Here is a 54,892-nt window from a genome sequence, read left to right as displayed (position 1 = left end):
GACATCCAGACCGAGGTGTTCCAACTGCCGACCACGTGTTTCGCGGAAGAGAACGGCTCGCTGGTCAATTCGGCGCGTTGGTTGCAATGGCATTGGAAGGCGGCGGAAGGGCCGGGCAAGGCGAAGTCCGACATCTGGATCATGAGCGGCATCTTCCATCGCCTGCGCGAGATGTACCGCAAGGAAGGCGGTGCCTTCCCCGATCCCTTGCTCAACGTGACGTGGAAGTACACCGATCCCATCAATCCGGATCCGGAAGAGTTGGCCAAGGAAATGAATGGCCGTGCGTTGACCGATCTCACCGATCCAGCCACCAACACGGTGGCGACCAAGGCCGGCACTTTGTTGGATGGCTTTGCGCAGTTGCGCGATGACGGTACGACGGCATCTGGTTGCTGGATTTTCGCCGGCTGCTTTACCGAAAAAGGCAATCAGATGGCGCGCCGTGACGCCACCGATCCACGCGAGCAGGGCATTGCGCCGAACTGGGCGTGGGCGTGGCCGGCCAACCGACGCATTCTCTACAACCGCGCCAGCGCAGACCCCGATGGCAAGCCGTGGAATCCAGCCAAGCCGGTGATCTCATGGAATGGCACGCGCTGGGTGGGCATCGATGTGCCCGATTACGGGCCCACGGTGAAGCCGTCCGACGGCGTTGGTCCCTTCATCATGAATGCCGAGGGCATGGGGCGCCTGTTTGCTCGCGACCTGATGGCGGAGGGTCCCTTCCCGGAGCACTACGAGCCGCTGGAATCGCCGGTGGAGAACGTGCTTCATCCCAAGATAAAGAACAACCCAGCGGTGCGCGTGTTTGCCGACGACCGCGCGGCGTTTGGCAGTCCAGACAAGTTTCCGTACGTGGCCACCACCTATCGCCTCACTGAGCATTTCCACTACTGGACCAAGCACGCGCTGATCAACGCCATCCTTCAGCCGGAGGAGTTCATCGAGATCGGTGAAGTGTTGGCGAAGGAAAAGGGCATCGAGCAGGGTGGCTGGGTGAAGGTGTCGTCCAAGCGGGGCGAGGTGGTATGCAAGGCGTATATCACCAAGCGCATCAAGCCGATGATGGTGGATGGCAAACCCACGCATGTGATCGGCTGCCCCATCCACTGGGGCTTTACCGGCCAGGCCAGGAAGGGTTACGGCGCCAACACGCTGACGCCGTCCGTCGGCGATGCCAACACACAGACGCCGGAGTTCAAGGCGTTCCTCGTCAACGTCGAAAAGACCAGCGCACCGGTAGCGGCCTGAGGGAATCGCCATGTCTGACCTGCAATCGCAAGACTACGTCCGCCGCTCCGCGTCAACCATGACGCCACCCAAGGCGCGCAGTTACGAAGACCAAGTGGCCAAGCTGATCGACGTCAGCCGTTGCATCGGTTGCAAAGCCTGCCAGTCGGCGTGCATGGAATGGAACAACCTGCGGCAGGAGATCGGCCACTTCGAAGGCTCGTACCAGAACCCGGACGACTTGAGCCCCGACGTGTGGACGCTGATGAAGTTTGCGGAGTACGAGAACGAGCAGGGCAACCTGGAGTGGCTGATCCGCAAGGACGGCTGCATGCACTGCGAAGATCCGGGTTGCCTGAAAGCGTGCCCGGCGCCGGGCGCCATCGTGCAGTACGCCAATGGCATCGTCGATTTCATCAGCGACAAATGCATCGGCTGCGGCTACTGCGTGAAAGGTTGCCCGTTCGACATTCCGCGCATCAGCAAGAAAGACCACAAGTCGTACAAGTGCACGCTGTGCTCCGACCGCGTATCGGTCGGATTGGAGCCCGCATGCGTCAAGGCGTGTCCTACCGGCGCCATCATGTTCGGCTCCAAGACCGACATGAAGAGCTGGGCGGAGGAGCGCATCGTCGATCTGAAGTCTCGCGGCTTCGAGCAAGCCGGCCTGTATGACCCGCAGGAAGTCGGCGGCACCCACGTGATGTACGTGCTGCACCACGCGGACAAGCCATCGCTGTATTCGGGCCTGCCCGACAAGCCACGGATCAGCCCGATGGTGATGGCGTGGAAGGGCATCATCAAGCCCATCGCTGTAGTCGGCATCGCGCTGGCGGCGCTGGCCGGCTTCTTCCACTGGATCACCGAAGGCCCGAACGAGGTCACCGAAGAGGACGAGGCCGAAGGCAAGCGCGTTCTCGACGAAGCGGAGAAGACGCCATGAGCAGCTCCAAGACCGTGATCATCCGCTACACCAAGGTGAATCGCATCAACCATTGGATCACCGCCATCTGCTTTGTGTTGCTGACGCTGTCGGGGCTGGCGATGTTCCACCCGATGCTGTTCTGGCTATCGGGCCTGTTCGGTGGCGGGCAATGGATGCGCGCGGCGCATCCGTGGATTGGTTGCCTGCTGCTGCTCAGCTATCTCGGCCTGATCGTGCAGTTCTGGCGCGAGAACTTGGTGCACAAGAATGACGTGGAATGGCTGAAGCAGATGCGTTTCGTGGTGGCCAACGACGAGGAGCATGTGCCGCCGGTGGGGCGCAACAATGCCGGCCAGAAGTTTGTGTTCTGGTCGATGACCTTGCTTATTCCGGTGCTGTTCTTCTCGGGGCTGGTGATTTGGGAAGTCTATTTTGGTGAGGCCACTTCCATTCCGATGCAGCGTGCAGCCGTGCTGATCCACAGCCTGGCAGCCATCGCGGCGATCATCGTATGGGTGGTCCATGTGTACGCGGCGATCTGGGTGCGCGAGTCGGTGCGCGCCATGACGCAGGGTTACGTCACCCCAGGTTGGGCGTGGCGTCACCACCGCACGTGGCTGCGCGAAGTGGCGAATGGTGAGCACGGCAAAGACGTCATCAGGAAGCGCCCATGAAGCAAGCCGGCGCGCCGCCCGAAGGCAAATGGACTGGCCCGGCGCATGCCGGCGTCAAGGCACCCGATCCCATCCTGCTCGCTGATCCATCACGGCGCTTCGCTGCGACTGCGCAACGTCTGGGGAAACTATCCGCCGGGCATCCGTTGGAGCCGTGGCTACGTTTCATGGCGGTGCTGGCACAGGCGCAGCATGCTGTCGCCGCGGAAAGCGCTCCCGCAGCCACGCTGAGCGCGGAGATAGTGACGCGATGCGTCGATGCACGCCTGCCGCCACTCGCGGCCGATGGACATCATCGCGATGCCCAGTGGCGCGACGGCTTGGCCTTGCTGCTCGAGCGCATTGACGACAGCGAGTTGCCACAGGCTGCGCAAGACGCGATCGAGCAATTGCGTAATAGCGATGCAGTGGCGCAGGAGAAACTGGCGGACCGATTCCTGCGTGGCGGATTGACCGCTGCAGATACAGGCGCGGCGGTGTTCGTCGCCGCGGCGCTGCAGGTCTATTTCACCTGCTCGGCGGCACGCCTGAAGGTCGACACGTTGCGACTACTGGAAGAACGCGCGCTGTGTCCCTGCTGCGGCTCGCCTTCCGTTGCGGGCCTGATCACAGCCACCGGCATCACGCCGGGCACGCGCTACTTGTATTGCTCGCTGTGCTCCGCGGCGTGGAATCACGTGCGTGCCGTATGCATTACCTGTGGCGGCACGCGCCACCTGTCCCTGCGTAGCATCGAGGGTGATCCGGGTGTGGTGCAGGCCGAAACCTGCGATGACTGCCACACCTACGCCAAGCTGCTCTACCAATTGAAGGACACACAGGTCGACCCATACGCGGACGATCTGGCCTCGCTGGGTTTGGACATGCTGGTCACCGAAGCCGGCTACGCGCGGCATGCACCCAACCCGCTGTTGCTGGTGGGCGAAAGCGAAGCCATCGCGGACTAGTGGGTTTTCAGTGCAAGCCCAGTAGCACGGCAAGCGCGCCGCCCAGTATCCCGAAACCGACCACGGCGAATGCAATCACCACCAGCATTCGCCACGGGAAAGAGCGCCCAAGCATGGCCAGCGACGGTAGGCTTACCGGCGGCAGGGTCAACAGCAAGGCGGCGGCCGGTCCACCACCCAGGCCTAGTGCCAGCATGGCCTGCACGATGGGCACTTCGCCCGCCGTGGGAATGACGAACAACATGCCGGCCAGCGCCAACGCGACGATCCAGAACCACTGATCGCCCATCGCCGGGCTGACGTGCGGAAACATCCACGCGCGCACCGCACCCAGCAGCAAGACGATCACGATGTACTCGGGGATCAGTCGCAGGGTCATCCTGCCGAAGATCCGGGCCCAGCGCCGTCCCACCTCGGCGGGTGAGCGCGGCTCCGCTGCGGTGGGCGACCAGGCAACGGGTGCAGCCGGCTCGCCGGGCCCGGCCATGCGGTTGGCCACGTAGCCCAATCCGAACACCATCGGTATGCCCAGCAACAGGCGCAACGCCGTCCAATGCCAACCCAGCACGAAACCGGTGAACACCAAAGTGGCCGGGTTCAGCACGGTATTACCCAGCCAGAACGCCACCGCTGCGCCTGGCGACGCGCGGTGTTCGCGCAGGCCCACCACCACCGGCGCAGCGCAGCAGGTGCACATCATGCCGGGCACCGCCAGCAGACCACCGGCAAGGACGCTGCCGAAGTGGCGCTGGCCCAGCATGCGCTGCACCCAATCCACCGGCAGCAGCGCCTGGATGCCCGAGCCCAGCAATAGCCCCAGCAGCATCGCCTGCCAGATCGCCTTGCCGTAGGCCAGCGCGTAACCGAGCGCAGCGTTCCAGGAGGGCGCTGGCGCGCTGGCCGCGTCGCCCATCAGGATGGAATGGCCAATGGAATGCTGGTTGGCGGCGACAAAGGCACGCCCGTAATACGGCAACCATTTCACGTAGAACAGGCCGGCAACGGCCAGCAGAACAAATACGAGCAAGCGCCAGGAGCGCGTAGTCGGCAAAGTGGCAGACATGGATTCCCCGCGGCCCAACAGGTGGTGGCGGCCCTGACAGGGCACGATCTTGCCCACCGTGTGCCGCAGGCCTGATGCGCTGCGTCGGGGCAGGTTGTTCAGCGGCGGCGAAACCGCGCACGCATCCTGCTCGCCACCACATGAAGCCGAAGTCATGACCGTGGCGAACCTTGACCCCCGCTTGGTCAGCACCGCAGCATAGGGTCTCCTTGTGCGGCGATCAGCGTTATGACCGACTCTGAGGTGTCTCTCCTGCGTCAGCTCCCTGCGGTGGCCACGGTGTTGGCAACGGAGGAGGCCGCCGGTTTGCTGGAGCGCCACGGCCGGGTCGCCACCACAGATGCCATTCGCCAGGTCATCGACGAGGCGCGGCAGACTTTGCGAGTTACCCCCAGCACGCCTCCCGACGCAAACCAACTGGTGCAGCGCGCCGCACGCTTGCTGGATGCCTCGGCACTCGGCCTGCGCCCGTTGTTCAACCTCACCGGCGTCGTGCTGCACACCAACCTGGGTCGTGCCGTGCTGGCCGAGGTGGCGATCGAGGCGGCGACCGAGGCGATGCGTCACGCCGTAGCGTTGGAGTACGACCTGGACGACGGCACACGCGGCGAGCGCGACGATCACGTGCGTGCGCTGCTGTGCGAACTGACCGGCGCGGAAGACGCCACCGTGGTCAACAACAATGCCGCCGCCGTACTGCTTGGCCTGAACACCTTTGCGCTAGGGCGCGAGGCGGTGGTGTCGCGCGGCGAGTTGATCGAGATCGGCGGCGCGTTCCGCATGCCCGACATCATGGCGCGGGCCGGCGCGCACATGGTCGAAGTGGGCACGACCAATCGCACGCATCCCGCCGACTATCGCAACGCCTTCAACGAGCGCACCGGTATCGTGCTCAAGGTGCACACATCGAACTACCGCATCCAGGGCTTCACCGCCGAGGTCAGCGCGCGTGAGCTGGCAGTGATGGCGGACGCGGCTGGCGTGCCGCTGCTGAACGATCTGGGTTCGGGCAGTCTGGTGGACTTGTCACCGTACGGGCTGGCGCGGGAACCCACCGTGCGCGACGCCGTGGAAGAGGGCGCGCGGTTGGTCACGTTCTCCGGCGACAAGTTATTGGGCGGTCCGCAGGCGGGCTTTATCGTCGGCGACCGCACGCTGATCGGTCAGATCAACCGCAACCCGCTCAAGCGTGCACTGCGCGTGGACAAGGTGCGCCTTGCTGCCATCGAGGCGACGCTGAAGCTGTATCGCGATCCGGATCGCCTTGCGCAGCGCCTGCCTACGTTGCGCTTTCTCGCGCGCCGCAAGGCGGATATCGATGTACAGGCTCAACGCCTGCAGCCGTTGGTGGCCGAGCGGCTTGGCGCTGCCTTCATCGTCGACGTCGGCGACTGCCTGAGCCAGGTCGGTTCTGGCGCGCTTCCGCTGGATACGCTCGCCAGCGCCGCTCTGCGGATACGTGCGCGTGGCAGTCAGCGTGACGTGGAACAACTGGCCGCCGCGCTGCGGGCATTGTCGCGTCCGGTGGTTGGACGCATCACCGACGGTGCATTGCATTTGGATCTGCGCTGCCTGGAGGAAGCGGACGAAGCCACGTTCGCCTCGACGCTGGCGCAGTGGAATCCTGACGCTGGAGTCGCGCACCCTCCATGATCGTCGGCACCGCAGGCCACATCGATCACGGCAAGACGTCGCTGGTGAAAGCACTGACCGGCGTGGACGCGGATCGCCTGAAGGAAGAAAAAGCTCGCGGCATCACCATTGACCTCGGCTTTGCCTATCTGCCGCTCGATGATGGTTCGGTGCTTGGTTTTGTCGACGTACCCGGTCACGAGCGTTTCGTGCACACCATGGTGGCCGGTGCCAGTGGTATCGATCTCGCGTTGCTGGTGGTGGCGGCCGACGACGGTGTGATGCCGCAGACGCTGGAGCATCTGGCCATCCTCGATCTGCTCGGTGTTCGCCGTGGCCTGATCGCACTCACCAAGGCGGACCTGGCGACACCCGAACGACTCGCCGACGTGAGCGTGCAGATTCGTGAGGCCACGGCGGGCACGGTGCTTGAGGGCGCGGACATCCTGCCGGTGTCCTCGACAACTAGTGCAGGCATCGATGCATTGCGCGATCGACTTGCCGCTGAGGCGCGCCGCTTGGGTGAGCGTGCTGGCGACGGTCGTTTCCGACTTGCCGTGGATCGCGTGTTCACGCTGGCGGGTATTGGCGTCGTGGTGACCGGCACCGTGTTGTCCGGCGTGGTGCGCGTGAAGGACTCTGTGATGCTAAGCCCCTCAGGGCTCACCGCGCGCGTGCGTTCGCTGCATGCGCAGAATCGCCCGGAGGAACGGGGGCAGGCCGGCGACCGCTGCGCACTCAACCTGACCGGTGAGGACATCACCAAGGACGCCATCCATCGTGGCGACATGGTGGTCGATCCTTTCTTGCACGCACCGACCGACCGCATCGACGCGCAACTGCATGTGCTACCCAGCGAACCCAAGCCGATGGGTCAATGGTTTCCAGCGCGATTGCACCACGGCGCGGCGGAGGTCGGTGTTCGCGTCGTACTGCTGCAGGGCGGTTCGCTGCTGGCCGGTCACACAGCCAATGTGCAACTGGTGCTGGACCGTCCCATCGCTGCCGCCGCGCTCGATCGCTTCGTACTGCGCGATGTTTCGGCGCAGCGAACCATCGGTGGCGGCCGCTTTCTGGACCTGCGGCCGCCGTCGCGCCAGCGCCGCACGGCCGGCCGCGTCGCGGTACGCGAGGCACTCGCCATCGATGATCCACAACGCACTTTGGCTGCGTTGCTGGAGGCGCCGCCGTTTACCTGGGATCTTCTCGGCTTTGCGCGCGACCGTGCGCTGGCCGAAACGACGCTCGACGATATCGTTGCCGCGCTGACGCCCGTCGTGTTCGATGCTGGCGAGCAGCGCATCGCGATGAATCCCGCACATTGGCAAACCTTTGTCGCCAATCTCACGGGATACCTGCAGGATTTCCACACCGCCAACCCTGACCTGCAAGGCGTCAGCCGGGAGAAGCTGCGGCTGGCAACGCAACCCAAGTTGCCGCCGGCGGCCTTTGCGCAGGCGCTGCAACACGACGATGTGGTCGGCAGTGTGGTTCGCGATGGTGCATTCGTGCGCCTTGCCAGCCATTCCATGCAGTGGCTCCCCGAGCGCGAGGCGCTATGGCAGAGCATCGCGCCGTTGCTGGGTGGTGAGGCCCGCTTTCGCCCGCCGCGCGTGCGTGACATCGCGGCGGAGTTGGCACGTCCGGAACAGGAAATCCGGCGGCTGATGGCGTTTGCCGCGCGCTTGGGCCTGGTCGATGAGGTGGCGCATGATCACTTCTTTCTACGCACGACCATGCATGAAATGGTGTTGATCGCTGCCGACATCGCTGCGCAGATACCGGACGGCCGCTTCACCGCAGCGCAGTTTCGCGACCGGTTGGACAACGGGCGCAAGGTGGCCATCCAGATACTGGAATTCTTCGACCGGCAAGGCGTGACGCTCAACCGGGGTACCGTACGCAGGATCCAGGCTGGCTACCTGGACTTGTATGGCCCCGCGTCTGCGGTAACCTCAATCCATGGAAGAGCATCGTCCCCGGTGGGGCGTCCGGACTTCAAATCCGGGTGAGGCAGCCCAGACTGCCTCGGGTGGGTTCGACTCCCATTCTCTTCCGCCATTTGCGCGGACAGGCTCTTAGGTGATCTCGATACCCGGCGCACCCGACACGGCGGTACCGATGATGCTTGCGCGCGAATAGCCCGAGTCCTCAATCATCGCCCGAATGGCCTCGGCGCGTTCGGCCTTGCAGGCCACCAGCAGGCCGCCCGACGTCTGCGGATCGGTGAGCAGGGCGCGCTGCCACTCCGGCATGCCATAGGGGAGGGTGATGCTGTCGCTGTAGCTGTCCCGGTTGCGATGGGATGCACCGGTGATATAGCCAGCCTGCGCCAGTGCCTCTGCTTGCGTGAAGAAGGGCAGGCGTGACGCCTCGATGCGCAGACGCACACCACTGGCTCGCGCCATTTCCAGGCCGTGACCCAGCAGGCCGAAGCCGGTGACGTCGGTGATCGCGTGGACGTCCTTATCCTTCGCCAGGGCGTGACCGACGCTGTTGAGCTGCGTGGTCGATGCAACCATTTCCGCATACGCCTCGGGTGGCAGCGCCTGCTTCTTGAAGGCCGCCGAATAGATGCCCACACCCAGGCCCTTGGTCAGGATGATGGCGTCACCCGCCTGCGCACCACCATTGCGACGCACATCGGCTGGCGCGCAAAGGCCGATAACGGCAAGGCCGTAGATCGGTTCGGCCGAATCGATGGAGTGTCCGCCCGCAATGGGAATGCCCGCTTGCGCGCAGATCGCTTCGCCGCCGGCAAGAATGGCGCGCACGGTATCCACGTCCAGCTTGTTGAGCGGCATGCCGAGGATCGCCAGCGCCATGATCGGTTTGCCGCCCATCGCATAGATGTCGGACAGCGCATTGGCGGCGGCAATGCGGCCAAAATCGAAGGGGTCATCCACCACCGGCATGAAGAAATCGGTGGTGGCGATGACGCAGGTGTGCTCATCCACCTGCCATACCGCCGCATCGTCACTCGCTTCGGTACCTACCAACAGTTGCGCAAAAGGCATCGCCGTCGGCTTGTCGGCCAACAGTTGCTGCAACACCGATGGCGCGAGCTTGCAGCCACAACCGCCACCATGGGCAAGGTCGGTCAAACGAACAGAGGTCATGCTGGATCCTACGAAAGTGCCAATGGCGCGCGGCCATGTTCCGCGAAGCATAGCGAAAGTCGCGCGACGCTAGCGTCGATGCATGGGCTGGACGTAACGCCTGGCACTGCCGCTCTCCCGGCCCTTTGGCGTACGGTCGCCGCAAAGCGCATCACGTACCCATTCGGAGAAATACACCATGCATCACTCCCGCCTTTGCGCGCTGCTTATCGATTGCAACGTGCCCGACATCGACGCCGCCGCCCGTTTCTGGGCACAGGCCCTGGGGCGGCCGGTCGACATGAGCCACCCCGGCACGCGCGGCAACTACCGCATGCTGGAAACGCCGGAAGACGAGCCCATCGTCCAGCTTCAGCGCGTGGAACACGAGAGCCGAGTTCACCTGGACATCGAAACCGACGATATTCCTGCCGAAGTCGCCCGGCTGGAAAAACTGGGCGCGCAAGTCGTGAGCCGGTTGGAGCGCTGGGTGGTGATGCAAGCGCCCTCGGGGCACCGATTCTGCGTGGTGCGGATACAGCGCCCGGGATTCCCGAAGAATGCCAATCGCTGGGAGTGACGGACGTGGCATACGGAAGGGCGAGACACGGCTAAGCTATGCGGTCCTTTTCCTACGTTCCATTTCGTCTTGAAGTACACGATGAATTTTCGTTCGACCGCGCTGGTGCTGTTGGTGAGTTTGGGTCTGGCTTCGTCCGGAGCGTGGGCCGCCACGCCCGCGAAACCCAGCGTGCGGGTGGGCTCCTATCGCGTCGAGCGGGACGTCACGCCCGGTCGCAACAAAGTGGTGGGCACGCTGACAAACGTGGGCCATAAGCCGGTGCACTCGGCCAAGGTCAGCTTCCGGCTGTTCGACGCCAAAGGGCACGCGATTGGTCGTGCTACCGACGAAGTGCACGACCTGGGGCCGGGCCAGAGCCAGAAATTCCACGCTAACGCACGCGGCAATGTCAGCCGGGCGCGGCTGCTGCGGGTAGAGACGCGCTAAGGCAGGTTATTCGTGCTGCCCATGACACTCTTGTCATGGCGGACATTGCCAGCCAAGCCTTTGCCGTTCATATTGACGGACATGGCTGACGCCATAGGGATGCGGCTGCGTCGTTCAGAACCGCAGGCGCAAAAGGGGGCGCGGTGGCACTCAATAGCAAGGCATTGCTTCTGATCCTGGCGGTGCTGTCTCTCGCGGTCGGCGGCTACCAAGCCGTGTTGTTCAGCAAGGGCCACTTCGTTGGGTCGTCCTTTCAGGCGATCTGGTCGCTGGTGTTTTTAGTGCTTCTCGTGCTTTGGGTAGATCAAGATTGCCGCGAACGAAAGAACATCTACCGACCCTTTGAGTTCGGTTTTTTGGTGTTCTTGTTCTGGTTGCCCTACCTGCCGTACTACTTGCTGCGAACACGGAAAGCCTGGGGCTTGCTGTGGCTTCTAGGCTTCGCGCTGCTTTTCTATTCCGGGTATGTGTTCCAGTGGGTCGTCTATCTGACGCGTTGAGTGTTCGCTTTCGACGCAGAGCGGATAAAACATTGGAAGCCTAGGAAAAGTCGGTTCACCGTCAGGTCCGTTTACGGCCCAAAATGGACCTGTGTAATGGGGCTACCAGAGCCGACTTTCGGGGTTGCCGCGATCGGCCTATTTTAGTGTTTAAGCTAACTACCTATGGAGGAGCGCATGGGCTCATGGAGTGCGAAAGTCTTCGAGGACGACTCCGCTTTGGATTTCCTTGAAGAGCAGCTAATTCCGCAGGCCGACCCACGGGTTGTCATGCGAGAGGCGTTCGAGACCGCACTTGCTGCGGACTATTTGGAGTATGACGCCGGCCAAGCGGTTCTTGCTTCTGCGGCGGTCATCGTCGCTGCGAAAGGCGGTCAGCCGTTGGACGATGACGAAACCGAGGCCCGGATAGCTTGGCGCGAGAGATTAGCCAAACTCGACTTTTCCTCGCTAGTCGAACTTGGTTCAAAGGCCTGTCTGCGGGTATGTGGCGAGTCCAGTGAACTCAGGGAGCTTTGGGAAGACGATGAGGGTTTGTTTACTGCCTGGATTCGCAATGTTGAATCGCTTGCGGAAGGCTTGAAGCACCGCCGCTCCGATCAGTGAACTGCACAGGACCGCGGACTTGTTCAATCAGTAGTTTTCATGATGCGCATATCCGCTCCCGACTCATGGCGGACTAGGATGATGCTACGCAATCTTCCAAAAGCGTGAGCCTAATGTCCTCTGTCGACCCGGAACTGGCGTACACAGCGCAACCATGAGGATATGCAGCCGAGTGCTTGTCAATCGCGCTTGGGTGTTCAGAACAGAGCCAAATCAACGTGATTGAGGGGGTGGTGATGCTTCGCAAGCAGGTCGTGCTCTGGGCGGATCTGGCCGGTACGGTGGTATTTGCTATCGAGGGTGCCAGTGCCGCCATCCATGCCGGATTGGATTTGCTCGGCGTGTTGGTGCTGTCATTCATGGTCGCGCTGGGTGGTGGCGTGATTCGCGATCTGTTGATTGGTGCAGCACCACCCAGCGCCATACGCGACTGGCGTTATCCCGTGCTGGCGTTTGCGGCGGGACTATTCACGTTTCTGCTTCATACGCAGGTGGAGGCGGTGCCTGTTATGGTGCTGACCACGCTGGATGCGGCTGGCCTCGCGTTGTTCGCGGTAGCCGGTGCGGAGAAGGCGCTCGATTTTGAGATCAACCCGTTCATCGCGACGCTGATGGGTACGATAACGGGGTGTGGCGGGGGCGTTATGCGCGACATGCTGCTTACACGGGTGCCGATGGTGCTGGTGGCGAATATCTATGCCAGCGCGGCCCTGCTGGGTGCGGCGGTGCTCGTTATCGGTCGACGCTTAGGGTGTCCTCCGGCCGTAGCGGCGGTGCTTGGTGGTGTCGTGTGCTTCGTGTTGCGAGTCGCGGCGGTTCGGTTCAACTGGCAGTTGCCGCGGGTTATCTGAAGGAAGCGCCCGGCTTTGTTTCGGAATGCGCGGTTAGAGCTCGTGTCACGGATGCTGGCGCGGGCTTCGAGTTCAAGCTTGGAGACATCCACAGCGTATAGATCTCCATCCCGAGCCCGTAGTGGGCCCGGGTGGAATGTCAGCATCCTCGAAAGGTGCGGGACAACGCGGATGTGCTTGATACAGCGCTTAACACCTGTTTTTGACGGGCTTACGGTTTGAAGAAAGCGCGGATGGCCTCCGCGATCTCGCCGGCATGCGTCTCCAGTGCAAAGTGACCGGTATCGAGGAACCTCACCTCTGCGCTGGGAATATCGCGTTTGAACGCTTCCGCGCCCGGTGGCAGGAAGAACGGATCGTTCTTGCCCCACACGGCCAGCAAGCGTGGCTGGTGTTTGCGGAAGTACGCCTGGAACGTGGGGTAGAGGGCGACATTGCTCTGGTAGTCGAAGAACAGATCCAACTGCACGTCATGCGCGCCTTCGCGAGCGAGGTAGTAGTTGTCCAACGCGATGCCGTCCGGTGATACCTGTGACTCGTCAGTGGTGCCGTGAACGTATTGCCAGCGCGTCGACTCCGGCGTCAGAAAAGCGCGCAGCGCATTGCGATTGGCGTCAGTGGGTTTCTCCCAATACGTACGAATGGGGTTCCAGCCGTCTTCGCTCAGCCCTTCCACGTAGGCATTGCCGTTTTGCGTAACGATGCCCTGGATCCGTTCCGGATGCCTCACGGCCAGGCGAAAACCTGTCGGTGCACCGTAATCGAACACGTAAACGATGTAGCGATCAAAACCGATGGCATCGGTGAGGCCGTCGATGATGTCGGCCAGATGGTCGAAGGTGTACTTGAATGCATCGCGCGATGGCATGTCCGTTTTCCCGAAGCCCGGCAGGTCGGGCGCGACGATGTGAAAGTGGTTGCTGAGCAGCGGGATCAAATCGCGAAACATGTGGCTAGAACTTGGAAAGCCGTGGAGCAGAAGCAACTTCGGTTTACCGGGTGTGCCCGCTTCACGGTAGAAAACGTCAAGGCCTTGGATAGCAGCGCTGCGATAGTGAATGGTCGACATGGCAATCTCCGTTACGTTGATTTGCATCGAGTGGGAATCAGGTGGTGGTGTTGCGCAGGGCGTCGATGATCAGGTCGGCAACCAGTGATGGCGCCGTCACGCTTGGCAAGTGGTCGACGGGATAGGCACGCGTATGCGCCTTCATCCGTTCGGCCATGAAGCGCTGTGTTCTTTCAGGAATCATGTGATCGTGTTGGGCCACGAGGTACCAGGCTGGTACGTGCTTCCACAGAGGGGCGCCAACGGGAACCGTGATGCACGCTGGTGAAATGGGGCGCTGAGCAGCGGCGAGTGCTTTTTGTTCTTGCGCGGTGGCGTGTTGCGCGAAAGCTGTTCCGAATGCCTCCGGCGGCAACCAGATCCGTCCGTCACTTGCTGGCACCAACGCCGGTGCTTTGTCGTCGTGTCCAAAGCGATTGAACACGTCGGCGACGGTTTCGCCCTCATCCGGCGCAAGGCCGGCGATATAGACCAGGGCTTTCACCTTCGGACTCTGCGTGGCTGCGATCACCGCACCGGCGTATGCGTGTGCCACCAGCACCACGGGGCCGTTGATCGTCGCCAGCACGCCATCGAGCGCCTTTACATCGTCGGCCAAGGAAGACAGGGGTAGTTCGAAAGTAACCGCATTGATGGACTTTTGGTGGATGAGATCAACCACCTTCTTCCAGCTCGATTCATCGGCCCAGGCACCGTGGGCCATTACCACCGCCGCCGATAGATCTTTCATGGTTTCGCCCTCCCAGGGATGAATGAAGTGGTTCTCTCGTCAGGCTGCCCGCACCAGACCGAGTAACCTGATAAATGTCGATTGAGAGGTTATTCTTGTGAAAAGTAACTTGTCAAGTGCTTCTGAGGTGGTTACGCTGATGCCAGGAGAATTCCATGACCACGACCATGCCCGCCCTTTTCCTGGCCGATGCCACCGGACTGGACTTCCTCAACTCCGTGGCGACGCCCGTCGATACGCCTGTCGACTGGCTCGCCGATGGCGAGGGACTGTTGAGCTGGCTTCAGCAGGCGCAGCTCGTGCCCGACGAGGTGCTTCGCGCTATTCGGGAGCGGGCAATTCCGGGCGAGATGGATCGGCTGGCCGGACAGGTGAGGGCGTTGAGGGAGTGGTTCCGTATCTTCGTTCGCGATCGGAAAGGGCGGCCACTCACGCCGGAAGATCTGGTTGAACTCGAACCCTTGAATGAGCTGCTCCGGCGTGACGAGCGCTTCAGCGAGATCGTTGCGCAGCCGTCGGAGGTCGCGCAAGCGTTTACGTTGGTCGCGAAGCGCCGCTGGCATTCACCCGAGGCATTGCTGCTGCCGATCGCCGAGGCGATGGCCCGCTTGATCTGCGACGAAGACTTCTCGCACGTGAAAGCCTGCGAAGGGCCTGCCTGTACCTTGCTCTTTGCCGACCACACGCGGGGACACGCCCGTCGCTGGTGCAGCATGGCGTTCTGCGGCAATCGCGCAAAACAGGCCGCCCATAGGCGTCGTCAGAAGGAGGCGGAAGCTTAAGGCGCGACGCCTATCGCGATGATCGATATAGCATCTGACCAAGAGCGCATACTCAGCCGAGTGTACGCAGCGAGCCGCGCATCCTTCATAAGGAGGTGAGGCACGCGAAGGATACGGAACATCCACCGGCGTGTGACTCGTAGGCTCAAGGTGTCCGATCCGATGCACGGCGGACATCCCTTTCTCTCACCATGAGGAGGCTTGCATCGATGTCTCGTTCGACGAATGACCCATACCGCCTGCTTCACCTCCGGCTTTCGTTCGGCGTGGTGGCGGCGCTCGTGCTTTGGGGTGGCTTCGTGTTGCTCCCGTTGCTGGTTCCGGGATACGACTCGATCAGGCAAACCGTGAGTGAAATCGGAGAGATGGATTCGCCGGCCAGGGTTCCGTTCGCGGCCATGCTCTGCGTGGTTGCGGTCTGCGTGTTGCTGTTTGCCTGGGGGCTTCGGGACGCCTCAGTCAAACTCGGCCGGCCATCGGTGGCAGCTTATCTAGCGGGGTTCATGGCGGTTTCGTCGGTGGGTGTGGGGATCTTCGCGTACCCGCATCCGCTGCATGGTGTTTTCGGGCTATCGGAGTTTGTTGGCTATCAGGCGCCTTGGGTTCTTGCGCTCACCTGGCGTCGCGAAACGACGGTCCGCGGACTTGTGCCGTTCTCGTGGGTGATGGGCGCGCTCTTGTGGATGGCCATTCTTGCCAATCTGAGCGTGCTGGATCTACACAGTTGGCTTTGGCTGCATGAACGGCCTTTCTATGGCGTCGTCCAGCGCTCGCTGTTTTTCATATGGTGCCTGTGGCTTGCTGTCATCAGCGTGATGTTGATGAAAAGCCGAAGTGTCCTGGACGACTCGGTAGGCACGCCGTTGCCCGTGACGGAGTAGTGCGGCAGGCCCACGATCCTCGCAGGATCGTGGGCTGTGCTCGAGCGCATATGCACTCAGCCGTGAAGATTGCCGCCGTTGAAGCGACCGAAATGCCTTGCCATCGCCAGGCTGATCACTAGCGCGCCCAGGCCTAACGCGATCGTCGATTGCATATCGTGCAGATCGACGTTGCCGACGCGCACAAGTAGCACGTACGCGAGCACGAAATTCACGAAGCTCCAGAGGACGTTGACCGTCGAAGAAGACAGGCCTTCGCCAGAAGGATGGGCGAAGGGTGACTGGAACGCGCGGCCCATCATGCCGCTGACAAAGTGGGGGACGGCATTGGCGAGAAACACGCCGCCGAAGAAGTACGAAAGATCGTGAAGCCAGTTCACCACGGTGTGATCCTCATCGAGTTGGGCACGAAGGCGTTGAATGCAGTCATGCGTGTTCATGCGGTTGACGATCAACGAGACGGGCTCGGTGGCTCGTCGTTACGACTCACTCAGGCGTTTGATAAGTGGAATAGCGTCCATAAGGGTTCGTTGCTCGGCGGGGTTCAGCGTTGCCAGTGCTGCAAGCAACCATTCGCGCTTGGCGTTGCCGCGCTTGCGCCGAATACCGATGGCTTTATCCGTCATCGCAAAAAGAATCTGTCGTCCGTCCGAAGGATGAGGCTTGCGTTGCACCAAGCCTTCCTGCTCCAGGCCGGCAAGAATGGTTCCCATGGATTGGGGCTTCATCGATTCGGAGCGCGCCAGATCCGCCGTGGTCATGGGGCCTTGCTGATCTAGACGGCCCAGCACACCAAGCTGCGAAAGATTGAGTTCGTCCGAGCCTGTCTCCGAGCGCAAACGGCGTAGCAATTGGCCCATGGCGGTCGTCAGCTCGTTGACGGACGCCTCCATCGAGGCTTTGGGCGGAGATTTGATCATGCGTCCAGCGTATAGATAGAAAGTTTAACTTGCAAGTTAAACTGTTAAATTGATTAAGGCGGACCCACGCAAGAGAGTGGCGCGCGGATGGATGCGTCATGACACCTGCGATGATGTTCGAGCCCTTCGGTGGCGGCGATGACATCGGGCTTGCGTATGCGCGGGATATGATCAAGCTCCGACGATCTCCGGAGGACACATGCCCGAGCACCAGACGCTAGGACGTTGGAAGGGGGTATCCATCGACGTTGCCGTCATGGATGGCGTGATGGCGGATGTGGATCTCTCGTTTGCCTGCATGTTCACGCGCGAGCTGGATGGCAACCCACGTGGCGGGCTGCTTCATTTGAACCAAGCGCTATCGGGCATGCTGATGCGGCTGCGCGATGAAGGCGTATTTCTCGGCGAGCCCATGGAAACCCTGCTTATCAGCCAGCCGCCTGCGGGCATGGCTGCACGGGCCGTCATGGTGATTGGCATGGGCGATCCATCCGCGTGGACGCCAGCGGTGACGGGCAGGGCAGTAGCGACTGCCATAAGCGCTGCTATGCAACGTGGCGTGGGCAGTGCGGCGTTTGCACCGAGCCTGCTCGATTCGGGGCTGGCGCCTCAAGCGACGTCGAGTGTTGCGTCAGTGATGATGAAGGCCGCTACCCGTGCCATCGATGCGCAAGTGAGCATCGCGGCCTATGGTTTGGCGCCCGCACCTTCGTTGCGTCGCTGGGCGTTCGATGTGGGCGCTGCGGGTTTCGCCGCGGCGACGGAGCAATTTCGGGTCGCATTGGCGCAACTCGAGACGGGTTGACGCGCGCAGTCCGCCGCAAAGAGTCCGATCGTTTTCAGAGAGCCATGAATAGGGCCGCTCTGAACCTCACGCGTGTTCTGTCTGCACTTCAACGATCCCGTTTGCACCCGAACCCATCCATCAGTCGCGGCGTTTTTGCGCCGCAGCGTGACTTGTTGCGTCTTCGGCGTCTTAATCTACCTAAGGGGTTTAGATCGATCCAAGTTATGTGAATCAGTTCACGGCGCGAGTGCGGCGTATCTGAACGGCTTGGACGGGGCGGGGAGAGCTGAGAACGCATGCGTCAAGCGTGCGCTCGGGTTAGTGCGTCTTCCCGTTAGGCAGGTTGAGGGACTGGGAGGCCGCCGTATGAAACCAAAAGCTGTTTGCATTGAAGTGACGATCCACCCGCGTGCCGCCTGCGTGCCCTCACTCGTGGGCGCCGTTGCCCGCCGCCGCGCACGCGGCGATAGCTATCCTCGTTTGTCCGCAAGCAGCCGGGTTCGGAAAGTACGCCTGGTACGACTATCCGTACCGGCCGCACTGAATAGCCTTCCGCACCACAACGCCCACACCGGCGGCGTTGTCGTCAGTCACGTGTCAGGCCTCCGTTGTACCGGAACACGCGGCGACGCCCGACCTGGGTCTTCGCCTTAGCTCATCTGTCGTCCTGAAGCATTCGTCACTGAAGCATCGGGCACTCGTTTTGCGCCGATTTTTTGGATCGATCTAATAAAAAAGGATAAGGAGAACGTCGTGCAGTCATAGCTCGCGCATCTGCAGCACGTGATCGAACGGGGGATCGCCGCGCCAACTTCACAAGGGCGCTTACCGAGTAGGGGACTTTAGAAAAATGACTAATCAGCCGTACGTGTCTAAGCGCCATCCGTTGTACGTCGCGCTCGCCCTGGCGACGCTTTCCTTTGGTGGCTGCCTGGGAATACCTGCCAATGCCTTTGCGCAGTCCGCTGCGCCCGCTGCAACACCGGCCACACCGCCGACCGCGCAAGCGTCCGACAGCGCAGACGCAAAGAAGTCCGACAAGGACAAGAAAGACGACAAGAGCAAAACGGCGGACCCGAACAACCCCACCGATCTCGCGGCGGTGGTTGTCACCAGCTATCGCCAGTCGATCGATCAGAACATGCAGGACAAGCGCGACGCCAACTCCATCGTCGAGGTGATTAACGCGCAGAACATCGCGCAGTTCCCCGCGAAGAACATTGCCGACGCGCTTGCGCACGTGCCTGGCGTGGTTATCACGCGTGAATCGGGCGAAGGCAAAACGGTCAGCATCCGTGGCCTTGCGCCCGAGCTGACGCTCACTGAATTGAACGGCAACTACGTGGCCTCGGCGGATACGTCGGCTGGCCTGTCGCGCTCGTTCAACTACACGCTGATGCCCGCCAACATGTTCTCGGACGTCCAACTCTACAAGAGCCTGGAAGCCCGCCTGGACGAAGGCGGCATCGGCGGCAACGTGGACCTGCGCACGCGTCGCCCGCTGGAAATGGGAGTGAACGACGGATTCGTCTCCGTCAACGCCGCGGGTTCCGACAACAGCGGCAAGGTCACGCCGCAGGGCTCGGCCCTGTGGTCATGGAAGAACAAGGACCAGACCTTTGGCGTCCTCGTCGCCGGCTCGTACCAGAAGCGCCGTGACATCGATTACCAGTCCAATGCATCGAGCTGGCACTGGTGGTCCAACGACTGTACCGACTACACGACGTGTACCGCCCAGCCCACCAATGTGCATGGCCAACAGTACGGCCCCGCTGTGGCGCCCAACCTTGCGTTGTGGCCCGGTGGCGGCGTGACGGATCAGTCCGGCAAGAGCTATTCCGGTTACTGGATGCCGCAGCAGTTCGCCACCAGCCAGAACCAGTTGGATCTGAAGAACAAGAGCGCCCAGGTGACGCTGCAGTTCAAGCCCATCGATCATTTGCTGCTGACGGGCAACTACTTCCGCTTCCAGCGGCAGCAGACCCAGATCACCAACACGTTGGAGGTTCCGGAATGGGGCTTGCCGACCGACACTTACGCGAACCAGCAGGGCAGGCTGCTTGCGCCCAATGGCCTGACGTTCGACCCGTCGCATACCGTCGTCACCGGTGCGAACTACGTCCTTCCGCCTGCAGGCACAGGCTGTAATTCGCTGACCAATCCGGTCACCGGTGCACAGCGGCAGCCAGTGGATGTCTGCTCCACGGAGATCCCGTGGGTCACGGGCAATTACTCCGTCGAGAAGGCCACCTCGCAGACCATCAACCTTGAAGGCGAGTGGGATAACGGCGGCGCCCTCAGCGGAACGTTCAACGTCGGTCGTACGTGGGCGACGGGTGGTCCGTCGGTGGAACTGAGCATGGCCGCCAAGCCGCGTAACTTCGTCAACGGCCAATGGGTGGACGGCAGCAACGGCGCCGCGTGGAACCTGAGCGGTACGCCGACGCTTACGGCATCGCCGAATCTGCTGCAGAACATGCTTGCTGGTCAGGGCCAGGTGGATCTTGGCTCGACCGGTTCCAACATGGTCAACACCAGCACCTCGCAGAACTTCGCCCAGGCCGATTTCACGTGGGCCTTCGAGGACAGCACCTGGCTGAAGTCGCTGCAGTTCGGTGCCAAGTACCGCGACAACCACGCTGAGCAGCAGAACAACGAACTGCGCTGGTACTGCAAGGGCACCCAGTTGCAGTTCCAGACCTGCGATCCAAATGCAGGCCAGCTGCCGTCGGGCTTCCTCGAGCCGAATTATCTGGATGGAAACACGCAGGCGTACCACGACAATGTGTTCCCGGCGATCAATTTCCCGGCGTACTACAACTACCTCAACTCCACCTACGACCGGGTGCTCTACAACCACCCCGAAGACAAGTCGACAGTGCAGGAGCAGATCTCGGCCCTCTACGCCCAGGCGAATTTCGATACGGGCTCGCTGCGCGGCAACTTTGGCTTGCGCTTCGTCAGCACGAAGCAGGACCTGACCGTCGCCGACGAGATCACCACCAACAACGCCGTGTACTACCACGACGCGAACGGCAACATCCTGATCTGTCCGGCCAGCGGTGTGAACGCGGGCGGTGGTGCGTGCGCGGCGGGCGATTTCCAGTATCTGCCGCGCGAGCAGGCAGTGGTCCAGACGTTCTCCAACGCCTCCACCTCCAAGCGGTACAACAAGCTCTTGCCGAGCTTCAACATCGCGTGGACTTTCGCGGATGATTTCGTGCTGCGCGCTGCTGGTTCGCAGGCGATGGCCCGTGCCAACTACACCGACCTGGCCCAGTTGGGTAGCCTCACGAACAACACGCAGGCTTACTACAACGACCGCAAGCAGTTCGGTGCGCCGTTGCCGGGTTGGTACGGCAGTGGCGCCAACGCTGACCTGAAGCCGTTCACCGCCACCCAGTTCGACTTGGCGGGCGAGTGGTACTACGCGCCGGAATCAGTTGTGGGCGTGGATGTGTTCCAGAAGACCGTGAAGAACTTCGTCGTACCGGTCACCGTCAACAACGTCACGGTGAACGTCGGCGGCACCGAACAGAACTTCATGCAGTACAGCACCAATGCTAACGGTCGCTCGGGCACATCCAAGGGCGTGGAACTCTACACGCAGCACACCTTCGACGTGGGCTTTGGCTACACCGTCAACTACACGCTCAACAAGACCAACGAAACTGCGGTGACGCTCGGCGACACGGCGGTCGGCAAATCGGAATTGATCGGCAGCGCCAAGTACGTGGGCAACATTTCGTTGTTCTATGAAAAGAACGGGTTGCTGCTGCGTGCCACCAGCAACTGGACGGGCCGCACCATGCAAGGCCTTTCTTCCGGTCTTCCCATCTATACGGAGCCTTACAACCAGATCGACTTGAACGGCGATTACGAGTTCACCAAGCACCTGATGGTGACCGCATCGGTCATCAACCTGACGCGTTCCACGCCTCGCCAGTACCTTGGCGACGATACGACTGCACGCCTGTATCAGCTCGAATATGCCGGACGTCAGTACTACGTGGGCCTGACCTACAAGTTCGGAGATGGCGGTTGAGAAACCGCGTGCGGGGTCAGGCGTTCTGCCTGACCCCGCAGCGATCGGCCTTTACGCCTTTCACCTTCCTCCTGGCGGGGGAGGTGAAAGGTCGCTGTCCGCATCGCAGCGGATACGCCTACTTTCCGACAGGAAGCGATCATGATTCCGTCTCTTGCACGACTTCGCCGAAGTGTTTCGTGGACCCGCAGCCAGCGCACGGCGTGGCCTCTCGCGCTGGCGGTATTCGCACTCGGAAGCATCGGCGTGGGATACGCCAAGAACGACCATACGTCGCCATCTGCGTCGTCGGCCGTCGATGAAGCCAACCCGCTGGTCGGCACCGCTCCACTGGATCGGCAGGAGCTGATCGGTAATGCGCCGCCGCCGGGCGAGCCGTTGTACTCAGGCATGACATCGCCGGGCGCCAGCCTGCCGCAAAGCGCGACGGAGGCGACACCGGTCAACGTGAATGTCGACCTGAGCTATCCCACCGGCGTAGCCATGTCTTACTACTACGCCAACCCGACGATGATCGGCTTCACCGGTGGCGGCTCGACCTACGGTGGTCGTGCTGCGCCGATGATCATGCCGGTGGTCGGCGATTGGACCATGCCACCGAACTATGCGCAGTCGTATTACGACAAGGCGAGTGAAAAAGCCTCGCCCGGTTATTACGCGGTGGATCTCGCCACGTTCCACACTCGGGTCGAACTGACGGCGACGCAGCGCACCAGTCTGATGCGTTTCACCTTTCCGGAAAGCCATCGTTCGAACGTCATCATTAATCTGCGTCGCCCGGGTGGCGACGTGGAAGTCGTCGGCGACCGCACGATTCGCGGCGTCACCACGGGTGGCCGCGTGGACAACGATGCGGACGGCCCGTGGTTTGTCGCTGAATTCTCGCGACCATTCGTCCGCTTCGGCACGTTCCGCGCGGACCATGAACACCAGGGCTATGGGATCGGGGACCAGGACGTGCAAACCGATCGACGTACCGTATCCGGCAGTTACGCAGGCGCCTATGTCACTTTTGATACGAAAGGCGGCGAGCAGGTGCTGGTGAGAGTCGCTCATGGGCACAGTGCCGATGAGGCCGAACAGCGGCTGCACGACGAAGACCCTGATGCGAATTTTGACCGCGTGCACGCTCAGGCGCGCGCAGCCTGGGCGAAGCTGTTCGACCGTGTCGAAGTCACCGGTGGCACGCCCAAGCAGCGCATGCTGTTCTATTCGACGCTGTATCACTCCTTCGCCAGCCCACGGTTGATCGCGCGCAAAGGCGACCACTTCACCGGCGAGGATGGCCGCGTGCAGGTCGCCAGCTACGACCGCTATGGCCCGGTGCCGTTCTGGGATACGGGTCGCAACCAGATCACCTTGCTGATGCTGCTCGAGCCGGATGTCGTGCAGGACATCATGCGCTCTGAGCTGGATCGCGCACGCGAACGCGGTTACATGGACACCTCGTTCCACGGCGACCACGCCGTGTTCCTTTACGACGGTGCCTGGCAGCGCGGTATTCCGTTCGATTACGCGGCGGCTTACGAGTACCTGCGCAAGAACGCCACCGATCCCAAGGGCCCACGCGGTTATCTTGCCGAGTACATGAAAAACGGCTGGATCTCCGACATCCTCCCGCCGGCCAATGCCAGCCCACCCTATGCGGATGGCAAGGCCGGTGCCGCGACCACGCTCGAATACGCTTGGGATGACCACGCGCTAGCTGATGTCGCCAGCCGGCTCGGCAAGGCGGACGACGCGAAGATGTTCCTGGGTCGCGCCGCGAATTACCGCAACGTGTTCGATCCTGCGGTGGGCTTCATCCGCGGCCGCACGGCGGATGGCAAGTGGATTTCACCATTCGATCCGGGCGAGCCGTACTACAACTTCATGATGAAAGAAGCCTCGGGCTGGTCCACGCTGTGGCTGGTGCCGCACGACGTGCAGGGGTTGATCGATCTGCTCGGCGGGCGCGACGCATTTAACGCCAAGCTCGACGCGTTCTTCTCCACGCCTTACCAACCCAAGGGTATCTGCCGAGATTGCACAGGCCTGATCGGGCAGTACGTGCAAGGCAACCAGCCGGACCAGCAGGCGGCCTACCTTTATGCATGGAGCGGCCAACCTTGGAAGACGCAGGCGCTGACACGCCGCATTCTTGACGAGATGTATGGCAGTGATGCCAGTGGCTACGCTTTCCCCGGCATGGACGATCAGGGCTCGACCTCGTCTTGGTATGTGCTTAGTGCGATGGGTTTCTACCCGGTTGATCCTGCCAGCCCCGATTACATCCTCGGCAGCCCGATCTTTGACAAGGTTCGCCTGCACATGGGCAACGGCAAGGTGTTGGAGATCGTCGCGCGCAACAACTCGGCCAGGAACATGTACATCCAGTCAGCCACGCTCAACGGTAAGCCGTGGACCAAGCCATGGTTCAGCCATGCGGACATCGCGAACGGCGCTACGTTGGTGTTGACGATGGGGCCGGAGCCGAACAAGGCGTGGGGCGCCGATCCGCACGATGCACCGTCCTCGATGTCAGGGGAGCGGAAATGATCACGGGCGCAAAGAGGAACGAACGGATCATGGACCGTATCAAAGTACGGGGAGCATGCGCTTGCATGATCGTGGCGATGGGCTTTGCACCAATGGCCGTCGCGTCGCCGGATCAGTCGATGGTCTGGAACGGCAAGGCGGCGCCGTTGGCGACACCGTGGACTGCCGAGGTGTCACCTGACAATGCGTTGCCTGAGTATCCACGCCCACAGCTCGCACGCCCATCGCTGGAGCATCCGCAATGGATGAGCCTCAACGGGCTGTGGCAATACGCGTCGAGCGATGTGCAAGGCACGCCGCCGTTCGGTCAGGCGCTGAAGGACAAAGTGCTGGTGCCGTACCCGATCGAATCGGTGCTCTCGGGCGTGCAAAAGCATTCGGACTTCATGACCTACCGTCGACTGGTGGACATCCCGACCGGATTCACTGCGCATGGTCAGCACGTACGGCTGAACTTTGGTGCGGTGGCGCAGGAGGCCACGGTGTACGTCAACGGTACACAGGTGGCGAAGCATGCCGGTGGCTATACGTCGTTCAGCGCGGACATCACTCAGGCGCTTCGATCGAGCGGGCCACAGGAGATCATCGTCGCCGTGCATGCGCCGGTGGATGGTGCCAACGTGATGGTCGGCAAGCAGCGGCTGAAGCCTGAAGGCATCTTCTACACCGCGGCCTCGGGTATCTGGCAATCGGTGTGGCTGGAACCGGTGCCGGCTACCAGTCTCTCGCAGCTGAGCTTCACGCCAACGCGCAGCATGGACGCCTTCACCGTCACCTCGACGCTGAATGGTGGCTGCAAAGGCGCGACGCTCAATGTGACCGCCTACACGGATGGCGGGATCGTGAGCGAAACGAGTGGGTCGGCCTGCCAACCGTTGCATCTGGCCATCGCGCATCCGCGCCTATGGAGCCCACAGGATCCCTTCCTGTACACCTTCAAGGCCACGCTCACGCGGGGCGATCAACGTGACGAGGTGACCAGCTACGCCGGCTTGCGCTCCATCGCCGTGGAGAAGGTGGGTGGGCGCAACCGCATCGTGTTGAACGGCAAGCCGACCTTCCTGCTGGCTACGCTGGACCAGGGCTACTGGCCGGATGGCATCTACACCGCACCCACCGATGCGGCGCTCAAGTTCGACGTGCAGAAGACCAAGGACCTGGGCTTCAACACCATTCGCAAACACATCAAGGTGGAGCCGGCGCGCTGGTATTACTGGGCCGACCACATCGGTCTGATGGTGTGGCAGGACATGCCAGCACTGCCGAACGGCCACAACGACGCGCTCAGTGCGGCCGACAAGGCGGGCTTCCGTGCTGACGTGTCGGCCATCGTCGACCAGCTCAAGGGTGAAGCCTCGATCATCGGCTGGATTCCGTTCAACGAGGGCTGGGGCCAGTGGAGTATTCCTGCCGCGGCGGAGCTGGCTGGCTTGATCAAGCAGCGCGATCCCTCGCGTCTAGTCGATGCGCGTAGCGGTGCCAACTGCTGCGATACCAAGGGCGACCCACACGCTGGTGACGTCTATGACGTGCACGACTATCAAGGGCCCGGTTTACCCAGCCCGGACGCAACACGCGCCGCGATCGATGGCGAACACGGAGGCCTGACCCTTGGCGTTTCTGGCCATGTCTGGCCCAACACACCGATCAACCCGTACGGATCAGTGAAGGACAGCGCCGCGCTGACTGACGGCTACGTGGCCAATACCGCCGTGCTGCGTGATAAAGGGCCGGGCGTGGGTGTGTCTGGCAGCGTCTACACACAGATCACCGACGTCGAGGGTGAGCACAACGGCTTGTTCACCTATGACCGCAAGATAGAAAAGGTGGACGAAGCGAAAGTGCGCGCGATCAACGAAGCGACGATACGCGCAGGCGGACAACCCTAAGAGCCCGCGCGTGGAAGGGCGAGTTCATCGATCTTCCGATGGTGATTGCGCCGGGGTTGGCGACACCGCTTTTTTTTGACGCAAACAAAAGGGACCGGCAGCGTCACTGCCGGTCCCTTTTGTTACGTTTGTTGATCAGGCTTGCGAGTCTGGCTCTTGCGATTCGGCCTCGTTGGTATCGGCATCACCCTCTTTCTTTGCCAGGGTCGATTCCAGCGCCCCCGCACCCTTGAAGCCAGCGATCGCCGCCACGCCCTTGGTCAGAAGGCCTGCGTTCGGATCAAGCTTTTCAGCCGCTTCGACGGCAGCTACCGCGCCTACTACTTCGCCCAAGGTATCCAGAATGCCCATAACACGCTCTCCGCTCTTTGGAATGCTGGCCGGCATGGCCAGATCGCATTGGGCAGGAAACGCCATGGCGCTTCTATCGGAAAAGTCCTAGCGAAGAACTAGTTACCTGATGACGTTTCGCGGGGAGCCAGATTGAGTCTTGGCGTCAGGTTTACTTCCCTTGAGTTCGAAGTGAATCTGACTTGAGCGCGTCTTCCGTTATTGCGAGCGCAAAGCTCCATCGCCAATGCCAAGGCACAGCCGCAAGGACGTCACGGCTCGCCTTGCGAGCGCGGCACCCGTGCTCCGCGGTACGGGTTTGGGTTGCGGCGTGGCGGGTGGACGATTCATTCGCGGACTCAGCCATCGCACTTCGGTGATGTAGCCGTGCAGGCACAACAGGTCAAACCATGGCGACGACATGCGTGGCTCCCGTGCTTGTCGACAAAGGTTGGTCGATGGTGTCGCCAAAGAGTGGCGTGGCGATCATGGATGGGCGTGCGCAGAACCGCTGGTACCACGCGGATAGCCGCGGGCGTCCCGGTTGAAAGTCGTGGACACGCCGAAAAGCAATCCAGCTAAGCGCGGTCGCGAGCGCGATATCGCCGATATCCACCTGCTCGTTGTGGGGAACGTGGTCCTCCAGATAATCACAGGCAGCGATGACCTTCTGCAGATGGCCTTCGAGCAAGGGCGGCCATCGCAGCGCTTCGGGACGTCGCTCCGATTCCCAGCGTGCCGCAATGCCGGCATCGGCCAAACCCTGGGCGACGGCCTGATGGAGCAGGGCAGGAAAGCGTCGCGAGGGTGTCGATGGAATGAGCCTGCTTCCATCGTGTAAATCATCCAGGTACTCGCAAATGACACTGGACTCGAACAGCACCGTGCCGTCATCGCAGACAAGCACGGGAACCTTGCCCAACGGGTTGAGGGCGAACACTTCATCGTTGCGCTGCACGGGGCTGGTTTCCTGATGGATCACGTCGATGCGATCGGCCAGCCCAGCTTCGTGAGCGAACACCAGCACCTTTCGTGCATAGGGCGAATGCGATTGATAGTGAAGCTTCATGCAGCGGACGCTCTGGATCTTGAGGGTGCCGGCTATGCTAGAGTCCGCCCGCGCGGCCAGCCCGCAACTTAGGGTGGGGCAACGCCTGTTTCCTGCGTCTTGCATGGAGTTCGCGCGTACGTGACCGGTGAACTGGACAAGATTGACCAACGCATCCTGGGCGTCCTGCAAAAGGACGCGCGCCGGCCCGCCGAGCTGATTGGCGCGGACGTCGGCCTGTCCGCCTCCGCGGTGCAGCGACGCATCGTCCGCCTGCGGGAGGATGGCGTCATCCTTGCCGAGGTCGCGGTGGTGGATCCTAAGCGGGCGGGGCGCCCGTTGACGATGATCGTCGACGTTGAAGTGGAGCGTGAGCGCCCGGAGTTACTGGCAAGCCTGAAGCAATGGATCGTTGCCGAATCCTGCATTCAGGAGGCGTGGTACGTCACCGGTGCGGGCGACTATGTGCTGATTGTCGTTGCTCGTGACGTTGACGATTTCGAAGCCCTCATGCAACGCCTCGTCGCGGACAACGCGAATGTTCGTCGTTTCCAGACCCGGGTGGCACTGAGCACGCTCAAGCGCGGCATGCTGGTGCCGCTGGAGCCATCGGCCTGAGCGGCATTACGCCAGCGGTGCATGCTGGCTTATGTGGAGTCTCGAAAGACCGCTGTCGTCAGCCAAGTGCAAGGCAGGGCGAAGTGTGTTTGCTAAAGACGGATAGGCCTGCTCGCGCTGGATCTGTATTTTGCACGTGTTGTCGATTTCCTCTCGTCCCACTCGTCGGTCATGTGCTGCGGCAATCCTGTCGCGGCTGACGTCCAAAGGAACAAATAATGAGCAAGATGATCTTCGTCAACCTGCCGGTGACTGACCTCAAGCGATCGAAGGCGTTCTACGAAGCCGTGGGCGCGGCGAACAACCCCGCTTTCAGCGACGACACCGCAGCATGCATGGTGCTCTCCGATACGATCCACGTGATGCTTCTCACCCATGACAAGTGGCGTCAGTTCACGAGCAAGCGCATCGTCGATGCCCATGTCGACGCACAGGTTCTGTTGTGTCTGTCAGCCGATGGTCGTGACGAGGTGACCGGCATGGTCGACAAGGCGAGCGGCGCAGGCGGCAAGGCCGACCCCACGCCCGTGCAGGATTATGGCTTTATGTATGGCCGCAGCTTTGAAGATCCGGACGGCCATATCTGGGAAGTAATGTGGATGGATCCTAGCGCCATCCCGCCGCAGGGCTAAGTCATCCCGCAGCGAACAGGTGTATCGCACCGGTCGTGTCCTTAAAGAAAGTCCGCTTCGAGAGCGAGGCGGACTTCAGGATGGGTTGATTCATGGCTCAGTGACAAGGCCTGATTTCGACCCGACGCGGACGTCAGTGAGCGCCATCATCACCGCGACGTATAACCAGGGTTAGGCGCCATCAACATGAAATTCAGTGATCTTGAGAAGTCAGCGCTACAGCTAAACGAACTCTACGAACAGCTTGAGATCAAAAGGTATGGGCGCATCTGGACCACAGGAGAACTTGCGCTTGGTTTCGTAGGGGACGTAGGTGACCTGGCAAAACTGATTCAGGCAAACGCTGGTATCCGAGACATTGACGACTGCAAAGCAAAACTCGGTCATGAATTGTCGGATTGTTTATGGTCGATTATTGTTCTTGCAAACAAGTGCGGTATCGATTTAGAGGCGGAGTTTGTCAGAAACACCAGAGAGCTAGCCGAATACGTATCTGGCGAGATTGGCACATAGCAGAAGATTTCACGGCGATGAATTCGGTGCCGCTTTGGGTCGCTCGAACTCGCGCGTGAACACGAGCGTAAGGTGCCATGCCAACACCCGTTCCATCTCCATGCCCAAGGAAGGCCGCTAGTGAGCGTTTTCGTTTCCCCACCACCCGATGACTTGAGCACTTACGACCACTTCATCGGCGGCTACCGTACGCACGTGGACCAGCAAGTGTTCATCGACCGCCAGGACGATGGCTATGGCATGTGGATGTACGAGGAGGATGAGGACGCTTGGCAGGACCATGTCGAGGTCTACATGCCCATGACCGTCGAAGCCGTGCGCGCTTATTTCGCGCCATCGACTGGTATGTGCGATGCGATTGGCTTGGGTAGCTACTCCGACGAAGGCAACAGCTTTATTGCCATAATCCAGGCACAACCTGGCATTGCGCTGGCCTGTGGTGATGTTGTGCCGCCGGGCGGCATCTTTGCGATGAACGGCGAGCTGTTTGTGCCTTTGACGGTGGATCGTTCCGTCGGCGCTCACTATCTTTTGTTCGCCAACGATTAGTCACCGATTACCCAAGTCGATACCCGAGGAATTTCGGTTGCTGACCGGGGGTGAGCGGGGCGGAGCTTTAGTCGCGTTCGGCAAGTTTGGACATCACCGGGGTTTTAAGGACGTAGCGGGGACTAGCAGCGCACAATAGCGCTCTTGGTATTCCTATCGGACCTTCATGAGCGACATGACCCCTAAGCCTGGCCCGCACATCTGGCTGATTCGCCACGGCGAAACCGAATGGAGCAAGTCCGGCCAGCACACAGGCACTACTGACATCGCATTGACCGAGCAAGGCCGCAGGCAGGCCTCCGGGCTCGCATCGCTGCTGGCGGGGCATACGTTCGACCTTGTGCTGACCAGCCCGATGCAGCGCGCCATTGAAACGTGTCGGCTCGCTGGCCTGGGCGATAAGGCGCAGATCGAGCCCGAACTGCACGAATGGAACTACGGCATCTATGAAGGGCGTAAGACGGCGGATATCCGCGAACAAGCGCCCAACTGGTCCGTGTGGACGTCACCCATTCCCGAAGGCGAGAACGCTGCGCAGGTCGGCGCACGTGCGCAGGCACTCATCGATCGCTTGCTGAGCCGCGATGTAAGCAGCATCGCTCTGTTCTCGCACGCACACTTCCTGCGCACGCTCGCCGCTGTTTGGGCAACGAGTGAGCCATCGCTGGGCGCGCATCTGGCGCTCGATACGGCGGCGGTCAGTGTGCTCGGCTTCGAGCGCGAAGTTCGGGCCATCGTCAAGTGGAATCTCCAGCCGTAAATCGTCTTTGAGAGCGTCATGGCCTATACAGGCGTGCCGCCGAGCAATGAGATTGGAAGAGACCGTGGCTGTCCGCGCTGGACCGCACGCGAATATCTACTGATATCCGAAAGGCACACAAGCAAGATGCAAAACCAAAGTAGAGAAAATCTTCGCCGATTGCTTGATTGGAACCGGCGCCATTTGACCTCAACCAGCTCGCTTAGCGAATCCGACATTGCGGAGGTCTTTGCGGCACAGTTCGTGGTCAAGGCGAACGGCCGCATTCACCCCGCGAACCACTCGAATTACCTGGATTTTCTAAACGGCTTTCGCCGAAACATTCAAGCCATTGACTACGACCTCCACGAGGACGTTGCTGAAGGCTCAAGCATCGTGGTGGCCATGACAGCACGCGTTACGCGATTGGATGGCGCAGTGGATAGGTTTGAGGCCATGCTGCTGCTTTCTTTTGATCCACAAGGGCTGGTCACACTTTGGCACGAGGTCTACGTAGGGACCTGATTTCGATTCAGCCAAGATGAGCCGGGGCAGCGCCCGTTTTCGACGCAACGCAGAATGCGAGGGTCGCACAAGCATGAATCATTGGACTGGCGGATATACGACGATTGAACCGTCGAAGCTCTGGTAACTACGAGGGAATATCAGGCAACGCACGGCACCACTCAAGCTAGCTATTGCATGGAACCAACGATGGCCAATCCTTATCTCGATCCGGAACTTGTTCTCGCGTGGCAAACAGCGCATTCGATGGCTAGAAAATCCCCGCTTCCTGTCCACGATCGTGGGGGCTTTAGGGTGGATACCCATTCGGAGAAGGAAGTGAAACGCTGGGTTTTTCCGCAGCTATGCGAAGGGTTACACGACATCGCATCTGAGATTACGGCCCCAAAGCACTATCTGAAGTTGTGTGGCACCAACGACGAACTGCGAAGCGCGCTGCCCGAACGTTGGGAGATTCAGCCAGCGAATTACTTCATGAAGGCGACCGCGACCGCCCTTGAAGCAAGCTCTTTGCCCGACGGATACGAGATGGAGTTTCATCGGGATGGGCCGGTTACCCAAGTTCACGTCATCGCACCGGATGGAGATCTGGCCGCCAGCGGCTGTGCGGCGGAGACGATGGATGTCTTCATTTACGATCGCATCGAGACCGCGCCGGATCACCGACGAAAGGGGCTGGGCGTCGCTGTCATGAATGCTCTCGGATCCGCGAGGAGGTGCTTCACCGGCCCCCAGCTCCTGGTTGCGACCGAAGATGGTCGCGGTCTCTATACGCGCCTTGGCTGGACGGTGATCGCACCTTTCGCCGCTGCGACCATTCCGGACACAGGGTTTTGATGTCAGGCTGGCGATCGCAAGTTAGTACGGTATTTGCGGAAGTGGGGGCATGGCCACGATCAGCCGTTACCCGTTTGCCTTCGTCCTTGTTTGGGCTGTGGTGTTCTTTGGTCTCGTTTTCCGTTCGTTAGATCGTTCCAAGGCGTCTTGGTTGTCTGCTTTGGAGCCTTTTCGAACTTGCCGGCGTAAAGCATTGGGAGCGCTCCAGAGCGCTGCGGATGATTGGCGGAGCGCTTGATGCAGAGCGGGAACCTGCGTTTTGGCCCTCAAAGCACACTCGGACGGAATCGATCGACTCTTGGGTAAGTGGCTGTGCTGGCAGTAGAATCCCCGGTGCGAGGGGTACCCTAAACTAGTTGGTGTTTGCACTTTGGCGCCAGGAGCCCTATCTTTCACGGGCTGAGTTTCAGGGGTCACCATGAATCGTGGCCCGATGCTGTAGGTCGCAGTTCCACTACACCGTTGTACCGCCTTCCTCCTTGCGACCAGCCTTTCCGCCGCTTTGCGGCTTTACTTGCTCCAAGGAAAATAGACATGTCTCAGACAGAAACCGGTACGGTTAAGTGGTTCAACGATGCTAAGGGCTTCGGCTTCATCAGCCGTGACAAGGGCGGTGACGACGTGTTCGTGCACTTCCGCGCCATCCAGTCGTCGGGCTTCAAGAGCCTGGTCGACGGCCAGAAGGTGTCCTTCGTTGTGACCCAGGGCCAGAAGGGCCTGCAGGCAGAGCAGGTTCAGGTGGTCTAACGACCCCCGGCTCTACCTAAAAGAACCCGGCCATGTGCCGGGTTTTTTTTTACCGCAAACGCGCGCCCGTAATGCATTGGGCCAGCGCGTGCTCCATCGCCGGTGGGGCTCAGGAGCCCTCGGCGGTTGATGCGTTCGCGCTGGTCGGCGTCTTGGCACCAGCACCATCGCGTGATGCCTCTTTCTTCGCCTGCTTGTTGTCCTGTTTCTTCTTCTTTGCGATTTCGCGCTGGCGCTTTTCGAAGGAATAGTTTGGTTTTGCCAATGGAACGTCCTCGTGTGTAGTGATGTGTGGCCGGGCTCGTGCGGTGCATCCACCGGTGTTGCGGAAGAAAGGGCAGAAGCTATGCGACCGGCTTGGGCCGCGCACTGACGGCGACGGAATTGCTCCAATCAGCATAAATGGTTCTGCAGTAGGGGCCATTCATGACGAAGCGACGGCACACCGAGGGTCTCGTCTCATAGATGCCACAGTTCATGTGTTCCCGATCCAGGGCCACGCACCAGCCGTCCTCGCTACGTTTCATAACGTGCAGGCCTTCGGGTGAATACGTGGTGATGTGATCAGGGACGTGGTCGTCCGGCTGCAAGACGACCGTGAGGCGGCAGCACCCCGCTTGGCAGGTGGAACAATGCGCCCGCCCAAGGCGGAGCTTGTTCGCGGGAGCATGCGCAGAAGGGTCGCCCGGCTCTGAGTCTGGCCCTACGTGTTGTTGCGGTAGGGAAGGGCGTTGGGGGTTATTCATAAGGCAGTGTACCCCAGCAGGTGTAAAGCGCCGTTTCCCCCAGGTAGCAGGCCAGAGTCAAGCCGTGGCCGCGGTCCAGAGCCAACTATTTGCGATAGGGCTTTCTACCCGGGGTCGGGTGCTCTGGTGCCTGGCCGGAATGGGCCGGATCACGATCAAACTGGCTGGTCGATTGAAAGGACTTCTTTTGGTCCACTAAACGGGTGGTTTTGCTTCCCGAGTAGACCGAGTGAATGTAAACCGTCGAAAGCGGCTTATCGACCTTTTCCATAGGGGCACCTGACGACAATTGGACGATCCACGTTACGCTTCCTTGGGATGCTTAATGTTAAAAGTCCCAGGTGTGATGGCGTTTAGTGTCGCTAACCCAAATCGGACGCTTTCGAGAACGACCAAGAGCGGATCCGGGCCGTAGGCGGAAACGCCTCGAAGCTGTTTTCGAACGGGTTGTGGCGTGGCCTGGCTGGTGATCGGATTTCAAGCTTGCCGCTCGCCTTGCCGTCTAAAGCCGCGTCACATCTCAGCGGGCATGGACATTACCAAGGCAAAAGCACCATCGGATTCGTATCGGCAGCCAAGCTCGCCGCCGTGGTGGCGCGCGATCTGCCGCGCCAGCGCGAGTCCCAACCCGGTACCGGCGCGGTCGCGTGCTGCGCTACCTCGGTAGAACGGCTCGAACACCCGGTGAGATTCCTCTTCCGTCAACCCGGGGCCATGATCACGCACCACGAGTTCGGCGCGGCCTTCCGCCAGCCGCAGTCGCACTTGGACGGGCGGCAATCCATGGCGAGTGGCGTTGTCCAGCAAGTTGCGCAATAGCCGAAGCAACAGCCGCGGATCGCCCTTTACGGTCACCGGTGTTCCTTCCAGGTCGACGCCGTCGTGGCGCGCGCATTCTTCCGCAGCGAGTGCCAGTAGATCGATCGGTTCGATCGCCTCCAGATGTGGCAACGCTTCCAGGCGGCTGGCCAGCAGAATTTCGTCAATCAAGGCATCCAGCTCGCCGATGTCCTGCTGCAAGCCTTCTCGGCGACCCTCATCGACGGCGGGCCCGATAAGTTCCAGCGCCAGTCGAATACGCGTGAGTGGCGTGCGTAATTCATGTGAGGCGTTGGCCAACAATGACTTCTGATGGCCGACGAGCGCCTCGATTCGATCGGCGGCCTGATTGAAACTGCCCGCCAGACGCGCCACCTCGTCGCGACCTTCCACCGCAACCCTGGCATGCAGATCGCCGGCGCCCAGCGACTCTACCGCCCGCTGCAGTCGCTCTAGGCGACCAGTGATCCGCCGCACGACCGGCAACACTAGGACACCGATGATGACCGCCAGCGTCAAAAGGCTCAGCAGCAATACGTGCAGCGGTTGATGTCCATCTCGCGGCGGGCTTGCCTGCAGCCAGCGACCATCGGGCAAATGCAGTGTCCATAGTGACTCGCCCGAGCGGGGCAGAGCATGCTGGTCGTCGGTGCCCGGTCTTCCATCTGATTCGACAATCAGTCGTCGGGAATCATCCAGCAATGCCAGGCGTCCCGGCTGCCCCTTCGCCAACTGATCAAGGGATCGCTGTTGCTCTATCGCGGGCGCTTGTGCAGGTGGCAGGGCATTGAGGATGACCTGTGCCTGAGAATGCATCGCCGTCTCGTACGGACCGCCCTTGCTGTGCCAGACCCAGGCAAAAGCGGCTGCGTAGGCCAGCAGGCTGGCGACGACGGTGAGGTAGATGCGCAGGTAGAGGCGCGTCATGGGCTCAATCCTGCTTGCGTGCGAACAGGTAACCGGCGCCGCGCACGGTGATGATGCGCTTGGGCGACTTGGGGTCGTCTTCTATGGCTGCGCGAATGCGCGAGACATGCACGTCGATGGAGCGATCGAACGCGTCGGGCTGCTCGCCGCGCACCAAGTCCATCAATAGCTCGCGTGACAACACGCGCCCAGCGTGTTGTGCCAGTGCGAGCAGTAGCTCGAACTGATAGGTGGTCAGATCGGCTTCGCGTCCGGCGACCTTCACCGCGTGCGCATCGGCGTCGATCTCCAACTGGCCAAACACCAGCACCTTGGTCGCCCCGGTGGCTGGCGCTGTGCGCCGACGCAGAATGGCGCGTAGCCGTGCGAGCAATTCGCGGGGCTCGAAGGGCTTGGGCAGGTAATCATCGGCGCCGATCTCCAGGCCAACGATGCGGTCAATCGCATCGCCGCGTGCCGTGAGCATCAGCACGGGCAAGTCGGATCGCTCGCGCAGTTTGCGGCAAACATCGAGCCCATCCATGTCAGGCAACATCAGGTCGAGGATAGCGGCATCCAGGGCGTCTGCGCCGAGTCTTTCCAGCGCCTGCGCCCCGGTTGCCGCCTGTGACACCACATACCCTTGGTTGCGCAGGTATTCGTCCAGCATGCCGGCCAGACGCGGATCGTCCTCTACAACCAGGATGCGTTCGCTCATGGTTACCGCTCTAGGACGAAAGCCGCATCATAGCCGCCGGCGAATGTTTTCAACCATGAATCGCCCCGTTCGTCGCCATATGCTGGGTCAAGTGCGCGACAAGCTTCTGCCGCTGATCGGGCGTCAATACGTTGCTGCTGTCTTCCACCAGCCTGGTCATGCGCTGTGTTATCTGGCCCTGCACGGTGATTTGCGCAGCACTCGCCTGTTCTAACGCGGTGCGATCGATAGTGGGGGCCATCAGTAGACTTAGCACTTGCGCATGGCCGGTGTGCAGCTGCTGGAACATGGGCAGCAGATCGGCGGCTGCTTGCTTGAAGATCGGATCCAGGGCGGACTTCTGGACGTCCGTTGCATCGAGCTCGATATACAGGTGCTGGCATACCTTGTCGATATGCGCGGCCATGTCGGCCTGGGACACAGGTCCTGCCATGTGGTGCATGGCTGCGACGCCGCCATCGTTCGCGAGAACGGCGATACCGGCCGCCAGCGAGACGCCGCCAATAAAGCCCAGCAGTGCCGTGCGCAGAGTGTGGTTTTTTGAGGTGGTTGACGTGATAGCCATGGTTTTCCTCCCGAGTGGGGTCAGTTGTGTTGACCGGGCCAAGCTTGAGCCCGGTGCGTGAGCGCTTTACGAAGCACAGGTAAAGAAATATGAAGTAGCGGAAATTGCGTCAGGTCGACGACCGCTCGCGCAGCATCAGCACGCCCACGGCAACGTTCCAAATGGCCTGCAGCAACAGGGTGCCGACAACCACGCTCAGGTCCATCTTCGAGCCGGCGGCGATCACCAGTACTGCTGGCAGACCTCCCGCGATCAGGCCGATGCAACCCACCACGCGTCGCATGCCGGCATCGCGAAACAGGGCGACGGACCATGCGATGGCTGCCACTGATTGCAGCACCCATGCCACTCGGGCGATGTCGGTCAAGGCGATGGATTCGACCACGTGGATCATCCAGCGCGCGGCCTGTTGCGCTTCTGGTGCGCCGTTAACGAAATCCGCTGCGATGCCCGTGCTGATAAAACCGTCGAGAATGGTGCCCAACAACATCAACATGCTGCCTAGGGCATAGGTGGTGAGCCCGATCAGTACAGAGGGTCGTCGCATATCCAGTCGCTGAGACAGCACGGTGTAGCCGTACATCAGGCCGCATATGCAGGCCATCGCCACCACGTGTACGTTCTGATGCCACGACTGAATCTGCACCATGCTTTGCAGGATTTCTTGCGTGTTATTGCCACTCGCCCCCCGATCCAGCGCCACCGTGGCGGTGGATACGATGGCGCTTGCCAGGATGGCGAGCCCGGCGAGGCGGGCATCGCCGCCCGCTGGGATGGTTGCTGCCTGATGCTCGGTGGGGTACGGCAACGATTCGATGCGGGTAGTCATGGCGATCCTTTCGCGTTGTCCAAGCGCACGGGACGTGCGGGACATCACGCTAGGTCGTCGGTTTGGCTGCGGTATGTACGGTCTGTAAAGAATTATGAAGACCGCTTGCGCTGGCGAAGGAGCTCCGTCGGTTGGGTGCTCGAGCGGATAGCTGACAGGTCTCGCGCTCCCAAGCGCGGCTTTCAGGCTTGCGGCTGCACCACGATGATCGCCATGCCCAGAAGCGCAATGCATGCGCCGCCGATGTCCCAGCTCGTGAGCTTCACGCCGTCCACGACTCTCAACCAGAGCAACGCGACGGCGATGTAGATGCCGCCGTAGGCTGCATAGGTACGACCGGCGGCGGTGGGGTGCAGGGTCAACAACCACGCGAACAAGCTAAGCGAGAGCAGGGCGGGCAGCAGCAGCCACGCACTCTTCGCCTGTTTCAGCACAAGCCACGGCAGGTAGCAGCCAACGATCTCTGCCAGCGCGGTGAGTGCAAACAACGCGACTTGTTTGGTGAAGTCGACCATGGGTTGGCACGCCTTCCAGTGGAAACGCGTGCCATTGTCCAGACAACGAAGATCGTCTGCCAGTTGAGGGCTTAACCCCGTTTGATGAGGTCATGCAAAACAAGGGGGCCGCCAGGGATGCCCGCCAGTCGCCCGTCTGCGACGAGTTTGCCCAGATCTACGCCAAAGAAGCCCAGCGAATCGATCAGCTGCGCGACCGCTTGTTTGGCTTGTGCATCGTCGCCGGAGAAGAAGAGTACGCGGCGACCGCCTTCCGTTTGTGCTTCTTCGGCCAGCAGGTGCGCAGGGAGGTGATTGAAGGCCTTGACCACGCGTGCACCGGGAACGAGATCGGAGAAGACCTCGCTCGATGTGCGCCCCTTGAGGTCGAGCGGTTGGAACGTGGGCGGTTCGATGGGGTTGTTGGCGTCGATGACGATGCGGCCGCGCAGATCGAGTCCGGCCAATGCATCGGGCAGCTTCGACCAGTTCACCGCGACCAGGATGATGTCGGCCTTGGCGGCTTCCTCGCGGGAACCGGCACGAAGGGACGGCCCAAGCTCACTGGTTAGTGGCAGCAGGGATGCCGGGCCCTGGCTGTTGGCGATGACGGCAGGGATATGGCGGCGGGCGAGTGCCCGGGCGAAGGCGGAGCCGATCTGACCCGCGCCGATGATGCCGACGCGAGGGGCGTTGTCGGCCGGCGCCGGCTGTGACGGGGAAACAGGGGTGTTCATGACGAAGTCTCCAGGGGGTTATGACCTGGACGTCACTATGGAATTTCGATTACCTCGCGAGTAGCCTCAAATCGGTGGAATCATTTTCAACGAATATTTGAAGGTGGTCATGGAGACGCTCGCCAACCTGGAAGCCTTTGTCCGTAGCGCCGAACTCGGGGGCTTTTCCTCCGCAGCCCGCTACATGGGTCTGACGCCGGCCGCGATCAGTCGCAATGTGGCGCAGTTGGAGCGCAACCTCGGCGTGCGCCTGTTTCATCGCAACACCCGCAAGCTGGCCTTGACCGAGGCGGGTGAGCGTTTCCTGCTCTCCGTGCGCGGCAATCTGGACGCGTTGCAGTCCGCCATCAGCGATGCGAATGCCGATCAGGGAAAGCCGGCAGGCGTGCTGAAGGTCAGCGTTCCCATGTCGCTCGGCATGCGTTATCTGATCCCGACCTTGCCGGCTTTCCTGCAGAGCTATCCAGACGTGCGTGTCGACTGGCAGTTCGACAGTCGGCAAGTGGATCTGGTTGCCGACGGATTCGATGCGGCTATCGGCGGTGGCTTCGAACTCTCGCCCGGCGTTGTGGCTCGACCGCTAGCGCCGGCTCATATCGTTGCGGTGGCATCGCCGTCTTATCTGAAGGGAAAAAAGCTGCCCAAGTCGCCCGACGATCTTGCCGATTGGGATGCCATCGTGATGCGGTCTGGCACGTCCGGTCGGCTGCGCAGTTGGGTGATGCACCATGTGGGCGGCGACGAAGCAGTGGTGCCGCTCAAGGCGCGTGTGGCGTTCAACGATCCCGGGCCGATGACTGAGGCCGCGGCGCAGGGGCTGGGCGTTGCCTTGCTGGCGATGCCCGATGTGTTGCCTCACCTGGAGAGTGGTTCGCTGGTGCGTCTGTTGCCGCGTTGGTACGTCGATGCCGGATCGATTTCGATCTACTACTCGACGCGCTTGTCGCTATCCGCCAAGACGCGCGTGTTTATTGACCACGTCGTCGAGGACTTCCAGCAGCATCAATACGCCGAGCGTTTTGCGGGAAATTCGGGCTGAAGGTGGTGCCTCAGGGTGACCTGGGGTGCGGTCGCGCGGCGGCATCGGTGACGGGTTCGACCGTGCTTACGGCGGCAGCCGCAGGTGCAGCGGCCACGACCTGTGTGACGGCGGGTAGTGAGGCGGCCACGGTCTTGTCCCCGACCGGACCCGCTTCCTGTGACAGCGAGGCTTCCTCGGCCTGCCGGTTCATCACGATGATGCTGATGCGACGGTTAATCGCGTCGCCTGGATTGGTGCGATCAAACGGCACCGAGGCGGCGAGCCCCACGACGCGCGCGATCTTGTCTTCCGCCAATCCACCGGAGAGCAGCGCACGGCGCGCTGCATTGGCGCGATCCGCAGACAGCTCCCAATTGCTGTAGTGATGGTCGCTGGTGTACTGCGCGTCGTCGGTATGGCCGGAAAGGCTGATGCGGTTGGGCACGCGGTTGATGAAGCTGGCGAGCTCCTGGAGGATCGCCGTGGTGTACGTCCTCAGCTGTGCGCTGCCCAGGTCGAACATGGGGCGGTTCTGCTTATCCACGATCTGGATGCGCAGGCCCTCCGGTGTGATATCAAGCAACAACTGGTCCTTGAACGGAGCAAGCGCCTGGCTGCTCTGAATCGCCGCCTGGAGTTGCTGCATCAGTTCTTCGAGCCGCGCGCGTTCCTGCTTGCGCGCTTCTTTCTCGATCTCCTTCGGGTCGACGCTGGCTGCCGCGGCACCCTTGCTGTCGTGTCCTGGGCCGTGCGGCAAGTCCATCGCACCACCGAGCTTGATCATGCTGTTGCTGGCGCCACCTGGGCCCGTGCGGCCCGGTGGCGCCATGGTGGCGTTGCCTTGCGTCATGCTCGGGTTTTTGAAGTACTCCGAGATCGCCGCGCGCTGCTGGCGCGTACCCACGCCGATCAGCCACATGACCAGGAAGAAGGCCATCATTGCGGTGACGAAATCCGCGTAAGCCACCTTCCAGGCGCCGCCGTGATGGCCGTGGCCCTTCCGCTTGACCTTGCGAATGATGATGGGTGGCAGTTCGCCTTGCTCGCTCACGTGGCGGCCTTGGCTCGCGGCGCCTTCAGGTGCTCCTCCAGATCCTGGAAGCGTGGACGTGACTGCGAAGCGAGCACCTTGCGCGCGAACTCCACCGACACCTTGGGGTTGTAGCCGCGCAGGTTGGCCAACAGGCCGATCTTCACGCACTCGAAGGCCTTGCCATCCTCCTGCACCCGATTCTCCATGGCGGCGCCCAGCGGGCCGATGAAGCCGTAGCAGAGCAGGATGCCCAGGAAGGTGCCGACCAGCGCGCCAGCAATGTGCATGCCGATGCGCGAGGTATCGCCGTCGAGCTGCGACATGGTGGTGACGATGCCGAGCACCGCCGCCACGATGCCGAAGCCGGGCAGGGCGTCAGCCAGCTTGGTCATGGCCAGTGCCGGGACGATGGCTTCGTGATGGTGGGTTTCCAATTCCACATCCATCAGCTGTTCCAGCTCGTGCGGATTCATGCTGCCACCCACCATCAGGCGCAGGCAGTCGGTGGTGAACTCGATCAGGTGGTGCTCGCGCAGCAGGCGCGGATAGGCGGAGAACACCATGCTGGATTGCGGATCCTCGATATGCTCCTCCACACCAAGCAAGCCCTCCTTGCGGATCAGGCTGAACAGGTCGTAGAGCATCGACAGCAGGTCGACATAATCCTGCTTGTTGTACTTGGGCCCCTTCAGCAGGCCGATGGCATCGCTGAGCGCGGCCTTGACGACCTTGGGTGGGTTGGCCGAAAGAAAGGCACCCACCGCGCCGCCGCCGATGATCAGCAGCTCATAGGGTTGCCATAACGCCATGATCTGTCCATGCGACAGCACAAAGCCGCCGAGCACGCACACGAGGACGACCACCGCACCGATGAGGACCAACATACTTGCTCCGGGATCCGGAGCCGATGACTCCGCGCTCACGTTTTATCGGCGTGGAAAGGGGAAAGTTGAGAACGCGCTCATGGACGGCCGTTGATCACGCTATTCTTGCCCGGCTTCCGGGAACGCTCCTCGCATTCGAGGGCAGGTGCATCCAGGGGACGTTCAAACGACGGTGGACAGGTTGCCTCGAATGTCGCTGGCGCGATGGGAAGCGTCAGGACAGTGGCGATTACGGGCTAAGCGAGCAGGAGCCAACGAACGTCGCGACGGCAACGCTCAAAGTAGATAAAGACGTCACCGACGAGACCGTCGCCGACGCAGGTGATCCACTCGACATCCGCTGGATGGGAAGCAGCTACCTCGATATACCGATCTGGCGCTGATACTTCCAGCTATTCGGGTTGGTTGGCCGACGCCTTGAACGTCACGACCAATACATCGCGACATGCAGGCTGGCCAGCATCGAAAGGCTTCACCGGTGTCACGCCGTGATAGACGTTGTGATCGTCGATTAGCGCCGCATCCAGGGGATGGGTCAGCGTGAAATCGCCGAGTAACCGGCCATCGGGTGCATGGATGGTGGTGGTGCCGCTGGCGATGTTCTGGCGATTGACGAGCAATACAAGCACGTAGTCCACGCCATCGCGATGGCTGCCTTCGGGTGTCGGCTCGCCAGCCGTGTCGGCGGAGGCCTCGATGCGGAACTGGTGAACTTCGATATGCCAGCGACGTATGGATGGCGCGGCTTTGCCAAACAGATCGTGGCAGAACTGGAGAATGGTGCGCAGTGTGGTGCCGTTGGCGACGGGTGTGGCGATGGGGTCGAACCAGCGCTCGATATCACCTTGAAGGGTGTTGTACTGCAGGCTCTGGAAATGGGCCTGATGAGGCTCGGGCATCACGACGCCATCCGCTTCTGCGGAAAATGTCGCGTGACGTCGCCGGCGAAACCGTCCCTTGGCAGCCAGATACTGATCGGGCTCCAAGTGGTTCCAGCTCTCCACGAATTCCGTCCAATCGGCCAACTCGCCCATCGAAGCGAGGAGCGGCCGCATGGCGTTGCCTTCCACGAAGGCGAATCCAGGCGATTTCAGCTGGTCAAGCAGCGGTGAAGCGAATACGTCGGCGGGGTTGTGCATGTGCTTATCTTAAGCGGTTGCGATCATCGGCGCCGTACGTTGCGCCTGGAAGCCTGCGCCCAGGTTTCGTGGTGATCTAACGCACTAGGTGGAGACCTGCGTGTTCTTTGTGCTGGCGAACGCGCCACCGTCGCCCCAGGCGCTGCGCGTGAAACGTTCGGCGATGCGACGATGGGTCGCTGCATCCGGATGAAGCCGATCAGGCAGTGGAAGCTCCTCAAAGTCGGCTGGGCCATAAAGCGCCAAGCCATCGAGGTAGTGGATGTTAGGGTCCGTAAGCGAGCGTTCCCGCACGATGCGGGACAGCTCGTTGCGTATCACCGTCAGCGTCAGCTTGCCTTGTGCTTTCTCTTCTTCCTTGCCCGTGGCGCGGAAAGCGATGTTGCCCTTTGACAACGCATCGAAATCGAACGCGCCGGGACCTGGCGTATCTTCATGGATGGGGCAGTAGAGCGGGGAAATGATTAGCAGTGGCGTGTCTGGGTGGCCGTCCCGAAGGGTGTCGAGAAAGCCATGCACGGCGGGGCCAAAGGCGCGAAGCCGCATGACATCCGTGTTGACCAGGTTGATGCCCAACTTCAAGCTGATGAAGTCAGCCGGAATATCGCGCATGGTTCGCGCGGTGAACGGGTCGAGCAGTGCGCTGCCACCGAAGCCGAGATTGACGAGGTCGAGGCCGCCATGGCGTGCAACGAGAGCTGGCCAGATAGCTGATGGACGATCCGCGTTGGAACCCTGGCTGATCGAGCTTCCGTGGTGCAGCCATACCGGCTTTCTTTCCGTCGTGGGCTCGATGGGCGCGTTCGTGCGTAAGCCGACAAGTTCGGATGTTTCGTTGAAAGGCAGCCAGATTTCCAGCATTTTGCGCTGAGCCGTTAATCCGTCGAAGCGCACGGTGGCGACGGGACCGCCGATCTTCGTGACGGTGCCGCTGGCAATATCGATGCTGATCGTGTTGCCGCCGTTCGCGCTGGCCTGCCCGAACGGCTGGCCATCCACCATCAGGTCGTAGATGCCTGGCGGTCTCTCCGGAAAACCGACGTAGATGCGTCGCGTAGGCACGACATCGAGTTCGATGACTGTCGCCTCGCTCTGAAACACCAAGCGGATACCGGACGGTTGCGATTCCGCCATGAGCAGCTGCGGATCACCAGACTGGCGGCGTGCCCAGGCGGGCAGGCGATGTGGCAGCCATCCGTGCGGTGTGATTTCCAGCTCTACAGCACCCTTCAGGATGGCTTCCGTGATGGGTGTGGTTAGAAGAGGGGCGCCATCGATGTCCATATCCAACCGTCAAACAAGGGGAGAATTTGAGATTGTCTCTCATGCTTACGGCGCTGGCGCGTGCCGGGTGCGTGCATGCGTACCCGGCGTCGTCGATGGCAGTGCTGTTTATGCGGTGATGGCTTCGCTCAACGCGGGATAGTCGACGTAACCTTGCGAGCCACCGCCGAAGAAGGTGTTGCGGTCGGCGTCGTTCAACGGTGCGTGTGTCTTCAGTCGGGCGATGAAATCCGGATTGGCCAGGACCATCTGTCCGTAGGATTCCAGGTCCGCCAATCCTGATGTCAGGTCGCTGCCGATCTGCTCGCGTGCACGCCCCGGCCGGTTGAGAATCAGCGATGTCTTCCAGCGCTGGCGAAGGTCGGCGAGCAGGGCATCGTTGCCCAAATGCATGATGTGCAGGTAGGCGAGGCCCAGTTTGTCGAGTTCCGTCACCAGGTAGCGATAGAGCTCCGGGCCATCCACACCCTCGTCGATGCCCCACATGGTGGTGTTTGGCGACAGGCGGATAGCCGTGCGCTCCGGGCCGATCTCTTCAGCAATGGCTGTGGCCACTTCGATGGCGAAGCGCGCGCGGTTCTCGATGGAGCCACCGTACTCGTCGGTGCGTGTATTGGCGCTGGGGGCGAGGAACTGATGGACCAGATAGGCGTTGGCGCCGTGGATCTCGATACCGTCGGCGCCGGCATCGATCGCGCGTCGCGCGGCATGGCAGAAGTCGGCTACGGTCTGGCGGATCTCCTCCGTGGTCAGGGCACGCGGAGTGGGGATGTCCTGCATGCCTTTGGCCGTGAACATGGGCGCTCCCGGCGCAATCGCGGAGGGCGCGACGCCCTGGCGATGATGCGGCGTGTTGTCGGGATGCGACATGCGGCCCGCATGCATGAGCTGGATGAAGATACGGCCGCCTTGGGCGTGCACGGCTGAGGTGATCTTCTTCCAACCGGCGACATGCGCGTCGGTATAGATGCCAGGCGTGGTGAGATAGCCCTGGCCGTCGTCCGAGGGTTGAGTGCCTTCGGTGACGATCAAACCGAGGTCGGCGCGTTGTGCGTAGTACTCGATGGCGAGATCGCCGGGCGTGCCGTCGAGCTGCGCACGGCTACGGGTCATGGGGGCCATGACGAGGCGGTTTTGAAGAGCGTGTTCGCCGATGCGAACGGATGAAAATAGTGTGTTCATGATGCAGTCCTCGAAAGTGATGTGCCGGGGGCATGGCTTCGTAGGGATGAAGCCGTGCTTCGATGCGTAGCGCGAGCGGCCAAGAATGGGTGTGCGTGCGCGTCGGTCGGTCCGGATGACGGCTCGCTCGCATGCCGGTCTGGTTTCACGACGATGTCCTGGGTGGGTACGAGCACATCTTGGAGAAAATCATCCATGGGATAAAGCGGGTATAGTGGAGATCATTGATCCATTAACGGAGCAATAGGATGGAACTACTCAACGACATGGCGCTGTTCGTTGAAGTCGTCAAAGCCCGGGGTTTCCGGGGCGCATCCGAGGCAACCGGCGTTCCCAACTCCACGCTCTCCAGACGAATCAGTGGGCTGGAGAAGGCCATTGGACTTCGCCTGTTGCACCGGACGACGCGCAAGGTCGAGCTGACTGAGGCCGGCCAGGTCTATTTCGAGCGCTGCAAGCGCATCGTTGACGAGGCACGGCTGGCCCACGAACAGTTGGGCGAGATGCTGGCGCAGCCGAGCGGTGTGCTTCGCGCCTCGCTGCCGGTCGATTTCGCCACTGTCTACATAGCGCCGTTGATTGCCGAGTTTGCGCAGCGCTATCCCGGCATCACTTTCGACTTGGATCTGACGCCACGCCAGGTGGATCTGGTGAGCGAACCGTTCGACGTGGCAATTCGTATCGGCGAGCCGCCGAGTTCGCAATTGATCGCGCGTCCGCTGGCGTCGTTTGTTCCGCATCTCTACGCGTCGCCGCGTTATCTCGAGCACGCAGGCGTACCCGCTGAGCCCGCCGACCTCGAAAGCCACGAGTGTCTGAACATCCTCAAGGAGCGGCCTTGGGTATTGCATCGCGGAAAGGAGTCCGCCGAGGTCACCATCCGCAGTCGCTTCACGTTGAACAACGTTGGTTTGATTGCTCGTCTTGCCACGCTTGGCATGGGGGTCGTCATGCTCACTGACGAACTGGTGGTGGATGACCTGGCGGCGGGACGGTTGGTTCGCGTGTTGCCGCAATGGCACGGCAAGCCCGTGCCGGTGTATGCGCTCACGGAGACACGCTTGCTCCCGGCAAAGACACAGCGCTTCATCGAATTCCTGAAAGAGCGTCTCGCCGGAGGCGACGCGCGGTCACGCCAGCCCTGATCGGTGAGGCATGAAACGCCCCGCTGCGTCACCGTAGCGGGGCGTTGCTTCTGAGGCGCGACGACGTGCCGTTGCCCACTCAGGCGGCGAACAGCGCAAGCGCCTGGTTATTGAAGTTGTTGACGAAGTCGTGCTCGTTCGGGCCCACGTTGGCGCGGAAAGGCTTGGCCGCATCCACCAGAATTTCGTCCGCATCCGTGCCCAGCACGGTGATGGTCTCGGCGATGAACTGATCCAGCGGCATGGCCTGCTCGGCTTCCTGGCTGTTCATGAGCTCGGTGCGCACCCACGGCGGAGCAATCTCCAGCACGCGAACACCCGTGCCACGCAGCATGAAGCGCTGCGATAGCACGTAGGAGTGCAGCGCGGCCTTGGTTGAGGAATAGATGCCGGTGACTGCCATCGGCACGAAGGCCAGCACGGAACTGGTGTACGCCACCACGGCGTTCTCCTTGCGCTTGAGGTGTTCGATCAGCGCGGAGGTCATGCGGATCGGCCCAAGCAGATTGGTGGTAATGGTGGCCGTCAGCAGCGCGTCGTCGATCTTTCCGGCCACGGTGTCCGGCTGCATGATGCCTGCGTTGTTGATCAACACGTCGAGCTCGGGATGCTCGGCGATCAAGGTGACTGCAGTGCGTTCGATGCTGGCTGGGTCGGTAATGTCGAGCTCGATCGCCTCCATGCCTGGATTCGCGGCGATCACCGCATCGAGATGGCTACGCCGGCGACCGGCAATGATCACCTTGTTGCCTAGCTTGTGCAGTGCTTCGGCGAGTCCGCGGCCGATGCCCGAACCGCCGCCAGTGATGAAGATCGTGTGGCCAGAAAGTTTCATGATGTTCTCCTAGATAGAGGTTTATGCAGGGAAGCGGTTGCCGAACATCGGCAGCCCGCTCTTGGATTCGGTTTGCGTGGCTTCGTCTTGCAGCACGTCCCAGTGTTCGGCGAGCTTGCCGTTCTCGATACGCACCACATCCGCGGCAACCCACGCGGCGGGGCGGCCATGGCCAGAGAAGCGTCCATGCACGATCACATAATCGCCTTCGGCGAGAATCAGCCCGTGCTCGTAGCGCAGGGTGTTGGGGATGGCGCGGATCAGGTTGAACAGGCCATCGCGGCCCGGTTCGATATGCGCGCTGTGCTGGATGTAGCTGTCAGACCAAAAGCGCTCGGCGGCGGCGTAGTCGCGCTGATTGAACAGCGTGTCGAACGCCTTCAGGACCAGGGCCTTGTTCTGCTCGGGTGACGTCTTTGACATGGTCGTTTCCTCTTGGATGACGGATGTGCGGATCTCGACGAGCCCCGGCGCAGGCATCGGTCCAACCGTGATGCGGGAGGTGCTGCCTCAGGCCCTTGGATGAATCACGATGGTGATCACCATTGACGTGAGTTACAATGAGCACGCTTTCGCCAAATGTCAATGGTGATCACCATTGTTATTTGAAATATGTGCCCGGTAGTCACCGGAAAGGAGTGGGCAATGGGCGTCTCAAAGCAGCAAGCCATTGAAAACAAAAAGGCAATCGTCGCCGCAGCGGAGAAACTCTTTCGCGAGCGCGGAGTGGCTGCCGTAGGCTTGGCGGAGCTGACCAAGGCGGCTGGCTTCACCCAGGGCGGCTTCTACAACCACTTCAAATCCAAAGACGCCCTAGTCGATGCCGTCATGGACAAGGCGATGGAGGACGGCGCCGCCTTGCTCGTGTCGGGCATTGAGGCCTCCAAGGAGGGAGCCGTCGACCCCATGCAGCAGTACGTGGAGTGGTATCTGTCCAGCGACCATCGGGGCAACATCGAGGCGGGCTGCCCGTTGACAGCGTTCGCCGGTGACGTACGCCGACTCGGCACAGAAGCGCGACAGGCCTATGCGCAGGGATTGGAGTGGAACGTCGACCAGTTGGCGAAGATGATCGGCGGCGAGAACGCGCAGGCCAACCGGGAAAAAGCCATCGCGCTCTTCAGTCAGATGGTCGGCTCACTGGTGTTGTCGCGCGCCGTCGCGGAGGCCAATCCAACGCTCGCCGATGAAATACTCAAGGATGGACGCCAGCCGTTGCTGCAAGCCATGCGGTAGTGATGGGGTTGTTCTGGCCGGCTCGTCTTTGACGCAGCGATGGCCGTCTGAAAGGATGGCCGTAGGCGCGTGAGCCACTCAACCAGCCTTCTTGACGACGGAGTGCCTGTGAGCGAGATCGATGTACGCCTTGCGGACATGGGGCTGACGCTGCCGCCACCTTTCACCCTGCCAGTTGGGTTGCGCCTGCCGTTCGACGCCGTGCAGGTGGATGGCACGCGCGTGTTCTTTTCGGGGCATGGGCCGCAGGGTGCCGATGGCTTGATGGCGCCTCCCTTCGGCAAGCTGGGTGGCGAGCTTACGGTGGCCGAGGGTTACCAATCCGCTCGCCTCGTGGCGCTTTCCGTGCTCGCGAGCCTCAAGCGCAGCATCGGCGACTTGGATCGTATCCGGCGCTGGCATCGTGTCTTCGGCATGGTCAACTCCGCACCCGGTTTCATCGAGCAACCGAACGTGATCAATGGCTTCTCGGACCTGATCATTGCGCTCTACGGGCCGCAACGGGGCGCGCATACACGCAGCGCCGTCGGCATGGCGGAGTTGCCGTTCAATATTCCGGTGGAGGTCGAAGGCGAGCTTTCGCTGTTTCCGTAAGGTGAGGAGTTACTGGCGCCGCTAGCCGATGAGGTCCTCTGTCACCCGAATGCGGGTGTAGTTGGAGTAGTTACCCCGGTTACTACGCGTGAGGCGCGCAACAAAAAAGCCACCCGAAGGGTGGCTTTTCCAGAATCTTGATGGTGGGCGATGCAAGGATCGAACTTGCGACACCTGCCGTGTGAAGGCAGTGCTCTACCGCTGAGCTAATCGCCCGCCGAGCGCGCAAATATACGGGGAGAGGGGTAACCGGTCAAGCCTCTGACACAAAAAAGTGCCCGGGATGGCAGTTGATTGAAAGGTGAACCAGTACAATGCTCGGCTTTTCAGCTACCAGCTATCCGCCCATGGACTTCCTGACTCACGAACTCAGCCACGTCCTCGAAGCCTTGCATCGGTTCGAACTGACGCCCTGGAAAATGGTGGGCCTTCTGGGGTCGGTGATGTTTACCAGCCGCTGGTTCGTGCAGCTGTATTACACGCGTAAGCTCAAGCGCGTGGTGATGCCATTGTCGTTCTGGTGGCTGTCGGTGGTTGGCAGCGCGCTGCTGCTGTCCTACTTCATCTTCGGCAAGAACGACTCGGTAGGCATCCTGTCGAATTTCTTCCCGTCGTTCGTGTCCGTCTACAACCTGGTTGTGCACATGCGCGAGATGAAGCGTCGCTCGTTGATCGAGAGTGAGGTCTGAGGGAAAGCCTTCTTGCAGAAGATTTCCCGCGGCGATAACGGATCGCCGCGATGTGCGGAGACACAGAGATCGCGCACAGAGTCCATGTGCGCGACCCGCTTCAGAGGCCCTCAATCGGGGTCGTAATCCAGGTTCGGTGCCAGCCAGCGTTCTGCTTCCTCGCGTGTCCAACCCTTGCGCTTGGCGTAGTCGTCCACCTGTTCGCGGGTGAGACGGCCCACCACGAAGTATTGGCTGTCTGGATGCGAGAAATACCAGCCGGACACGGCCGCCGTCGGGAACATGGCGAAACTGTCGGTCAGTTCGATGCCCGCGTTGTGGGTGGCGTCGAGCAGCGTGAACAGCGTGCCTTTCTCGGTATGGTCGGGGCAGGCCGGGTAGCCGGGGGCAGGGCGGATGCCGCTGTACTTCTCGTCGATCAGCGACTTGTTGTCGAGTGACTCGTCGGGTGTGTAGCCCCAGAACTCTTGTCGCACGCGCTCATGCAAGCGCTCGGCGAAGGCCTCTGCGAAGCGGTCGGCCAGGGCTTTGAGCAGGATGGCGGAATAGTCGTCGTGCGTGGCTTCGAAGCGCGCAACGTGCTCATCGATGCCGATGCCTGCGGTCACGGCAAAGCCGCCGATCCAATCGTGTTTGCCCGCGCTTTTGGGCGCGATGAAGTCGGAGAGACAGAAGTCCGGCCGATCCACGGGCTTGTCCACCTGCTGGCGCAAGTGATGGAGGACGACAGTTTCGCCATTCTCGCGCTGGAGTCGGATGTCATCGCCCGCGCTCGCGGCCGGCCAGAACCCGATGACGCCGCGGGCCTTCAGCCACTTCTCCGCGATCAGCGTGTCCAGCATCGCCTGTGCGTCCTTGTACAGCTCGGTGGCTTGCTTGCCGACGATTTCGTCGGTAAGGATCGCGGGGAAATGGCCGGCCAGTTCCCATGCGTTGAAGAACGGCGACCAGTCGATGTACTCGCGCAGTTCGGTGAGATCGTAGTCGTCGAAGATGGTGATGCCCGGCTTCTTCGGTTGCGGTGGCTCGTAGCCGGCCCAGTCGGTGTTGAAGCGTTGCGCGCGTGCCTTGTCCAGCGAAACGAGGGATTTGCCGCCGGCGCGGTTGCGATGGCGCTCGCGCACTTCGGCGTAGTCGGCCTTTACCTTGGCGATGAAGTTGTCGACCAGCTCCTTGCTAAGGAGTGACTGTGCCACGCCGACGGCGCGCGAGGCGTCCTTCACCCATACGGTGGGCGATTTGTAGTGCGGCTCGATCTTCAGCGCGGTGTGCGCGCGCGACGTGGTGGCGCCGCCGATCATCAGCGGGATGGTGAAGTTCTGCCGCTGCATTTCGCGTGCGACCTGGCTCATTTCTTCGAGCGATGGCGTGATAAGGCCGGACAGGCCGATGATGTCGGCGTTCTCCGCAATGGCGGTTTCCAAGATCTTCTGCGTCGGCACCATCACGCCGAGATCGATCACGTCGAAGTTGTTGCAGCGGAGCACCACGCCGACGATGTTCTTGCCGATGTCGTGCACATCGCCCTTCACGGTGGCCATGACGATCTTGCCATTGGATTTGCTGGCTTCGCCGGTGCGTGCCTTCTCTTGCTCGATGAAGGGGATCAGGTGCGCCACGGCCTTTTTCATCACGCGGGCCGATTTCACTACCTGCGGCAGGAACATCTTGCCGGCGCCGAACAGGTCGCCGACGACGTTCATGCCATCCATCAGCGGACCTTCGATGACGTCGAGCGGGCGGGTGGATTCCTGGCGAGCGAGTTCGGTGTCTTCTACTACGTACTGGTCGATACCATGCACCAGTGCATGGCTGAGGCGCTGGCGTACGGGCTTATCGCGCCAGGCGAGGTTCTCGGTGACGACTTCGCCCTTCTTCGCCCTGTAGTTGTCGGCGATTTCCAGCAGGCGTTCGGTGGCGTCGGAGCGGCGGTTCAGCACCACGTCTTCGACGCGATCGCGCAACTCCTCGGGTAGGTCGTCGTAGATCATCAACGCGCCGGCGTTGACAATGCCCATGTCCATGCCCGCCTTGATGGCATGATAGAGGAACACCGAATGGATCGCTTCGCGCACCACGTTGTTGCCGCGGAACGAGAACGATACGTTCGATACACCGCCCGAGATATGCGAATGCGGAAAGCGACGCTTGAGTTCCTGGGTGGCTTCGATGAAGTCCACCGCGTAATTGTTGTGCTCTTCGATACCCGTCGCGATGGCGAAGATGTTCGGATCGAAGATGATGTCTTCAGGCGCAAAATCGAGCTTGGTGGTGAGTAGTTCGAAGGCACGCGTACAGATCTCCACCTTGCGTTCGCAGGTGTCGGCCTGGCCTTGCTCGTCGAAAGCCATCACCACGACGGCGGCGCCGTACTGCTGCACCTTGCGCGCGTGTTCGAGGAAGAGTTCCTCGCCTTCCTTCATGGAGATGGAGTTAACGATGCCCTTGCCCTGCAGGCAGCGCAGTCCGGCTTCGATCACGGTCCACTTGGAGGAATCCACCATCACCGGCACGCGGGCGATGTCCGGTTCGGCCGCGATCAGATTGATGAAGCGCGTCATGGCCGCTTCCGAATCGATCAGGCCCTCGTCCATGTTGACGTCGATGATCTGCGCGCCGCTGGCCACCTGCTGGCGGGCGACGTCCACCGCTTCCTCGTAGCGCTCTTCCTTGATGAGCTTGCGGAACTGGGCAGAGCCGGTGACGTTGGTGCGTTCGCCCACGTTGACGAACAACAGGTCGGGTGTGATGACCAGCGGTTCGAGGCCGGAGAGGCGGGTATAGCGGGGCATCATGCTTTTTCCTCCTCTCCCCGGCGGGGAGAGGACTGAGGTGAGGGGGCGGGACTTGCGAGCTGTTCAAAAAGTGCGAGCTTGAGGCCAGGTTGACCCCTCACACCAACCCTCTCTCCCACGGGACTACCTACGGGTCGCCCGAAGGGGAGATGGAGTGTCATGCGGCCTCCTGCGCTTTGGCAGGTAGGGCACGCGGCGCGACGTCACGCACCGCATCAGCGATGGCTTTGATGTGTGCGGGCGTGGTGCCGCAGCAGCCACCGACCATATTGAGCAGACCGTCGCGGGCGAAGCCGCTGATCACGGAGGCCATCTGCTCCGGCGTTTCGTCGTACTCGCCGAAGGCATTCGGCAGGCCTGCGTTCGGGTGCGTGCTGATGAAACAGGTGGCGGTGTCGGACAGCACCTGCACGTGCGGGCGCAGGTCGGCGGCGCCCAGCGCGCAGTTGAGGCCCACAGAGATCGGGCGCGCGTGTTGTACCGAGTAATAGAACGCTTCGGCCGTCTGGCCGGAGAGCGTGCGGCCGGAGCGGTCGGTGATAGTGCCGGAGATCATCACGGGCAGGCGCACACCGCGCTCGCGGAACAGTTCGCTGATGGCGAACAGCGCGGCCTTGGCATTGAGCGTGTCGAAGATGGTTTCGACCATGATCACGTCGGCACCGCCGTCCATCAGGCCTGCGGTGGATTCGGTGTAGTTGCTTACCAGTTCTTCGAAAGTGACGTTACGGAAGCCTGGATCGTTCACGTCGGGCGACAGCGAGGCGGTGCGGCTGGTGGGGCCGAGCACGCCGATGACGAAGCGCGGCTTGTCCGGCGTCTTTGCTTCGAACGTGTCGCAGGCGGCGCGGGCGAGGCGTGCGCCTTCCCGGTTCAACTCGTACGCCAGATGCTCCAGGTGGTAATCGGCCTGGCTGATGCGTGTGGAGTTGAAGGTGTTGGTTTCAACCAGATCCGCACCGGCTGCGAGGTAGGCTTCGTGCACGCCACGGATAATGTCCGGGGTGGTCAGCGTGAGCAGGTCGTTGTTGCCCTTGAGGTCGCAATCGCCGGGGTGGTCATGCGCGTGCGTGCTGTCGTGACCGTCGACGAAGCGTTCGCCGCGGAAGGCGGTTTCGTCCAACTGATGGCCTTGAAGCATGGTGCCCATGCCACCGTCGATGATCAGGATGCGCTCGCGCAGGCCCTTTTCCAGCAGGGCAACGCGTTCGGGGTGGAGCCAGGGTAGGGTGCTCATGGATCAACTCCTCAGGGCTTGCGTGCGAGCAGGCTGATCACTTCGAAATAAGGCGCCTTGCGCTCGCGGCTCAGTCGCGTACAGCTCATGGCTTCCAGGCCGGCCTTTTGGGCGAAGCCATTCAATTCATCGTGCGAGAAGCCAAGGTTGCGATGATCAAACGGCTCCACCACGGCACGGTGGTCGTGCTTGCCCAGCGTCACGGCCAGCAGGCGTCCGCCGCTGCGCAGTAGGCGTGCGGCCTCGGCAACGGCGGTGGCCGGGTGCTCGGCATAGGTAAGGGCGTGCAGCATCAGCACAAGGTCGAAGCGACGCTCGCCAAGATCGAGCGCGTGCATGTCGCCTTTGAGCACTTCGACATTGTGGAAAGACTTGAGGCGTTGCGCGGCGGCTTCCACCACCCGCTCGCTGCTGTCCACGCAAACGATGGAATGCGCATGCGGCGCCAGCAGCTCGGCGGTAATGCCATCGCCGGAGGCGATATCCAGCACGTCGCCGGTTTCCAATAGTTGCAGCAGCGAACGAGCCAGGGTTTCCCAGGTGCGGCCCGGTGAATAATGGCGCTCCATGTCACCCGCCACGGTATCGGCCCAGCCTTCTTCGCTGGCGCGCTGCGCGAGTACACCTGGCAGTCGCTCGGCATCTTCGCGCAGCAGCGCGTCGTCGATGTTGTCGCGCAGGGACTTCAGTAGTACCTGCAGATGTTCGTCGGTTTCGGCGTTGGCGCGGTAATAGGCGGAGACGCCTGCGCGGCGGTCGCGCACCAGCTCCGCTTCCTTGAGCTTGGCGAGGTGGGTGGAGACACGCGGCTGGGCAAGGTGAAGCACCGCGGCAAGCTCGGCCACGGTGAGTTCCTCGCGTTCGAGCAGGGCGAGCAAGCGCACCCGGGTGGGGTCCGCCAGCAGACGCAAGACGCTGGAGGCGGTAGCCAAGTCCATGGGTATCCTTATATCGCGATGCAAGGATACATAAGGCTAGGCCCGGGGGGCCGGGGCGTCAAGTTAAAGCGGGTTTCGGGAGGGGGCGTGAATCGCCCCGGGATTGGTGGAGGCTCCAACTCTTGAGAAGATGGAGCCATGAAGAAGTCAAACAAGTTCTCACCTGAGATCCGTGAGCGCGCTGTGCGCATGGTGCAAGAGCATCGCGGAGAGTATCCGTCGCTGTGGGCGGCGGTCGAATCGATTGCCCCGAAGATTGGCTGCGTGCCGCAGACGTTGCTGGAATGGATCAAGCGTGAAGAGGTCGATACCGGCGTACGTCCTGGCGTGACCAGCAGCGAGACGCAAC

Annotated in this window: 57 protein-coding genes, 2 tRNA genes and 1 pseudogene (1 of these 60 cut by a window edge); 33 read left to right on the top strand and 27 right to left on the bottom strand. The window is 61.4% G+C overall.

The window, feature by feature from the left end:
* The 4 genes in view from fdnG to fdhE are tightly spaced (at most 10 nt apart) and all read left to right on the top strand, a layout consistent with a single transcriptional unit that may run on beyond the window.
* Positions 1–1,254: the 3' portion of a formate dehydrogenase-N subunit alpha gene (gene fdnG / locus DyAD56_RS08515; protein WP_102302336.1), read on the top strand. It extends 1,824 nt beyond the left edge of the window; 1,254 of the gene's 3,078 nt are visible here — the last part of the coding sequence; the start codon falls outside the window, past its left edge; the stop codon is at positions 1,252–1,254.
* A 10-nt stretch (positions 1,255–1,264) separates the two neighbouring features.
* The gene (gene fdxH / locus DyAD56_RS08510; RefSeq protein ID WP_102302335.1) at positions 1,265–2,176 is read left to right on the top strand and encodes a formate dehydrogenase subunit beta; all 912 of its coding nucleotides are present in this window, start codon (positions 1,265–1,267) and stop codon (positions 2,174–2,176) included.
* Positions 2,173–2,832: a formate dehydrogenase subunit gamma gene (locus DyAD56_RS08505; protein WP_102302334.1), complete on the top strand. Its 660-nt coding sequence runs from the start codon at positions 2,173–2,175 to the stop codon at positions 2,830–2,832. Before fdxH ends, DyAD56_RS08505 begins: the two co-directional genes overlap by 4 nt.
* Positions 2,829–3,779: a formate dehydrogenase accessory protein FdhE gene (fdhE, locus tag DyAD56_RS08500; RefSeq protein WP_102302333.1), complete on the top strand. Its 951-nt coding sequence runs from the start codon at positions 2,829–2,831 to the stop codon at positions 3,777–3,779. The genes DyAD56_RS08505 and fdhE overlap by 4 nt, the downstream gene beginning before the upstream one ends.
* A gap of 7 nt (positions 3,780–3,786) precedes the next feature.
* Here the strand turns inward: fdhE and DyAD56_RS08495 are convergent, their stop codons facing one another.
* Positions 3,787–4,842, bottom strand: coding sequence for a permease (locus DyAD56_RS08495; protein WP_102302592.1), 1,056 nt, complete (start codon positions 4,840–4,842; stop codon positions 3,787–3,789).
* Positions 4,843–5,061: 219 nt separating this feature from the next.
* On the opposite strand from DyAD56_RS08495, the gene selA reads away from it, so the two are divergent.
* From selA to DyAD56_RS08480, 3 genes are all read left to right on the top strand, one after another.
* A complete protein-coding gene (gene selA, locus DyAD56_RS08490) occupies positions 5,062–6,495 on the top strand; it encodes an L-seryl-tRNA(Sec) selenium transferase (protein WP_233202364.1) in 1,434 nt (477 codons plus the stop codon).
* Complete coding sequence (gene selB, locus DyAD56_RS08485; protein WP_102302331.1) at positions 6,492–8,486, top strand: selenocysteine-specific translation elongation factor; 1,995 nt, start codon at positions 6,492–6,494, stop codon at positions 8,484–8,486. Before selA ends, selB begins: the two co-directional genes overlap by 4 nt.
* Positions 8,439–8,535 (top strand) — tRNA-Sec (locus DyAD56_RS08480). Before selB ends, DyAD56_RS08480 begins: the two co-directional genes overlap by 48 nt.
* A 17-nt stretch (positions 8,536–8,552) precedes the next feature.
* Here DyAD56_RS08480 and selD read toward each other — a convergent pair.
* Complete coding sequence (selD, locus tag DyAD56_RS08475; RefSeq protein ID WP_102302330.1) at positions 8,553–9,593, bottom strand: selenide, water dikinase SelD; 1,041 nt, start codon at positions 9,591–9,593, stop codon at positions 8,553–8,555.
* A gap of 178 nt (positions 9,594–9,771) precedes the next feature.
* Here selD and DyAD56_RS08470 point away from each other — a divergent pair, with 178 nt between their 5' ends.
* From DyAD56_RS08470 to DyAD56_RS08450, 5 genes are all read left to right on the top strand, one after another.
* A complete protein-coding gene (locus DyAD56_RS08470) occupies positions 9,772–10,152 on the top strand; it encodes a VOC family protein (protein ID WP_102302329.1) in 381 nt (126 codons plus the stop codon).
* An 81-nt stretch (positions 10,153–10,233) separates the two neighbouring features.
* The gene (locus tag DyAD56_RS08465; protein WP_102302328.1) at positions 10,234–10,581 is read left to right on the top strand and encodes an FxLYD domain-containing protein; all 348 of its coding nucleotides are present in this window, start codon (positions 10,234–10,236) and stop codon (positions 10,579–10,581) included.
* A 143-nt stretch (positions 10,582–10,724) separates the two neighbouring features.
* The gene (locus tag DyAD56_RS08460) at positions 10,725–11,081 is read left to right on the top strand and encodes a hypothetical protein (RefSeq protein WP_102302327.1); all 357 of its coding nucleotides are present in this window, start codon (positions 10,725–10,727) and stop codon (positions 11,079–11,081) included.
* A 177-nt stretch (positions 11,082–11,258) separates the two neighbouring features.
* Positions 11,259–11,687 (top strand): DUF4259 domain-containing protein, encoded by a 429-nt coding sequence (locus tag DyAD56_RS08455; protein WP_158241296.1) that lies wholly within the window; start codon positions 11,259–11,261, stop codon positions 11,685–11,687.
* A 236-nt stretch (positions 11,688–11,923) separates the two neighbouring features.
* Positions 11,924–12,538, top strand: coding sequence for a trimeric intracellular cation channel family protein (locus DyAD56_RS08450; protein ID WP_102302325.1), 615 nt, complete (start codon positions 11,924–11,926; stop codon positions 12,536–12,538).
* A gap of 211 nt (positions 12,539–12,749) precedes the next feature.
* On the opposite strand, the gene DyAD56_RS08445 is transcribed toward DyAD56_RS08450, so the two are convergent.
* Both DyAD56_RS08445 and DyAD56_RS08440 read right to left on the bottom strand, forming a co-directional pair.
* A complete protein-coding gene (locus DyAD56_RS08445; protein WP_102302324.1) occupies positions 12,750–13,607 on the bottom strand; it encodes an alpha/beta hydrolase in 858 nt (285 codons plus the stop codon).
* Positions 13,608–13,644: 37 nt separating this feature from the next.
* Positions 13,645–14,337 carry an alpha/beta hydrolase gene (locus tag DyAD56_RS08440; RefSeq protein ID WP_102302323.1) on the bottom strand — a complete coding sequence of 231 codons (693 nt, stop codon included), beginning with the start codon at positions 14,335–14,337 and terminating at the stop codon, positions 13,645–13,647.
* 155 nt (positions 14,338–14,492) lie between these two features.
* Between DyAD56_RS08440 and DyAD56_RS08435 the strand changes: the two genes are divergently transcribed.
* A complete protein-coding gene (locus tag DyAD56_RS08435; RefSeq protein WP_102302322.1) occupies positions 14,493–15,119 on the top strand; it encodes an ABATE domain-containing protein in 627 nt (208 codons plus the stop codon).
* A gap of 209 nt (positions 15,120–15,328) precedes the next feature.
* Entirely contained in the window at positions 15,329–16,000 is a 672-nt protein-coding gene (locus DyAD56_RS08430; protein ID WP_158241295.1) for a DUF998 domain-containing protein, read from the top strand.
* Positions 16,001–16,056: 56 nt separating this feature from the next.
* Here the strand turns inward: DyAD56_RS08430 and DyAD56_RS08425 are convergent, their stop codons facing one another.
* Both DyAD56_RS08425 and DyAD56_RS08420 read right to left on the bottom strand, forming a co-directional pair.
* Complete coding sequence (locus tag DyAD56_RS08425; RefSeq protein ID WP_199178921.1) at positions 16,057–16,440, bottom strand: hypothetical protein; 384 nt, start codon at positions 16,438–16,440, stop codon at positions 16,057–16,059.
* 39 nt (positions 16,441–16,479) lie between these two features.
* On the bottom strand, positions 16,480–16,920 hold the full coding sequence (locus tag DyAD56_RS08420; RefSeq protein ID WP_102302320.1) for a MarR family transcriptional regulator: 441 nt from the start codon (positions 16,918–16,920) through the stop codon (positions 16,480–16,482).
* 199 nt (positions 16,921–17,119) lie between these two features.
* On the opposite strand from DyAD56_RS08420, the gene DyAD56_RS08415 reads away from it, so the two are divergent.
* The 4 genes from DyAD56_RS08415 to DyAD56_RS08400 all read left to right on the top strand — a co-directional run bounded on the left by DyAD56_RS08415 (position 17,120) and on the right by DyAD56_RS08400 (position 26,179).
* Positions 17,120–17,725, top strand: coding sequence for a M17 family peptidase N-terminal domain-containing protein (locus DyAD56_RS08415; protein WP_102302319.1), 606 nt, complete (start codon positions 17,120–17,122; stop codon positions 17,723–17,725).
* 832 nt (positions 17,726–18,557) lie between these two features.
* Positions 18,558–21,752 carry a TonB-dependent receptor gene (locus DyAD56_RS08410; protein ID WP_102302318.1) on the top strand — a complete coding sequence of 1,065 codons (3,195 nt, stop codon included), beginning with the start codon at positions 18,558–18,560 and terminating at the stop codon, positions 21,750–21,752.
* Positions 21,753–21,893: 141 nt separating this feature from the next.
* Positions 21,894–24,290, top strand: coding sequence for a GH92 family glycosyl hydrolase (locus DyAD56_RS08405; protein WP_102302317.1), 2,397 nt, complete (start codon positions 21,894–21,896; stop codon positions 24,288–24,290).
* A gap of 29 nt (positions 24,291–24,319) precedes the next feature.
* Positions 24,320–26,179 (top strand): sugar-binding domain-containing protein, encoded by a 1,860-nt coding sequence (locus DyAD56_RS08400; RefSeq protein ID WP_158241294.1) that lies wholly within the window; start codon positions 24,320–24,322, stop codon positions 26,177–26,179.
* Positions 26,180–26,314: 135 nt separating this feature from the next.
* Here DyAD56_RS08400 and DyAD56_RS08395 read toward each other — a convergent pair whose 3' ends face one another.
* Together DyAD56_RS08395 and DyAD56_RS08390 are read right to left on the bottom strand one after the other, a co-directional pair.
* Positions 26,315–26,596 carry a hypothetical protein gene (locus DyAD56_RS08395; protein ID WP_233202340.1) on the bottom strand — a complete coding sequence of 94 codons (282 nt, stop codon included), beginning with the start codon at positions 26,594–26,596 and terminating at the stop codon, positions 26,315–26,317.
* Positions 26,597–26,912: 316 nt separating this feature from the next.
* Positions 26,913–27,578 carry a glutathione S-transferase family protein gene (locus tag DyAD56_RS08390; protein WP_102302314.1) on the bottom strand — a complete coding sequence of 222 codons (666 nt, stop codon included), beginning with the start codon at positions 27,576–27,578 and terminating at the stop codon, positions 26,913–26,915.
* A 120-nt stretch (positions 27,579–27,698) separates the two neighbouring features.
* Here DyAD56_RS08390 and DyAD56_RS08385 point away from each other — a divergent pair, with 120 nt between their 5' ends.
* The 8 genes from DyAD56_RS08385 (at position 27,699) to DyAD56_RS08350 (ending at position 32,717) form a co-directional block, all read left to right on the top strand.
* Positions 27,699–28,175 carry an Lrp/AsnC family transcriptional regulator gene (locus DyAD56_RS08385; RefSeq protein WP_102302313.1) on the top strand — a complete coding sequence of 159 codons (477 nt, stop codon included), beginning with the start codon at positions 27,699–27,701 and terminating at the stop codon, positions 28,173–28,175.
* A 218-nt stretch (positions 28,176–28,393) separates the two neighbouring features.
* On the top strand, positions 28,394–28,807 hold the full coding sequence (locus tag DyAD56_RS08380; RefSeq protein ID WP_102302312.1) for a VOC family protein: 414 nt from the start codon (positions 28,394–28,396) through the stop codon (positions 28,805–28,807).
* A 186-nt stretch (positions 28,808–28,993) separates the two neighbouring features.
* A complete protein-coding gene (locus DyAD56_RS08375; RefSeq protein ID WP_102302311.1) occupies positions 28,994–29,320 on the top strand; it encodes a nucleotide pyrophosphohydrolase in 327 nt (108 codons plus the stop codon).
* A gap of 120 nt (positions 29,321–29,440) precedes the next feature.
* The gene (locus tag DyAD56_RS08370) at positions 29,441–29,869 is read left to right on the top strand and encodes a hypothetical protein (protein ID WP_102302310.1); all 429 of its coding nucleotides are present in this window, start codon (positions 29,441–29,443) and stop codon (positions 29,867–29,869) included.
* 166 nt (positions 29,870–30,035) lie between these two features.
* Entirely contained in the window at positions 30,036–30,629 is a 594-nt protein-coding gene (locus DyAD56_RS08365) for a histidine phosphatase family protein (RefSeq protein ID WP_102302309.1), read from the top strand.
* 18 nt (positions 30,630–30,647) lie between these two features.
* Positions 30,648–31,133, top strand: a complete 486-nt coding sequence (locus DyAD56_RS08360; RefSeq protein WP_199178920.1) for a hypothetical protein — start codon at positions 30,648–30,650, stop codon at positions 31,131–31,133.
* 189 nt (positions 31,134–31,322) lie between these two features.
* Positions 31,323–31,970 (top strand): GNAT family N-acetyltransferase, encoded by a 648-nt coding sequence (locus DyAD56_RS08355; RefSeq protein ID WP_102302307.1) that lies wholly within the window; start codon positions 31,323–31,325, stop codon positions 31,968–31,970.
* A 534-nt stretch (positions 31,971–32,504) separates the two neighbouring features.
* Complete coding sequence (locus DyAD56_RS08350; RefSeq protein WP_102302306.1) at positions 32,505–32,717, top strand: cold-shock protein; 213 nt, start codon at positions 32,505–32,507, stop codon at positions 32,715–32,717.
* 109 nt (positions 32,718–32,826) lie between these two features.
* Here the strand turns inward: DyAD56_RS08350 and DyAD56_RS24070 are convergent, their stop codons facing one another.
* From DyAD56_RS24070 to DyAD56_RS08315, 8 genes are all read right to left on the bottom strand, one after another.
* On the bottom strand, positions 32,827–33,117 hold the full coding sequence (locus DyAD56_RS24070) for a hypothetical protein (protein ID WP_199178934.1): 291 nt from the start codon (positions 33,115–33,117) through the stop codon (positions 32,827–32,829).
* Entirely contained in the window at positions 33,062–33,463 is a 402-nt protein-coding gene (locus DyAD56_RS08345) for a YkgJ family cysteine cluster protein (RefSeq protein ID WP_102302305.1), read from the bottom strand. Before DyAD56_RS08345 ends, DyAD56_RS24070 begins: the two co-directional genes overlap by 56 nt.
* Positions 33,464–33,976: 513 nt before the next feature.
* Positions 33,977–35,209 (bottom strand): ATP-binding protein, encoded by a 1,233-nt coding sequence (locus DyAD56_RS08340; RefSeq protein ID WP_102302304.1) that lies wholly within the window; start codon positions 35,207–35,209, stop codon positions 33,977–33,979.
* Between the two features lie 4 nt (positions 35,210–35,213).
* Positions 35,214–35,906: a response regulator transcription factor gene (locus DyAD56_RS08335; RefSeq protein WP_102302303.1), complete on the bottom strand. Its 693-nt coding sequence runs from the start codon at positions 35,904–35,906 to the stop codon at positions 35,214–35,216.
* A 49-nt stretch (positions 35,907–35,955) separates the two neighbouring features.
* Complete coding sequence (locus tag DyAD56_RS08330; RefSeq protein WP_102302302.1) at positions 35,956–36,471, bottom strand: Spy/CpxP family protein refolding chaperone; 516 nt, start codon at positions 36,469–36,471, stop codon at positions 35,956–35,958.
* A 109-nt stretch (positions 36,472–36,580) separates the two neighbouring features.
* Positions 36,581–37,300, bottom strand: coding sequence for a hypothetical protein (locus DyAD56_RS08325; protein WP_102302301.1), 720 nt, complete (start codon positions 37,298–37,300; stop codon positions 36,581–36,583).
* Between the two features lie 182 nt (positions 37,301–37,482).
* Positions 37,483–37,815: a YnfA family protein gene (locus DyAD56_RS08320; protein WP_102302300.1), complete on the bottom strand. Its 333-nt coding sequence runs from the start codon at positions 37,813–37,815 to the stop codon at positions 37,483–37,485.
* Positions 37,816–37,886: 71 nt separating this feature from the next.
* Positions 37,887–38,531 carry an NADPH-dependent F420 reductase gene (locus DyAD56_RS08315; protein ID WP_102302299.1) on the bottom strand — a complete coding sequence of 215 codons (645 nt, stop codon included), beginning with the start codon at positions 38,529–38,531 and terminating at the stop codon, positions 37,887–37,889.
* A 109-nt stretch (positions 38,532–38,640) separates the two neighbouring features.
* Here DyAD56_RS08315 and DyAD56_RS08310 point away from each other — a divergent pair, with 109 nt between their 5' ends.
* Positions 38,641–39,570 (top strand): LysR family transcriptional regulator, encoded by a 930-nt coding sequence (locus DyAD56_RS08310; RefSeq protein ID WP_102302298.1) that lies wholly within the window; start codon positions 38,641–38,643, stop codon positions 39,568–39,570.
* Between the two features lie 10 nt (positions 39,571–39,580).
* On the opposite strand, the gene motB is transcribed toward DyAD56_RS08310, so the two are convergent.
* Both motB and motA read right to left on the bottom strand, forming a co-directional pair.
* The gene (motB, locus tag DyAD56_RS08305) at positions 39,581–40,603 is read right to left on the bottom strand and encodes a flagellar motor protein MotB (RefSeq protein ID WP_102302297.1); all 1,023 of its coding nucleotides are present in this window, start codon (positions 40,601–40,603) and stop codon (positions 39,581–39,583) included.
* Entirely contained in the window at positions 40,600–41,469 is an 870-nt protein-coding gene (motA, locus tag DyAD56_RS08300) for a flagellar motor stator protein MotA (RefSeq protein WP_102302296.1), read from the bottom strand. The genes motB and motA overlap by 4 nt, the downstream gene beginning before the upstream one ends.
* A gap of 23 nt (positions 41,470–41,492) precedes the next feature.
* Here motA and DyAD56_RS08295 point away from each other — a divergent pair, with 23 nt between their 5' ends.
* A complete protein-coding gene (locus DyAD56_RS08295) occupies positions 41,493–41,852 on the top strand; it encodes a hypothetical protein (RefSeq protein ID WP_102302295.1) in 360 nt (119 codons plus the stop codon).
* Positions 41,853–41,861: 9 nt separating this feature from the next.
* On the opposite strand, the gene DyAD56_RS08290 is transcribed toward DyAD56_RS08295, so the two are convergent.
* The 3 genes from DyAD56_RS08290 to DyAD56_RS08280 all read right to left on the bottom strand — a co-directional run bounded on the left by DyAD56_RS08290 (position 41,862) and on the right by DyAD56_RS08280 (position 45,074).
* On the bottom strand, positions 41,862–42,608 hold the full coding sequence (locus DyAD56_RS08290) for a 2OG-Fe dioxygenase family protein (RefSeq protein ID WP_102302294.1): 747 nt from the start codon (positions 42,606–42,608) through the stop codon (positions 41,862–41,864).
* A gap of 84 nt (positions 42,609–42,692) precedes the next feature.
* A complete protein-coding gene (locus tag DyAD56_RS08285) occupies positions 42,693–43,892 on the bottom strand; it encodes an SGNH/GDSL hydrolase family protein (protein WP_102302293.1) in 1,200 nt (399 codons plus the stop codon).
* 108 nt (positions 43,893–44,000) lie between these two features.
* Positions 44,001–45,074: an alkene reductase gene (locus DyAD56_RS08280; RefSeq protein WP_102302292.1), complete on the bottom strand. Its 1,074-nt coding sequence runs from the start codon at positions 45,072–45,074 to the stop codon at positions 44,001–44,003.
* Positions 45,075–45,322: 248 nt separating this feature from the next.
* Between DyAD56_RS08280 and DyAD56_RS08275 the strand changes: the two genes are divergently transcribed.
* Positions 45,323–46,219 carry a LysR family transcriptional regulator gene (locus tag DyAD56_RS08275; RefSeq protein ID WP_102302291.1) on the top strand — a complete coding sequence of 299 codons (897 nt, stop codon included), beginning with the start codon at positions 45,323–45,325 and terminating at the stop codon, positions 46,217–46,219.
* Between the two features lie 79 nt (positions 46,220–46,298).
* On the opposite strand, the gene DyAD56_RS08270 is transcribed toward DyAD56_RS08275, so the two are convergent.
* Both DyAD56_RS08270 and DyAD56_RS08265 read right to left on the bottom strand, forming a co-directional pair.
* Positions 46,299–47,054 (bottom strand): SDR family NAD(P)-dependent oxidoreductase, encoded by a 756-nt coding sequence (locus DyAD56_RS08270; RefSeq protein ID WP_102302290.1) that lies wholly within the window; start codon positions 47,052–47,054, stop codon positions 46,299–46,301.
* A 21-nt stretch (positions 47,055–47,075) separates the two neighbouring features.
* A complete protein-coding gene (locus DyAD56_RS08265) occupies positions 47,076–47,477 on the bottom strand; it encodes a nuclear transport factor 2 family protein (protein ID WP_102302590.1) in 402 nt (133 codons plus the stop codon).
* Positions 47,478–47,699: 222 nt separating this feature from the next.
* Here DyAD56_RS08265 and DyAD56_RS08260 point away from each other — a divergent pair, with 222 nt between their 5' ends.
* Positions 47,700–48,290, top strand: a complete 591-nt coding sequence (locus DyAD56_RS08260) for a TetR/AcrR family transcriptional regulator (RefSeq protein WP_102302289.1) — start codon at positions 47,700–47,702, stop codon at positions 48,288–48,290.
* A gap of 108 nt (positions 48,291–48,398) precedes the next feature.
* Positions 48,399–48,884, top strand: coding sequence for a RidA family protein (locus DyAD56_RS08255; protein WP_102302288.1), 486 nt, complete (start codon positions 48,399–48,401; stop codon positions 48,882–48,884).
* A 141-nt stretch (positions 48,885–49,025) separates the two neighbouring features.
* Here DyAD56_RS08255 and DyAD56_RS08250 read toward each other — a convergent pair.
* A tRNA-Val gene (locus DyAD56_RS08250) sits at positions 49,026–49,100 on the bottom strand.
* Between the two features lie 131 nt (positions 49,101–49,231).
* Between DyAD56_RS08250 and DyAD56_RS08245 the strand changes: the two genes are divergently transcribed.
* Positions 49,232–49,573, top strand: a complete 342-nt coding sequence (locus tag DyAD56_RS08245; protein WP_102302589.1) for a lipid-A-disaccharide synthase N-terminal domain-containing protein — start codon at positions 49,232–49,234, stop codon at positions 49,571–49,573.
* A gap of 110 nt (positions 49,574–49,683) precedes the next feature.
* Here the strand turns inward: DyAD56_RS08245 and metH are convergent, their stop codons facing one another.
* The 3 genes from metH to DyAD56_RS08230 form a co-directional block, all read right to left on the bottom strand.
* A complete protein-coding gene (gene metH, locus DyAD56_RS08240; protein WP_102302287.1) occupies positions 49,684–52,368 on the bottom strand; it encodes a methionine synthase in 2,685 nt (894 codons plus the stop codon).
* A 157-nt stretch (positions 52,369–52,525) separates the two neighbouring features.
* The gene (locus tag DyAD56_RS08235) at positions 52,526–53,605 is read right to left on the bottom strand and encodes a homocysteine S-methyltransferase family protein (protein WP_102302286.1); all 1,080 of its coding nucleotides are present in this window, start codon (positions 53,603–53,605) and stop codon (positions 52,526–52,528) included.
* A gap of 11 nt (positions 53,606–53,616) precedes the next feature.
* Positions 53,617–54,543, bottom strand: a complete 927-nt coding sequence (locus DyAD56_RS08230) for a metalloregulator ArsR/SmtB family transcription factor (RefSeq protein ID WP_102302285.1) — start codon at positions 54,541–54,543, stop codon at positions 53,617–53,619.
* A gap of 138 nt (positions 54,544–54,681) precedes the next feature.
* Between DyAD56_RS08230 and DyAD56_RS08225 the strand changes: the two are divergent.
* A pseudogene (locus DyAD56_RS08225) lies at positions 54,682–54,892 on the top strand (IS3 family transposase); the annotation flags it as partial.

Origin of the sequence: Dyella sp. AD56, assembly GCF_002878475.1 — a bacterium.
Classification (GTDB): domain Bacteria; phylum Pseudomonadota; class Gammaproteobacteria; order Xanthomonadales; family Rhodanobacteraceae; genus Dyella.
Note: the sequence above shows the minus strand (reverse complement) of the source record. Positions and strands in the feature narration are given on the sequence as shown.

What these genes read in the sequence shown, in the direction of transcription:
- selD (WP_102302330.1), bottom strand. Translation starts at nt 9,593, where the DNA reads ATGACCTCTGTTCGTTTGACCGACCTTGCCCATGGTGGCGGTTGTGGC.
- DyAD56_RS08470 (WP_102302329.1), top strand. Translation starts at nt 9,772, where the DNA reads ATGCATCACTCCCGCCTTTGCGCGCTGCTTATCGATTGCAACGTGCCC.
- DyAD56_RS08455 (WP_158241296.1), top strand. Translation starts at nt 11,259, where the DNA reads ATGGGCTCATGGAGTGCGAAAGTCTTCGAGGACGACTCCGCTTTGGAT.
- DyAD56_RS08330 (WP_102302302.1), bottom strand. Translation starts at nt 36,471, where the DNA reads ATGGCTATCACGTCAACCACCTCAAAAAACCACACTCTGCGCACGGCA.
- DyAD56_RS08315 (WP_102302299.1), bottom strand. Translation starts at nt 38,531, where the DNA reads ATGAACACCCCTGTTTCCCCGTCACAGCCGGCGCCGGCCGACAACGCC.
- DyAD56_RS08435 (WP_102302322.1), top strand. Translation starts at nt 14,493, where the DNA reads ATGACCACGACCATGCCCGCCCTTTTCCTGGCCGATGCCACCGGACTG.
- DyAD56_RS08400 (WP_158241294.1), top strand. Translation starts at nt 24,320, where the DNA reads ATGGACCGTATCAAAGTACGGGGAGCATGCGCTTGCATGATCGTGGCG.
- fdhE (WP_102302333.1), top strand. Translation starts at nt 2,829, where the DNA reads ATGAAGCAAGCCGGCGCGCCGCCCGAAGGCAAATGGACTGGCCCGGCG.
- DyAD56_RS08450 (WP_102302325.1), top strand. Translation starts at nt 11,924, where the DNA reads ATGCTTCGCAAGCAGGTCGTGCTCTGGGCGGATCTGGCCGGTACGGTG.
- DyAD56_RS08395 (WP_233202340.1), bottom strand. Translation starts at nt 26,596, where the DNA reads ATGGCGTTTCCTGCCCAATGCGATCTGGCCATGCCGGCCAGCATTCCA.
- DyAD56_RS08465 (WP_102302328.1), top strand. Translation starts at nt 10,234, where the DNA reads ATGAATTTTCGTTCGACCGCGCTGGTGCTGTTGGTGAGTTTGGGTCTG.
- DyAD56_RS08350 (WP_102302306.1), top strand. Translation starts at nt 32,505, where the DNA reads ATGTCTCAGACAGAAACCGGTACGGTTAAGTGGTTCAACGATGCTAAG.
- DyAD56_RS08320 (WP_102302300.1), bottom strand. Translation starts at nt 37,815, where the DNA reads ATGGTCGACTTCACCAAACAAGTCGCGTTGTTTGCACTCACCGCGCTG.
- DyAD56_RS08245 (WP_102302589.1), top strand. Translation starts at nt 49,232, where the DNA reads ATGGACTTCCTGACTCACGAACTCAGCCACGTCCTCGAAGCCTTGCAT.
- DyAD56_RS08375 (WP_102302311.1), top strand. Translation starts at nt 28,994, where the DNA reads ATGAAATTCAGTGATCTTGAGAAGTCAGCGCTACAGCTAAACGAACTC.
- DyAD56_RS08365 (WP_102302309.1), top strand. Translation starts at nt 30,036, where the DNA reads ATGAGCGACATGACCCCTAAGCCTGGCCCGCACATCTGGCTGATTCGC.
- DyAD56_RS08340 (WP_102302304.1), bottom strand. Translation starts at nt 35,209, where the DNA reads ATGACGCGCCTCTACCTGCGCATCTACCTCACCGTCGTCGCCAGCCTG.
- motA (WP_102302296.1), bottom strand. Translation starts at nt 41,469, where the DNA reads ATGTTGGTCCTCATCGGTGCGGTGGTCGTCCTCGTGTGCGTGCTCGGC.
- DyAD56_RS08325 (WP_102302301.1), bottom strand. Translation starts at nt 37,300, where the DNA reads ATGACTACCCGCATCGAATCGTTGCCGTACCCCACCGAGCATCAGGCA.
- DyAD56_RS08425 (WP_199178921.1), bottom strand. Translation starts at nt 16,440, where the DNA reads ATGAACACGCATGACTGCATTCAACGCCTTCGTGCCCAACTCGATGAG.
- DyAD56_RS08285 (WP_102302293.1), bottom strand. Translation starts at nt 43,892, where the DNA reads ATGGACATCGATGGCGCCCCTCTTCTAACCACACCCATCACGGAAGCC.
- DyAD56_RS08355 (WP_102302307.1), top strand. Translation starts at nt 31,323, where the DNA reads ATGGCCAATCCTTATCTCGATCCGGAACTTGTTCTCGCGTGGCAAACA.
- DyAD56_RS08260 (WP_102302289.1), top strand. Translation starts at nt 47,700, where the DNA reads ATGGGCGTCTCAAAGCAGCAAGCCATTGAAAACAAAAAGGCAATCGTC.
- DyAD56_RS08335 (WP_102302303.1), bottom strand. Translation starts at nt 35,906, where the DNA reads ATGAGCGAACGCATCCTGGTTGTAGAGGACGATCCGCGTCTGGCCGGC.
- DyAD56_RS08415 (WP_102302319.1), top strand. Translation starts at nt 17,120, where the DNA reads ATGCCCGAGCACCAGACGCTAGGACGTTGGAAGGGGGTATCCATCGAC.
- DyAD56_RS08275 (WP_102302291.1), top strand. Translation starts at nt 45,323, where the DNA reads ATGGAACTACTCAACGACATGGCGCTGTTCGTTGAAGTCGTCAAAGCC.
- DyAD56_RS08360 (WP_199178920.1), top strand. Translation starts at nt 30,648, where the DNA reads ATGGCCTATACAGGCGTGCCGCCGAGCAATGAGATTGGAAGAGACCGT.
- DyAD56_RS08440 (WP_102302323.1), bottom strand. Translation starts at nt 14,337, where the DNA reads ATGAAAGATCTATCGGCGGCGGTGGTAATGGCCCACGGTGCCTGGGCC.
- DyAD56_RS08280 (WP_102302292.1), bottom strand. Translation starts at nt 45,074, where the DNA reads ATGAACACACTATTTTCATCCGTTCGCATCGGCGAACACGCTCTTCAA.
- metH (WP_102302287.1), bottom strand. Translation starts at nt 52,368, where the DNA reads ATGATGCCCCGCTATACCCGCCTCTCCGGCCTCGAACCGCTGGTCATC.
- DyAD56_RS08345 (WP_102302305.1), bottom strand. Translation starts at nt 33,463, where the DNA reads ATGAATAACCCCCAACGCCCTTCCCTACCGCAACAACACGTAGGGCCA.
- DyAD56_RS08270 (WP_102302290.1), bottom strand. Translation starts at nt 47,054, where the DNA reads ATGAAACTTTCTGGCCACACGATCTTCATCACTGGCGGCGGTTCGGGC.
- DyAD56_RS08420 (WP_102302320.1), bottom strand. Translation starts at nt 16,920, where the DNA reads ATGATCAAATCTCCGCCCAAAGCCTCGATGGAGGCGTCCGTCAACGAG.
- fdxH (WP_102302335.1), top strand. Translation starts at nt 1,265, where the DNA reads ATGTCTGACCTGCAATCGCAAGACTACGTCCGCCGCTCCGCGTCAACC.
- DyAD56_RS24070 (WP_199178934.1), bottom strand. Translation starts at nt 33,117, where the DNA reads ATGCTGATTGGAGCAATTCCGTCGCCGTCAGTGCGCGGCCCAAGCCGG.
- DyAD56_RS08505 (WP_102302334.1), top strand. Translation starts at nt 2,173, where the DNA reads ATGAGCAGCTCCAAGACCGTGATCATCCGCTACACCAAGGTGAATCGC.
- DyAD56_RS08410 (WP_102302318.1), top strand. Translation starts at nt 18,558, where the DNA reads ATGACTAATCAGCCGTACGTGTCTAAGCGCCATCCGTTGTACGTCGCG.
- selB (WP_102302331.1), top strand. Translation starts at nt 6,492, where the DNA reads ATGATCGTCGGCACCGCAGGCCACATCGATCACGGCAAGACGTCGCTG.
- DyAD56_RS08230 (WP_102302285.1), bottom strand. Translation starts at nt 54,543, where the DNA reads ATGGACTTGGCTACCGCCTCCAGCGTCTTGCGTCTGCTGGCGGACCCC.
- DyAD56_RS08310 (WP_102302298.1), top strand. Translation starts at nt 38,641, where the DNA reads ATGGAGACGCTCGCCAACCTGGAAGCCTTTGTCCGTAGCGCCGAACTC.
- DyAD56_RS08235 (WP_102302286.1), bottom strand. Translation starts at nt 53,605, where the DNA reads ATGAGCACCCTACCCTGGCTCCACCCCGAACGCGTTGCCCTGCTGGAA.
- DyAD56_RS08405 (WP_102302317.1), top strand. Translation starts at nt 21,894, where the DNA reads ATGATTCCGTCTCTTGCACGACTTCGCCGAAGTGTTTCGTGGACCCGC.
- DyAD56_RS08445 (WP_102302324.1), bottom strand. Translation starts at nt 13,607, where the DNA reads ATGTCGACCATTCACTATCGCAGCGCTGCTATCCAAGGCCTTGACGTT.
- DyAD56_RS08390 (WP_102302314.1), bottom strand. Translation starts at nt 27,578, where the DNA reads ATGAAGCTTCACTATCAATCGCATTCGCCCTATGCACGAAAGGTGCTG.
- DyAD56_RS08290 (WP_102302294.1), bottom strand. Translation starts at nt 42,608, where the DNA reads ATGCACAACCCCGCCGACGTATTCGCTTCACCGCTGCTTGACCAGCTG.
- DyAD56_RS08380 (WP_102302312.1), top strand. Translation starts at nt 28,394, where the DNA reads ATGAGCAAGATGATCTTCGTCAACCTGCCGGTGACTGACCTCAAGCGA.
- DyAD56_RS08295 (WP_102302295.1), top strand. Translation starts at nt 41,493, where the DNA reads ATGACTCCGCGCTCACGTTTTATCGGCGTGGAAAGGGGAAAGTTGAGA.
- DyAD56_RS08430 (WP_158241295.1), top strand. Translation starts at nt 15,329, where the DNA reads ATGTCTCGTTCGACGAATGACCCATACCGCCTGCTTCACCTCCGGCTT.
- DyAD56_RS08265 (WP_102302590.1), bottom strand. Translation starts at nt 47,477, where the DNA reads ATGTCAAAGACGTCACCCGAGCAGAACAAGGCCCTGGTCCTGAAGGCG.
- DyAD56_RS08495 (WP_102302592.1), bottom strand. Translation starts at nt 4,842, where the DNA reads ATGTCTGCCACTTTGCCGACTACGCGCTCCTGGCGCTTGCTCGTATTT.